The sequence below is a fragment of the Sphaerisporangium rhizosphaerae genome, from assembly GCF_042665155.1.
Classification (GTDB): Bacteria; Actinomycetota; Actinomycetes; order Streptosporangiales; family Streptosporangiaceae; genus Sphaerisporangium; species Sphaerisporangium rhizosphaerae.
Genome location: NZ_JBHTCG010000033.1, coordinates 1 through 57,162, shown reverse-complemented (window position 1 = coordinate 57,162; position 57,162 = coordinate 1). Strand labels below are relative to the sequence as shown.

General features: G+C 72.1%; 45 protein-coding genes, 1 tRNA gene and 1 riboswitch (1 of these 47 only partly in view). Of the genes, 25 read left to right on the top strand and 21 right to left on the bottom strand.

The annotated features are described in order from the left end of the window. Together ACFQSB_RS32880 and ACFQSB_RS32875 are read left to right on the top strand one after the other, a co-directional pair. On the top strand, positions 1-148 hold the 3' portion of the coding sequence (locus tag ACFQSB_RS32880; RefSeq protein ID WP_354851990.1) for a WXG100 family type VII secretion target. Its footprint begins 146 nt before the window's first position; 148 of the gene's 294 nt are visible here — the last part of the coding sequence; the start codon falls outside the window, past its left edge; its stop codon occupies positions 146-148. Between the two features lie 97 nt (positions 149-245). Further along, positions 246-4,631 carry an FtsK/SpoIIIE domain-containing protein gene (locus tag ACFQSB_RS32875; RefSeq protein WP_380830722.1) on the top strand — a complete coding sequence of 1,462 codons (4,386 nt, stop codon included), beginning with the start codon at positions 246-248 and terminating at the stop codon, positions 4,629-4,631. Between the two features lie 111 nt (positions 4,632-4,742). On the opposite strand, the gene ACFQSB_RS32870 is transcribed toward ACFQSB_RS32875, so the two are convergent. Next, complete coding sequence (locus ACFQSB_RS32870) at positions 4,743-5,456, bottom strand: hypothetical protein (RefSeq protein ID WP_380830721.1); 714 nt, start codon at positions 5,454-5,456, stop codon at positions 4,743-4,745. A 134-nt stretch (positions 5,457-5,590) separates the two neighbouring features. On the opposite strand from ACFQSB_RS32870, the gene ACFQSB_RS32865 reads away from it, so the two are divergent. From ACFQSB_RS32865 to ACFQSB_RS32835, 7 genes are all read left to right on the top strand, one after another. Then, positions 5,591-5,869: a hypothetical protein gene (locus tag ACFQSB_RS32865; protein ID WP_354851985.1), complete on the top strand. Its 279-nt coding sequence runs from the start codon at positions 5,591-5,593 to the stop codon at positions 5,867-5,869. Continuing rightward, positions 5,866-6,480: a hypothetical protein gene (locus ACFQSB_RS32860; RefSeq protein WP_380830720.1), complete on the top strand. Its 615-nt coding sequence runs from the start codon at positions 5,866-5,868 to the stop codon at positions 6,478-6,480. The genes ACFQSB_RS32865 and ACFQSB_RS32860 overlap by 4 nt, the downstream gene beginning before the upstream one ends. A gap of 150 nt (positions 6,481-6,630) precedes the next feature. Then, positions 6,631-9,720: an AfsR/SARP family transcriptional regulator gene (locus ACFQSB_RS32855; RefSeq protein ID WP_380830719.1), complete on the top strand. Its 3,090-nt coding sequence runs from the start codon at positions 6,631-6,633 to the stop codon at positions 9,718-9,720. Positions 9,721-9,967: 247 nt separating this feature from the next. Then, on the top strand, positions 9,968-11,104 hold the full coding sequence (locus ACFQSB_RS32850; RefSeq protein WP_380830718.1) for an ROK family protein: 1,137 nt from the start codon (positions 9,968-9,970) through the stop codon (positions 11,102-11,104). A gap of 114 nt (positions 11,105-11,218) precedes the next feature. Beyond that, the gene (locus ACFQSB_RS32845) at positions 11,219-13,384 is read left to right on the top strand and encodes a discoidin domain-containing protein (protein ID WP_380830717.1); all 2,166 of its coding nucleotides are present in this window, start codon (positions 11,219-11,221) and stop codon (positions 13,382-13,384) included. A 183-nt stretch (positions 13,385-13,567) separates the two neighbouring features. Continuing rightward, entirely contained in the window at positions 13,568-14,923 is a 1,356-nt protein-coding gene (locus ACFQSB_RS32840; protein ID WP_380830716.1) for a beta-1,3-glucanase family protein, read from the top strand. Between the two features lie 24 nt (positions 14,924-14,947). Beyond that, on the top strand, positions 14,948-18,022 hold the full coding sequence (locus ACFQSB_RS32835; RefSeq protein ID WP_380830715.1) for a discoidin domain-containing protein: 3,075 nt from the start codon (positions 14,948-14,950) through the stop codon (positions 18,020-18,022). Here ACFQSB_RS32835 and ACFQSB_RS32830 read toward each other — a convergent pair. The 8 genes from ACFQSB_RS32830 to ACFQSB_RS32795 form a co-directional block, all read right to left on the bottom strand. Beyond that, positions 17,992-20,025 (bottom strand): dipeptide ABC transporter ATP-binding protein, encoded by a 2,034-nt coding sequence (locus tag ACFQSB_RS32830; protein WP_380830714.1) that lies wholly within the window; start codon positions 20,023-20,025, stop codon positions 17,992-17,994. The two genes, ACFQSB_RS32835 and ACFQSB_RS32830, sit on opposite strands and share 31 nt — an antisense overlap. Then, positions 20,022-20,870 (bottom strand): ABC transporter permease, encoded by an 849-nt coding sequence (locus tag ACFQSB_RS32825; protein WP_380830713.1) that lies wholly within the window; start codon positions 20,868-20,870, stop codon positions 20,022-20,024. The genes ACFQSB_RS32830 and ACFQSB_RS32825 overlap by 4 nt, the downstream gene beginning before the upstream one ends. Next, a complete protein-coding gene (locus ACFQSB_RS32820) occupies positions 20,867-21,820 on the bottom strand; it encodes an ABC transporter permease (protein ID WP_380830712.1) in 954 nt (317 codons plus the stop codon). The genes ACFQSB_RS32825 and ACFQSB_RS32820 overlap by 4 nt, the downstream gene beginning before the upstream one ends. A gap of 11 nt (positions 21,821-21,831) precedes the next feature. Beyond that, entirely contained in the window at positions 21,832-23,430 is a 1,599-nt protein-coding gene (locus ACFQSB_RS32815) for an ABC transporter substrate-binding protein (protein ID WP_380830711.1), read from the bottom strand. Positions 23,431-23,587: 157 nt separating this feature from the next. Beyond that, positions 23,588-23,664 (bottom strand) — tRNA-Lys (locus ACFQSB_RS32810). A gap of 140 nt (positions 23,665-23,804) precedes the next feature. Continuing rightward, positions 23,805-24,380, bottom strand: a complete 576-nt coding sequence (locus ACFQSB_RS32805; RefSeq protein WP_380830710.1) for a hypothetical protein — start codon at positions 24,378-24,380, stop codon at positions 23,805-23,807. A 337-nt stretch (positions 24,381-24,717) separates the two neighbouring features. Further along, positions 24,718-24,857: riboswitch (cyclic di-AMP (ydaO/yuaA leader) on the bottom strand. Between the two features lie 825 nt (positions 24,858-25,682). Then, a complete protein-coding gene (locus ACFQSB_RS32800; RefSeq protein ID WP_354851961.1) occupies positions 25,683-26,081 on the bottom strand; it encodes an OsmC family protein in 399 nt (132 codons plus the stop codon). A gap of 30 nt (positions 26,082-26,111) precedes the next feature. After that, a complete protein-coding gene (locus ACFQSB_RS32795) occupies positions 26,112-26,387 on the bottom strand; it encodes a hypothetical protein (protein ID WP_354851960.1) in 276 nt (91 codons plus the stop codon). A 189-nt stretch (positions 26,388-26,576) separates the two neighbouring features. Here ACFQSB_RS32795 and ACFQSB_RS32790 point away from each other — a divergent pair, with 189 nt between their 5' ends. Then, positions 26,577-26,954 carry a phage holin family protein gene (locus tag ACFQSB_RS32790; RefSeq protein WP_354851958.1) on the top strand — a complete coding sequence of 126 codons (378 nt, stop codon included), beginning with the start codon at positions 26,577-26,579 and terminating at the stop codon, positions 26,952-26,954. A gap of 8 nt (positions 26,955-26,962) precedes the next feature. Here the strand turns inward: ACFQSB_RS32790 and ACFQSB_RS32785 are convergent, their stop codons facing one another. After that, complete coding sequence (locus ACFQSB_RS32785; RefSeq protein WP_354851956.1) at positions 26,963-27,979, bottom strand: LacI family DNA-binding transcriptional regulator; 1,017 nt, start codon at positions 27,977-27,979, stop codon at positions 26,963-26,965. Positions 27,980-28,181: 202 nt separating this feature from the next. Here ACFQSB_RS32785 and ACFQSB_RS32780 point away from each other — a divergent pair, with 202 nt between their 5' ends. Both ACFQSB_RS32780 and ACFQSB_RS32775 read left to right on the top strand, forming a co-directional pair. Continuing rightward, entirely contained in the window at positions 28,182-29,081 is a 900-nt protein-coding gene (locus tag ACFQSB_RS32780; protein ID WP_380830709.1) for an amidohydrolase family protein, read from the top strand. After that, positions 29,078-29,587 carry a cysteine dioxygenase gene (locus ACFQSB_RS32775; RefSeq protein ID WP_354851953.1) on the top strand — a complete coding sequence of 170 codons (510 nt, stop codon included), beginning with the start codon at positions 29,078-29,080 and terminating at the stop codon, positions 29,585-29,587. Before ACFQSB_RS32780 ends, ACFQSB_RS32775 begins: the two co-directional genes overlap by 4 nt. Here ACFQSB_RS32775 and ACFQSB_RS32770 read toward each other — a convergent pair. After that, complete coding sequence (locus tag ACFQSB_RS32770) at positions 29,520-30,962, bottom strand: glycerophosphodiester phosphodiesterase (protein WP_380830708.1); 1,443 nt, start codon at positions 30,960-30,962, stop codon at positions 29,520-29,522. The two genes, ACFQSB_RS32775 and ACFQSB_RS32770, sit on opposite strands and share 68 nt — an antisense overlap. A 219-nt stretch (positions 30,963-31,181) precedes the next feature. Here ACFQSB_RS32770 and ACFQSB_RS32765 point away from each other — a divergent pair, with 219 nt between their 5' ends. Beyond that, positions 31,182-32,477: an ABC transporter substrate-binding protein gene (locus tag ACFQSB_RS32765; RefSeq protein WP_380830707.1), complete on the top strand. Its 1,296-nt coding sequence runs from the start codon at positions 31,182-31,184 to the stop codon at positions 32,475-32,477. On the opposite strand, the gene ACFQSB_RS32760 is transcribed toward ACFQSB_RS32765, so the two are convergent. Continuing rightward, the gene (locus ACFQSB_RS32760) at positions 32,428-33,810 is read right to left on the bottom strand and encodes a CynX/NimT family MFS transporter (RefSeq protein WP_380830705.1); all 1,383 of its coding nucleotides are present in this window, start codon (positions 33,808-33,810) and stop codon (positions 32,428-32,430) included. The genes ACFQSB_RS32765 and ACFQSB_RS32760 overlap by 50 nt on opposite strands. 25 nt (positions 33,811-33,835) lie before the next feature. Further along, a complete protein-coding gene (locus ACFQSB_RS32755) occupies positions 33,836-35,299 on the bottom strand; it encodes a benzaldehyde dehydrogenase (RefSeq protein WP_380830704.1) in 1,464 nt (487 codons plus the stop codon). Between the two features lie 266 nt (positions 35,300-35,565). Here ACFQSB_RS32755 and ACFQSB_RS32750 point away from each other — a divergent pair, with 266 nt between their 5' ends. The 4 genes from ACFQSB_RS32750 to ACFQSB_RS32735 all read left to right on the top strand — a co-directional run bounded on the left by ACFQSB_RS32750 (position 35,566) and on the right by ACFQSB_RS32735 (position 38,889). Next, positions 35,566-36,348: an IclR family transcriptional regulator gene (locus ACFQSB_RS32750; RefSeq protein ID WP_380830703.1), complete on the top strand. Its 783-nt coding sequence runs from the start codon at positions 35,566-35,568 to the stop codon at positions 36,346-36,348. A 149-nt stretch (positions 36,349-36,497) separates the two neighbouring features. Continuing rightward, entirely contained in the window at positions 36,498-37,535 is a 1,038-nt protein-coding gene (locus tag ACFQSB_RS32745; RefSeq protein WP_380830702.1) for a LacI family DNA-binding transcriptional regulator, read from the top strand. A 44-nt stretch (positions 37,536-37,579) separates the two neighbouring features. Continuing rightward, on the top strand, positions 37,580-37,999 hold the full coding sequence (locus ACFQSB_RS32740; protein WP_380830769.1) for a hypothetical protein: 420 nt from the start codon (positions 37,580-37,582) through the stop codon (positions 37,997-37,999). Further along, positions 37,888-38,889, top strand: a complete 1,002-nt coding sequence (locus tag ACFQSB_RS32735; protein ID WP_380830701.1) for a DUF3037 domain-containing protein — start codon at positions 37,888-37,890, stop codon at positions 38,887-38,889. The genes ACFQSB_RS32740 and ACFQSB_RS32735 overlap by 112 nt, the downstream gene beginning before the upstream one ends. A 259-nt stretch (positions 38,890-39,148) precedes the next feature. On the opposite strand, the gene ACFQSB_RS32730 is transcribed toward ACFQSB_RS32735, so the two are convergent. Next, positions 39,149-39,640 carry a MarR family winged helix-turn-helix transcriptional regulator gene (locus tag ACFQSB_RS32730; RefSeq protein WP_354851926.1) on the bottom strand — a complete coding sequence of 164 codons (492 nt, stop codon included), beginning with the start codon at positions 39,638-39,640 and terminating at the stop codon, positions 39,149-39,151. Positions 39,641-39,710: 70 nt separating this feature from the next. On the opposite strand from ACFQSB_RS32730, the gene ACFQSB_RS32725 reads away from it, so the two are divergent. The 3 genes from ACFQSB_RS32725 to ACFQSB_RS32715 all read left to right on the top strand — a co-directional run bounded on the left by ACFQSB_RS32725 (position 39,711) and on the right by ACFQSB_RS32715 (position 42,520). Continuing rightward, positions 39,711-40,916, top strand: coding sequence for an MFS transporter (locus ACFQSB_RS32725; RefSeq protein WP_354851925.1), 1,206 nt, complete (start codon positions 39,711-39,713; stop codon positions 40,914-40,916). A gap of 57 nt (positions 40,917-40,973) precedes the next feature. Further along, complete coding sequence (locus ACFQSB_RS32720; protein ID WP_380830700.1) at positions 40,974-41,942, top strand: zinc-binding dehydrogenase; 969 nt, start codon at positions 40,974-40,976, stop codon at positions 41,940-41,942. Positions 41,943-42,085: 143 nt separating this feature from the next. Then, a complete protein-coding gene (locus ACFQSB_RS32715) occupies positions 42,086-42,520 on the top strand; it encodes an ester cyclase (RefSeq protein WP_380830699.1) in 435 nt (144 codons plus the stop codon). On the opposite strand, the gene ACFQSB_RS32710 is transcribed toward ACFQSB_RS32715, so the two are convergent. Beyond that, entirely contained in the window at positions 42,498-44,126 is a 1,629-nt protein-coding gene (locus ACFQSB_RS32710; RefSeq protein ID WP_380830698.1) for an MFS transporter, read from the bottom strand. The genes ACFQSB_RS32715 and ACFQSB_RS32710 overlap by 23 nt on opposite strands. Before the next feature lie 266 nt (positions 44,127-44,392). On the opposite strand from ACFQSB_RS32710, the gene ACFQSB_RS32705 reads away from it, so the two are divergent. Then, the gene (locus ACFQSB_RS32705; RefSeq protein WP_380830697.1) at positions 44,393-45,382 is read left to right on the top strand and encodes an ArsR/SmtB family transcription factor; all 990 of its coding nucleotides are present in this window, start codon (positions 44,393-44,395) and stop codon (positions 45,380-45,382) included. Between the two features lie 65 nt (positions 45,383-45,447). On the opposite strand, the gene ACFQSB_RS32700 is transcribed toward ACFQSB_RS32705, so the two are convergent. From ACFQSB_RS32700 to ACFQSB_RS32685, 4 genes are all read right to left on the bottom strand, one after another. Then, entirely contained in the window at positions 45,448-46,773 is a 1,326-nt protein-coding gene (locus ACFQSB_RS32700; protein WP_380830696.1) for an MATE family efflux transporter, read from the bottom strand. A 94-nt stretch (positions 46,774-46,867) separates the two neighbouring features. Next, a complete protein-coding gene (locus ACFQSB_RS32695; protein ID WP_380830695.1) occupies positions 46,868-47,743 on the bottom strand; it encodes a carbohydrate ABC transporter permease in 876 nt (291 codons plus the stop codon). Continuing rightward, a complete protein-coding gene (locus tag ACFQSB_RS32690) occupies positions 47,740-48,627 on the bottom strand; it encodes a carbohydrate ABC transporter permease (RefSeq protein ID WP_380830694.1) in 888 nt (295 codons plus the stop codon). Before ACFQSB_RS32690 ends, ACFQSB_RS32695 begins: the two co-directional genes overlap by 4 nt. A 72-nt stretch (positions 48,628-48,699) precedes the next feature. Next, positions 48,700-49,992 carry an ABC transporter substrate-binding protein gene (locus ACFQSB_RS32685; RefSeq protein ID WP_354851911.1) on the bottom strand — a complete coding sequence of 431 codons (1,293 nt, stop codon included), beginning with the start codon at positions 49,990-49,992 and terminating at the stop codon, positions 48,700-48,702. Between the two features lie 186 nt (positions 49,993-50,178). Here ACFQSB_RS32685 and ACFQSB_RS32680 point away from each other — a divergent pair, with 186 nt between their 5' ends. From ACFQSB_RS32680 to ACFQSB_RS32670, 3 genes are all read left to right on the top strand, one after another. Then, entirely contained in the window at positions 50,179-50,802 is a 624-nt protein-coding gene (locus ACFQSB_RS32680; RefSeq protein WP_380830693.1) for a pentapeptide repeat-containing protein, read from the top strand. 804 nt (positions 50,803-51,606) lie between these two features. Next, a complete protein-coding gene (locus ACFQSB_RS32675; RefSeq protein ID WP_354851907.1) occupies positions 51,607-51,786 on the top strand; it encodes a hypothetical protein in 180 nt (59 codons plus the stop codon). A 92-nt stretch (positions 51,787-51,878) separates the two neighbouring features. Then, positions 51,879-54,026 carry an ABC transporter ATP-binding protein gene (locus ACFQSB_RS32670; RefSeq protein ID WP_380830692.1) on the top strand — a complete coding sequence of 716 codons (2,148 nt, stop codon included), beginning with the start codon at positions 51,879-51,881 and terminating at the stop codon, positions 54,024-54,026. Between the two features lie 85 nt (positions 54,027-54,111). On the opposite strand, the gene ACFQSB_RS32665 is transcribed toward ACFQSB_RS32670, so the two are convergent. After that, complete coding sequence (locus ACFQSB_RS32665) at positions 54,112-54,528, bottom strand: MerR family transcriptional regulator (RefSeq protein ID WP_380830691.1); 417 nt, start codon at positions 54,526-54,528, stop codon at positions 54,112-54,114. Between the two features lie 91 nt (positions 54,529-54,619). Then, the gene (locus tag ACFQSB_RS32660) at positions 54,620-55,276 is read right to left on the bottom strand and encodes a TetR/AcrR family transcriptional regulator (protein WP_354851902.1); all 657 of its coding nucleotides are present in this window, start codon (positions 55,274-55,276) and stop codon (positions 54,620-54,622) included. A gap of 70 nt (positions 55,277-55,346) precedes the next feature. On the opposite strand from ACFQSB_RS32660, the gene ACFQSB_RS32655 reads away from it, so the two are divergent. After that, a complete protein-coding gene (locus ACFQSB_RS32655; protein ID WP_380830690.1) occupies positions 55,347-56,684 on the top strand; it encodes a GH1 family beta-glucosidase in 1,338 nt (445 codons plus the stop codon). Positions 56,685-57,162 lie beyond the last annotated feature (478 nt).

Sequence of the window (57,162 nt, the reverse complement as noted above, 5' to 3'; positions counted from 1 at the left end):
GCAGCAGAAGTTCCAGCCCTTCTTCGACGAGTTCGCCAAGGGCTTCGACTCGGTGAACCAGTCGCTCCAGGGCATCGGCCAGTACGTGAAGGCCGTCGGCGAGGCGTTCTCGCAGACCGACGACCAGCTCGGCTCGAACCTGTCCTGACGGCCGGCCGCCACGGCGCCATGCCGCGGCGGCCCCGTCCCCGGGCCGGCCACCGCCGGCCCTCACCCGTCCGCTTCGCACAAGGGACTCGATCACCGTGCGTCTGAACGTAAGCGTCCGGACCCCACTGGACATGGAGGTCTCCACGGCCGTCACCGTGGACACCGACCCTTCCGCGCCGGTGGGGCGACTGGCCGCGGAACTGGCGAGCGCCGTCGACCTCGGCGGCCACGCCAGGACGGCGGGCCCGGTGCTCTACATCGGCGCCGAGCCGGTCGATCCGGCGGCCACCCTGTACGCGGCCGGTGTCCGTGACGGCATGGACCTCGGGCTCGACGTCCCCGTTCCCGGGGAGCGGGAGCCTGAGGGCCTGGCCGAGTTGCGCGTGGTCAGCGGGCCGGCGGCCGGGACGTCCTTCCGGCTGCCGCCCGGCGACTACGAGATCAGCGGCGGGGCCGCCTGCCGCGTCCGGCTGTCGGCCGGGGCGCCGCCGATCGCGGCCCGGGCGCGGGTGCGGGTGGACGGCACCGTGGAGGTGACGGCGCACGGCCAGGCGTCGCTAGACGGCAAGGAGCTGTCGGGGACGGCGACCTGGCCGGAGGGCAGTCAGCTCACCGCGGGCGACAGCCTGCTGGAGCTCGCCGTCCCGGTGAGCAGGCGAGTGCCGCTGACCCCGGCGGCGGACGGCCTGGGCCTTGAGTTCAACCGGCCGCCGCGGTTCCGGCCGTCCGGAGGCGGCGGCCGGTTCCGGCTGCCCACCGCGCCGACCAAGCTGGAGAAGCGGCCGATCCCGCTGCTGCCGATCCTGCTGGTGCCGGTGGGCGGCGCGCTGGTCGCCATCCTGACCACCGGCCGCTGGTCGTTCGTGTTCCTCGCCCTGCTGTCGCCGCTCGGCGCGCTGCTGACCCAGTTCGGCGGGCGCAAGCAGACGCAGGCGAGCTATCAGGAGAAGCTGCGCGAGCACGAGGCGTCCATGGCGCGCGTGCGCGCCGCCGTGGATGACGCGGTGCTGCGCGAGCAGAACGCGCTGCGCCTGTCGCTGCCCGACCCGGCGTCGCTGCTGCAGACGGCCTCGTCGCCGTCCGAGCGGCTGTGGGAGCGCAGGTGGCGCGACCCCGACTTCCTAGACGTGCGGGTGGGCACCGCCGATCTGCCGTCCTCGCTGAGCGTCGAGGACCCGACCCTGGAGGAGTACCGCCGCACCACGACGCCCTGGCTGACCCAGGTGCCCGTGGCGATCCCGTTGCGCGGCTCCGGGGTGACGGGCGTCGCCGGCCAGGACGCGGCGAACCTCGCGGGCTGGATGACCGCGCAGGCCGCGGCGCTGCACAGCCCGTCCGACCTGCGCATCGTCGTGCTGGCCGGACCGGACGGCGAGGACGCCTGGTCGTGGGTGCGCTGGCTGCCGCACTGCCAGCCGCAGGGCGAGGACGCCTACGCGCTGGTGGGCAGCACCAGCGATTCGATGGCCCGCCGCATCGGCGAGCTCGGGCAGCTCGTGGCGTCGCGCGCGGCGGCCGGGGCGGACGCGCAGCGCGGCGGGGCGGCGGGTTCGCCCGACATCCTCGTCGTCCTCAACCAGGCCCGCCGGGCGCGTTCGCTTCCCGGAGTGGTCGGCCTGCTGCGCGACGGCCCCGCCGTCGGCGTCTACACGATCTGCGTGGACCGCGAGGAGCGGTCGCTGCCGGAGGAGTGCGCGGCGGTGGTCGCCGTCGAGGAGGACGGCGTCCAGGTGCGGACCGCGCAGGGCGCGGCGCCGGAGAACGTGCGCGTGGACTTTCCCGAGCGTGGCTGGTACGAGCGGCTCGCCCGCGCGCTCGCGCCGTTGCGGGGCGTCGGCGACACCGACGAGAGCGCCCTTCCCGGCTCGGTGCGGCTGCTGGACCTGCTGGGCATCGAGCCGCCCACGTCCGAGGCGATCTCGGCCGGGTGGGCGCTGGCGGGGCGGAGCACGCGGGCCGTCCTGGGCGCCGGCTACGACGGGGACTTCTCGGTGGACCTGGTGCGGGACGGCCCGCACGCGCTGATAGCCGGGACGACCGGCGCCGGCAAGTCCGAGCTGCTGCAGACCCTGGTGGCCACCCTCGCCGTCGTCAACCGCCCTGACGAGATGACGTTCGTGCTGGTCGACTACAAGGGCGGCAGCGCCTTCGCCGAGTGCGCCGACCTGCCGCACACCGTCGGTCTGGTCACCGACCTGGACACCCACCTGGTGGAACGCGCTCTGGTCTCCCTGGGCGCGGAGCTGCGTCGCCGGGAGCATCTGCTGGCCGAGGCGGGCGCGAAGGACATCGAGGATTATCTGGACAAGCGGACGCGTGGCGGCGATGTCCTGGCCGCGCTGCCCCGCCTGCTCCTGGTGATCGACGAGTTCGCCTCTATGGCCAGGGAACTGCCGGACTTCGTCTCCGGCCTGGTCAACATCGCCCAGCGCGGACGGTCGCTCGGCATCCACCTGGTGCTCGCCACCCAGCGGCCGAGCGGGGCGGTGACGGCCGACATCCGCGCCAACACCAACCTGCGGATCGCGCTGCGCACGACCGACGGCACCGAGAGCCGCGACATCATCGACGCGCCCGACTCCGGCGCCATCTCCCCCGGCACGCCCGGCCGCGCGTTCGCGCGGCTCGGGCCTTCGGCGCTGCTGCCGTTCCAGGCGGGACGGGTGGGCGGGCGCCGGCCGGCCGGCTCAGTGGTGGCCTCCACCGAGGTGAGGGTGCGCGCGCGGGGCGTCGGCTGGCCGGAGCTCGGCGGCCCGCTGCCGCCGGCCGTCCGCGCCAAGAACGCGGCGGACGCGCAGGAGGCCATCACCGACCTCGCCGTGCTGGTGGGGACCATCGCGGACGCCGCGCGGGCGACGGGTGTGCCCGCCCAGCCCAGCCCGTGGCTGCCGCCGCTGCCCGAGGTGCTGGAGTGGGCGCCGCCCGCCGGGCCCAAGCCGCGCGACGACCGGGACGCGGTGCTGCCGCCGGTCAACTACGGCCTGATCGACCTGCCCGCCGACCAGGCGCGGCGCCCGCTGGTGCTGGACCTCGACCGTTCCGGGCACCTGCACGTCATCGGCTCCCCGCGCAGCGGGCGCTCCCAGACTCTGCGCACGCTGGCCGCCGGGCTGGCCTCCGCCCACGGGGCCGACGACGTGCACATGTACGGCATCGACTGCGGCAACGGCGCCCTGAACGCGCTCACCGCGCTGCCGCACTGCGGAGCGGTCGTGGACCGCAACCAGATCGAGCGTCTGGGGCGCCTGCTGGACCGGCTCACCGCGGAGCTGACCGCCCGCCAGTCGCTGCTCGGCGCCCGCGGCACGGCCGACCTGGCGGAGTACCGGCGGATGGCGCCCCCCGGCGAACGGCCGCCGCACATCGTGCTCATGGTGGACCGGTTCGAGGTGTTCGAGCGGGAGTTCAGCAGCTACGACAACGGCAGCTACCTGGAGCGCATGCTGCGTCTGCTGCGCGACGGCGCCGGGGTGGGGCTGCACGTCGTGCTGGCCGGCGACCGTATCCTCGGCTCGGGCCGGTACGCGGGCACCACCGAGGACAAGATCGTCCTGCGGCTGAACGACCGCGCCGACTACTCCTCGGTCGGCCTCAGCTCCCGGTCGGCGCCCTCCGACCCGCCTCCGGGCCGCGGCATCCGGGTGCAGGACACCAGCGAGGTGCAGATCGCCGTCCTCGGGCCCGACCTGTCGGGAACCGCCCAGGCGTCCATCCTCACGGCCCTCGGCGGGGAGCTGACCGCCCGCGAGGCCGACGTCCCGCGGTCGCGGCGGCCGATCCGGCTGGACCTGCTGCCCGACCGGATCACCTACGAGAGCGCCTCGGCGCTGCGCGCCGCCCACGGGCCGATGCGCCCGCTCGTCGCCATCGGCGGGGACACGCTGACCGCCCTCGGCCCCGACCTGGCCGACGTCCCGACGTTCGTCATCGCCGGGCCGCCCCGGACCGGCCGCAGCACCGCGCTGGTCACCGTGGCGCGCTCGCTGCTGGAACAGGGGACGGGCGTGATCATCCTCGCGCCGCGCCGTTCGCCGCTGCGCGACCTCGCGGGGACGCCGGGCGTGCGGGCCGTCTTCACCGACGCGGAGGTCACGGTCGCGGACTTCCGCGCGGCGCTCGGCGACGTCCCGGAGGACAACGCGGTGATCATCGTGGACGACGCGGAGCTGTTCATGCAGTCGGAGATCGACGCCGACCTGTCGCTGCTCGCCCGCGGCGGCGCGGGGAACGGCTGGGGTCTGGTGCTGGCGGGCAACGCCGAGGCGCTGTCACTCGGGCTCGCCGGATGGGTGGGGCAGGTCAAGCGGAACCGGTCCGGGATGCTGCTGTCCCCGCAGGGCCTCAGCGACGGCGAGGTGATCGGGGTGCGGCTCACCCGCGGCCTGGTCGGCCGCGCGCCGCAGCCGGGGCGCGGCCTGCTCCACCTCGGAGACGGCACATTGACCACCGTGCAGGCGCCGTATACGGCGCCCGCCGGCTGACGGCGGCGCGAACCGCCCGTCGAACGCGGTGGGGCGGGTCCGGGACGATCTCCCTGACCCGCCCCACCGCCATGTCGCGGCCGGCCCGTTCTCGCGGCACCGGCCGGGGGCTCACTTGACGGGGTTCGCCTTGGAGCCGTCGAGGGCGACGGCGAACCAGGTGCCGCCGACCCCCTGGCCCTTCTCGTCGCCGGGGCGCTGGTCCTTGGCGAAGCGGTAGACCGGCCAGCCGCCGATGGTGATCTGGATACGGCCGTCGCCGCGCCGGATCGCCCCGACGTCCGCGGGCCGCACGCCTCGGACGTACACCTTGCCGCCCAGCTTGATCGTGACGGGCGGCCAGGTGACGGCGCAGTCGCCTTCGCAGGTGGAGCGGGACGGGTCCGCCGAATCCTTGTCGAACCGGTAGAGGGTCGACTGGTTGACGTCCACGACGTGGGCGTCCAGTGTGCGGGAGCGGACGCCGGTGAGCTGGACCCAGACCGGGGGCTGCTCCTGGACCGCGTCCCCGGTCACCGTCCCGCCGTTACCGCTCGCGCCGTTGTCCGCGGCCGATCCGTTGACGAGTTGCAGCGGGCCGCCGGGGCCGAACTCCTGGCCGCCTGCGCCGTCCGTGCCCGCGGGAGCGGACGGGGCCGGGTCCGAGGCGGGCGGCGCCGAGGAGGCCGGCGGGGCGGGGGCCGGGGCGGAGGAGGCGGGGGCGTCGCCGATGCTGATGACCTTGCCACAGCCGGCCGCGCCGGTAAGGCCGCACAGGGCGACGGCCACGGCCAGCGCGCGGACGCCCGCCCGGCCGGCCGGGCGGGGGTTGCTTTGGAATCTCACTCGCGGAACACGAGGCGAACGGTCCGAAGGGTTCAAAACGGTGCCCGAGTGTGAACCTTCCGGGTGCCTGGCTACGTGTGCAGGGAGCAGACGGTACGCGGTACCGAGGAGAAGAGATCCGCCCGGGGGGCACGATGGCCAAAATCGATATTCCGGATGACGAGCTGGAGCAGGTGTCGCGGGCGCTGGGCTCGGTACTGGACCACATCGACACCGACAAGTCGGGCATCGACCTGGATCGCGCCCTGGGCTCCCCGCTGATCGACCAGGGCGAGCACTTCGAGAAGCGCTGGAAGGACGGGCGCATCCAGCTCCACCACCAGTGCGAGACGATCAAGAAGGCCGTCGACCAGATCGTGCAGCAGATGAACGAGACCGACCAGAAGGCCGTGGCCCACCTGGACGCCAAATGATCGCCCCCGTCGACCGTTTCGTCCTCGACGTGCCCGACTCCTGGGCGGATCTCGACGTCTCGGGCGACGCGCTCGCCGAGACCCGCGCCGCCGCCCTCGCCATGACCAACGGCGTGCGGGAGAAGGCGGCGATCAACGACCTGTTCCGCCAGGCCCGCGAGGTCGCCAGGGCAGCGCGCCGCCGCGGCGCGCTGTTCGCCGCCGGCACGGCGACGATGTTCGACGACGGGCTCTTCATGGGGTACACCATGGTGTTCGCCGTCACCGTGCCGCCGGGCCGCGAGCTGACGCTGCCGGTGCTGACCGCCCAGTTGGCGCCCGCCGCGTCCGGGCCGGGCGCCGACAGGACGCCCGCCGACCGGAAGGTGTCCACCGTCACCCTGCCCGACATCGGGCAGGTGGCCAGGATCACCGGCACCGAGGACGCCTCCTTCACCACCGAACTTTCCGTGCGGATGCTCACCATGCACACCGTGGTGCCGCTTCCGGGCGCCGAGCGCGACTATCTGATCATCACCTGCGCCAGCCCCAACCTCCCGCTGGAGGCGGAGGTCTACGCGTTGTTCGACGCGATCAGCGGGACGTTCCGGTTCCTGCCCGCCGGGGGATAGAGCCGGGCCGTTCTTACCGAACCAGAATCTATTTCTGCACGGCCATACTCCTCCATCTCCCATACTTGACGAAAGTGACGCGCATGGCCGCGTCCATGATGATCGTCAAGAACGTGGCAGGTCAGGGGTACTGTGCCATTGGAATCGGAGATGACGCCCAGCGGTCGGGTGCGGTTCGCGGTCCTCGGGCCCGTACTCGCCTGGCGGGGTGACGAAGAGATGGCGCTCGGGCCGCCGAAGCAGCGCGAGGTGCTTTCGGTCCTGCTCGCCCGGGCGGGCCGTCCCACCGGGCTGGCCGAGATCGTCGACATCCTCTGGAGACACGACCCGCCCGAGAGCGCGGTCAACGTCGTCCAGCGGCACATCGGGGCGCTGCGGCGCCTGCTGGAGCCCGGCCTGCCGCGGCGCGCGGTCGGACGCTGGCTGGTGCGCAGCGGCGGCGGCTACCGGCTCGATCTGGACGAGCGCTCGCTGGACCTGCTCCGTTTCCGCGCCCTGAGCGGCCGGGCGCGCGCCGCCTCCGACGACGAGACCGCGGCGAGCCTGCTGACCGAGGCGCTCGACCTGTGGCGGGGGCCGGCCGCCGACGGCGTCTCCGAAGAGGTACGGGTCCACCCGCTGTTCTCGGCCCTGGACCAGGAGTACCTGGAGGTGCTCAAGGAGGCGGCCGACACCGCGCTGCGGGCGGGCTCGGTGGCACGGCTCGTCCCGCGGCTCCAGCAGGCGGCCGAGGCCAACCCGCTCGACGAGCCCCTGCACACGCGGCTGCTGCTCGTGCTGGCGGCCACCGGCCACCGCGCGGGAGCGCTGGAGGTGTACCGAGCGATGTACACCCGGCTGGACGAGGCTCTCGGCATCAGCCCGGGGCCCGACCTGCGCGCGGCCCACGAGCGGGTGCTCCAGGAGACACGGGCCCCCTCGCCCGGCGCCTCGGCGCGCTCTCTCCTGTCGTCCGGGCCTGCCCCGCCGGCCGGGTCCGCCGCTCCGGGCGGGTCCGCCGCTCCGGGCGCCGCCGGGCCCGCGTCCGCGGCCGGGCCGGGCGCGAGCGCGTCCGCCGGTGACCAGGGGCCCGCGTCCTCCACGGGCGGCGGGTCCGTGGCCGGCCGGGACGCCGGGCACCCCGGGGACGGCGGGGACGCCGGGGACGCCGGACACCTCGAGCAGGCCGGGCGTGCAGGGCCCACCGGGCAACCAGGGCAGGCCGGGGAGATGGTGCGGCCGGCGCAGTTGCCGGCGGACCTGCCGTCGTTCGCCGGGCGGCGCGCCGAACTGGCCGGCGTGCACGACCTGCTCCCGTGCGGGGACGGCCCCCCGGCGACCGCGGTGATCAGCACCATCGGCGGCATGGCCGGCATCGGCAAGACCACGCTGGCCGTGCACTGGGCCCACCGCGTCGCGCACCGGTTCCCCGACGGCCAGCTCTACGTCAACCTGCGCGGCTTCAGCCCCGGCGGTCCACAGGACCCCTCCGAGGTGCTTCGCCACTTCCTCGGGGCGCTCGGCGTCTCGGCGCGCGACATGCCCAGCGGCCTGGACGTCCTCGCGGCACGGTACCGGAGCCTGCTGGCCGAGCGGCGGGTGCTCGTGCTGCTGGACAACGCCCGCGACTCAGAGCAGGTCCGGCCGCTGCTTCCCGGCACGCCCGGCTGCCTGGCCATCGTCACCAGCCGCCACCGGCTCTCGGGGCTGGTGGCCGGGGAGGGCGCCCGCTCGCTGACGCTGGAGGCGCTGTCGGACGCCGAGGCCCGCGAGTTCCTGGCGCTGCGGCTCAGCCCGGGCCGGGTGAGCGCGGAGCCGGCGGCGGTGCGGGAGATCACCGCGCTGTGCGCCCGCCTGCCGATCGCGCTGGCCATCGCGGCGGCGCGGGCGGCGACCAACCCGGCATTCCCGCTCGCCGCCATCGCGGCCGAGCTGCGCGCGGCCCATGGCAGCCTGGACGCCTTCACCGGCGCGGACGGCGCGGACGTCGGCGCGGTGTTCTCCTGGTCCTACCAGGCGCTCACCCCGCCCGCGGCGAGGCTGTTCCGCCTGCTGGCCCTGCATCCGGGCCCGGACGTCAGCGTCTCGGCCGCCGCCGCGCTCGCGGGGGTCCCCGTCCGCCGGGCCCGTGCGCCGCTGGCGGAGCTGACCCGCGCGCACCTGCTCACCGAGCACGTCCCGGGCCGTTACACCGGCCACGACCTGCTGCGCGCGTACGCCGCCGAGCGGGGTGAGGCCGAGGACACCGAGGCCGACCGGCGGGCGGCGGTCCGGCGGATGGTGGACCACTACCTGCACTCGGCGCACCGGGCGGCCCGGCTGTTCACCTCGCACCGCGACGCGATCCCGTTGCCGCCGCCCGCGCCCGGGGTGCACCCCGACGAGCCGGCCGATCTGGAGGAGGCGTCCGACTGGCTGACCATCGAGCACATCGGGCTGCTCGCCGTCGTGGCGACGGCCGCGGACGCCGGTCTGGACGACTCGGCCTGGCGGCTGGCCTGGGCGTTGGCCCACTTCCTCGGCCGGCGCGGGCACTGGCATGATCTCGCCGCCTCGCATCGCATCGCCCTCAATGCCGCGCAGCGCCTCGGCGACCGCACGGGCATGGCCTACGCCCACCGCGGCCTGTCCCGCGCGGCGGCCCACCTCGGCCGCCACGACGAGGCGATGCTCCACCTGGACCGCGCGCTGGAGCTGTTCGCCGACACCGGGGACGTCGTCGCGCAGGCGCACACCCACCGCATCCTCAGCTGGGTGCTCGAACTGCGCGGCAGGTACGAGAGCGCGTTGATCCACGCCCAGCGGGCCCACCAGTTGTTCCTGGTCGCGGGCCACCGTCCGGGCCAGGCCGCCTCGCTCAACGCGGTGGGGTGGTACCACGCCCTGCTGGGCCGCCACGAGCATGCGCTGATCCACTGCCGGCGCGCCCTGGCCCTGCTGGAGGGTCTCGGCGACCACTACGCCCAGGCCGACACGCTGGACAGCATCGGCTACGCCCTGCACCACCTGGGCCGCTACGAGGAGGCGACCGCGAGCTACGAGCGGGCCCTGGAGCTGTACCGGCGGTTCGGCATCCGGTACGCCGAGTCCGACACGCTGACCCGCCTGAGCGAGACCCACCTGGCGGCCGGCCGCCGGGAGAAGGCGCGCGGCGCCCTGCGGCGGGCGCTGGCCGGTCTGGACGAGCTGGGCCATGGGGGCGCCGACGACGTCCGGGCCAGGCTCCACGCTCTGGAGACCACCTCCGCCGCCCTGTCGTAGCCTCCCGGACACCGGTTCGGCCATGGCCGGTCTCCTCTCCTCGCCCGGAGGGATTTCCCGGAGCATAATCTAAGCCTTGAACAAAGTCGTCGCACCGAAGGACACGCTTCGGTAACGCGACCGGCGCGGCGCTCGCACGCAGGGGTTTCGGGCCTTGAATTAACATGACCGGGAATCAAGGGAGGCGGGGCCAATGGGCAGGCCGGAGCGCAGAACCGTGCGAGACGTGCGGCGGGGGAACCGGGCCATGCTCCTGCGTGCCCTGTATTTCGGCGGGGCCGCGAGCCGCAACGACCTGTGCGACGCGACCGGTCTGAGCGGCGCCACGGTCAGCACGATGACCGGCGACCTGCTCGGCGACAACGTCCTGGTCGAGGCCGGGCTGGTCGACTCCGACGGCGGCCGGCCCCGCGTGCTGCTGCGCGTCAACCCCGAGTTCGGCTTCGTGGTCGGCGTGGACGTGGGCGAGACGCAGGTCAGGGTCGAGCTGTTCGACCTGGACATGAACGAGCGGGCCCGCGCCCTGTACGCGGTCCACTCGGCGCGGCACGATCCCGAGCTGGTCGCGCGGCACATCCTGGTCGGCATCGACTCGGTGATCAGCGAGGGCGGGGTGTCCCCCGGCCAGGTGCTCGGCGTCGGCGTCGGCGTGCCCGGCATCGTCGAGCCGGGTCCGGACGCGCTCGTCCAGGGCGAGACCTTCGGCTGGCAGGCGGTCCCGCTCGGGGCGATGCTGCGGGCGGGCACGTCGCTGCCGCTGCTGGTGGACAACGGCGCCAAGACGATGGGCCAGGCCGAGCTGTGGTTCGGCACGGGGCGCGGCACGTCGGACACGGTGGTCATGCTGATCGGCTCGCGGGTCGGCGGCACGATCGTCACCGACGGCGGCATCTACCGCGGGGCGGGGCACGCCGCGGGCGAGATCGGTCACCTGAAGATCGTCGCGGGCGGGCGCCTGTGCAAGTGCGGCGGGCGCGGCTGCCTGGAGGCCTACGTCGGCGCCGAGGCCATCTTGGACCGTGCCGGAGTGGTGGCCGACTCGGCCGAGGAGGAGACCGCACTGGCCCGGCTGCTCGAATCGCGCTCCCCGGTGCTCGACGAGACCGTCGAACTGCTCGGCGTCGGGCTGTCCAACCTCATCCACCTGTTCAACCCCGAGCGCATCGTGATCGGCGGCTGGGCCGGCCTGATGCTCGGGGAGAGCCTGCTGGTGGACATCCGCGCCGCGACGGCGGCCAACACCCTGCTCCAGCCCTACAAGACCACCTCGATCGTGCTGGGACGCCTCGGCCCGGAGGCCGTCGCCATGGGCGCGGCGACCCTGGTCATCGAGCAGTTCCTCCAGGACGCGCGGTTTCCCGCTCCTGTCGGCACTATGTCATAGAAGTTAAATTAAGCATTGACACTACGGCCCGCACATGTGCACGCTCTTGCGAGAGAGCGCTCTCCGCACCCCCGCCACTTCGGTGGCGCACCCCCCATGTCGTGAGGAGAAGCAGTGCACCTGTCCCGGCGCTCCGGCAGGCATGTCCTGTCGGGGACGTTTCTCGCCCTCGTCGCCTTCGTGGCGTCGTTCATGGTCACCGGGCCGGCCGCCGCGGCCGACACCCTGTTGTCGCAAGGCAGGCCGGTCACCGCCTCGTCCGCCGAGAACGCCGGCACGCCCGCCACCGCGGCGGTCGACGGCGACACCGGGACGCGCTGGTCGAGCGCGTTCAGCGACCCCCAGTGGATCCAGGTCGACCTCGGCGCGACCGCCACCATCAGCCAGGTCGTGCTCCGGTGGGAGGCGGCGTACGGCAAGGCCTTCAAGATCCAGGTCTCCGGCGACGCGTCGTCCTGGACCGACGTCTACTCCACCACCACCGGCACCGGCGGCACCCAGACGCTGGCCGTCTCCGGCAGCGGGCGCTACGTCCGCATGTACGGCACCGCCCGGGCCACCGGCTACGGCTACTCACTGTGGGAGTTCCAGGTGTACGGCAGCACCGGCGGTGGCGGCCCGAACCTGCCCGGCGGCGGCGACCTCGGCTCCAACGTGATCGTCTTCGACCCGTCCATGGCGAGCTCCACCATCCAGAGCAGGCTGAACTCCGTCTTCAGCACCCAGGAGTCCAACCAGTTCGGCACCCAGCGCTACGCGCTGCTGTTCAAGCCGGGCAGCTACAACGTCAACGCCAACATCGGCTTCTACACCTCCATCGCCGGCCTCGGCCGCAACCCCGACGACGTCACGATCAACGGCGGCGTCACCGTCGACGCCGGCTGGTTCGGCGGCAACGCCACCCAGAACTTCTGGCGGTCGGCGGAGAACCTGTCGATCACCCCGACCGGCGGCGAGAACCGCTGGGCGGTGTCGCAGGCGGCGCCGTTCCGGCGCATCCACGTGCGGGGCAACCTCAACCTCGCGCCCTCCGGCTACGGCTGGGCCAGCGGCGGCTACATCTCCGACAGCAAGATCGACGGCACCGTGGGCCCGTACTCCCAGCAGCAGTGGCTCACCCGTGACAGCCAGATCGGCGGCTGGACCAACGGCGTGTGGAACATGGTGTTCTCCGGCGTGGTCGGCGCTCCCGCGCAGAGCTTCCCGAACCCGCCGTACACCACCATCGGCCAGAGCCCGGTGACCAGGGAGAAGCCCTACCTGTACGTGGACTCCGCGGGCAACTACAACGTGTTCGTCCCCTCGCTGCGCCAGAACACCAGCGGCGCCTCGTGGTCGGGCGGGTCCACCCCCGGCTCGTCGCTCCCGCTCAGCGCCTTCTACGTCGCCAAGCCGTCCGACAGCGCCGCCACCCTCAACCAGGCGCTGACCCAGGGCCTGAACCTGCTGTTCACCCCGGGCGTGTACCACCTCAACCAGACGCTCAACGTGACCAGGGCCAACACCGTCGTCCTCGGCATCGGCTACCCCACGCTGATCCCCGACAACGGCGTGACCGCGATGTCGACCGCCGACGTCGACGGCGTCAAGATCGCCGGGCTGCTGTTCGACGCCGGAACGGTCAACTCGCCGGTGCTGCTGCAGGTCGGCCCGAACGGCTCCTCGGCCGCCGGCCACGCGTCCAACCCGGCCTCCGTCCAGGACGTCTTCTTCCGCATCGGCGGCGCCGGCGCCGGGCGCGCGACCACCAGCCTGGTGGTGAACACCAGCAACACGATCATCGACCACATCTGGGCCTGGCGTGCCGACCACGGCGCCGGCGTCGGCTGGACCACCAACCCCGCCGACACCGGTTTGATCGTCAACGGCAACAACGTCACGGCCTACGGCCTGTTCGTCGAGCACTACCAGAAGTACGAGGTCATCTGGAACGGCCAGGGCGGTCGCACGATCTTCTTCCAGAACGAGATGCCCTACGACCCGCCGAACCAGGCGGCGTTCATGAACGGCGGCACGCGCGGCTACGCCGCCTACAAGGTGGCCGACTCGGTGACCAGCCACGAGGGCTGGGGCCTGGGCAGCTACTGCTACTTCAACGTCGACCCCTCGATCGTGGCCGACCGCGCCTTCGAAGCGCCCACCACGTCGGGCGTGCGGTTCCATGACCTGCTGACCGTCTCCCTCGGCGGCAACGGGACCATCGCCCACGTGATCAACAACACCGGCGGCCCCGCCCAGGGCACCGCCACCGTCCCGAGCAACCTGGTCAGCTACCCCTGATCCCCGGCACCGCGGACGGCGCCGCGCCGCGGGCACACCATGCCCCGGCGCGCCGCCGGCGGGGGCCGCGGGCCGGACCCGCGGAGGGGCGGCGCCGACCGCCCCTCCCAGCAAGCACAAGCTCGCCGCGACGAGCGCGTTGTGCGCGAGGTTCGCGCAAGGCCCCTCTTCCAGGAGCGCCCCATGAGACTTCGTCCATCCACCCATCTGACGCCGCTGCTCGCCGCGATGACGCTGTGCGCGGCCTTCCTCGTCGGCCTGACCTCCTCCCCGGGCTCGGCCGCCGCCTGCGGCACCGCCGACGCCGCGCAGGGCAGGACCGCGACGGCCTCCTCGGTCGAGAACGCCGGGACCCCCGCCTCGGCCGCCGTGGACGGCAACGCGGGGACGCGCTGGTCCAGCGCGTTCAGCGACCCGCAGTGGCTCCAGGTGGACCTCGGCTCGGTCCAGTCGGTCTGCCAGGTCGTGCTGACCTGGGAGGCGGCCTACGCCCGCGCCTTCCGCGTCGAGGTCTCCACCAGCGGGACGAGCTGGACGCCGGTGTACTCGACGACCACCGGCACCGGCGGCACGCAGACCCTCGACGTCGCCGGCTCCGGCCGCTACATCCGCGTGTACGGCACCACGCGCGCGACGATCTACGGCTACTCGCTGTGGAGCTTCGCCGTCCGCGTCGCCGGCGGAACGACACCGACGCCGACGCCGACTCCGACGGCGCCGGACGCGTTCTGGGGCGACACCTCCACCATCCCCGCCCCGCGCAACGTCGTGATGGTCAAGATCCTCAACCGGACCAACGGCCAGTACCCCGACTCCCAGGTCTACTGGAGCTACAACGGCCAGGCGCACTCGATCGCCGAGCAGCCCTACTTCGACATGCCGGCCAACACCGCGGGCCGGATGTACTTCTACCTCGGCTCGCCCAACAGCCAGTACTACGACTTCATCGAGTTCACCGTCGGACCGTCGGTGTTCAACGGCAACACCACCCGGGTGGACGCGTTCGGCCTGAAGCTCGCCATGCGCCTGCACGCCCGCGACGGCTACGACGTGGCCGTGGGTGAGGACTACGCGACCTTCCAGGAGTCCCGTTCGGCGACGTTCCAGCGGTTCACCAACGAGGTGCCGGCCGAGTTCAGGCCGCTGGCGCAGGTGCAGGCCCCCTACCGGATCCCGGCGCCGGGCAGCGCGGCGGTCTTCCAGCCCGGCGGGCAGTACGCGAACTACTTCACCGGCTACGCCTCGCAGAACGGCGTCAACGCCACCACCTCGCAGGTCACCGGCTGCGCCGGCCCGCTGTCGGAGAATCCCAAGCTGTGCGCGGCGCTGAACCGGCACGTCGCCGGGCTGTCCGACGCCCAGCAGTCCGACTCGAGCCAGTACTACAAGACGGCCCCGGCGAACTACTACTCCAAGTTCTGGCACGACCACGCGATCGGCAAGCGCGCCTACGGCTTCCCCTACGACGACTACGCCGACCAGTCGTCGTTCATCTCGCACGGCAACCCCCAGTACCTGCTCGTCGCCGTCGGCTGGTAGCCGCCCGTCCGCACAGGAGAGCCCATGAACCCCTCCCTTCCGCGACGGCGCCTGCCCCTCACCGTCCTGACGGTGATGCTGGCGGTGATCGCGAGCTTCCTGACGGTGCCGCCCAGGGCGGCGTACGCCGCGCCCGTCCTGCTCTCGCAGGGCAGGCCCGCGACGGCCTCCTCCGCCGAGAACGCCGGGACCCCGGCCTCGGCGGCGGTGGACGGCAACGCCGGGACGCGCTGGTCCAGCGCGTTCGGCGACCCGCAGTGGCTCCAGGTCGACCTCGGCGCCACCTCGACGATCAGCCAGGTCACCCTCAACTGGGAGGCCGCCTACGGCACCGCCTTCAAGATCCAGGTGTCGGCCGACGGCGCCGCCTGGTCCGACCTCTACTCCACGACCACCGGGGCCGGCGGCGTCCAGAACCTGGCCGTCAGCGGGTCCGGGCGGTACGTGCGGCTGTACGGAACGGCCCGCGCCACCGGCTACGGCTACTCCCTGTGGGAGTTCCAGGTCTACGGCACCACCTCCACCGACCCGCCTCCCTCCGGCGGGACGCCGATCTCGGCCTACAAGCAGGTGACGGCCTCCTCCTTCGAGGGCGGCAACGCTCCGGCGGCGGCCCTCGACGGGCGGACGAACACCCGCTGGTCCAGCCAGTTCTCCGACGCCCAGTGGCTGCGGGTGGACCTCGGCGGCGCCGGGCACATCACCGGGATCACCCTCAACTGGGAGTCGGCCTACGCCACCGCCTACCGGATCGAGGTGTCGGCCGACGGCACGTCCTGGACCTCTCTGTACGCGACGACCACCGGCAGGGGCGGCGTCGAGAACCTGACCCTCACGGGCGACGGCCGCTACGTGCGCTTCACCGGGACCGCCCGGGCGACCGGCTACGGCTACTCGCTGTGGGAGTTCCAGGTGTTCGGCACCGTCGACACCGGAGCCACGACCGCTCCCCTGCTGTCCGCGCCGACCAGGGCACCGGCGACCACCGGCCAGTTCGCGCTGTCCGCGCCCGCCGACAAGGCCATGGTCACCGACACCCGCCGGCCCGCGTTCTCCTGGGCGGCCGTCTCCGGCGCGGCGCGCTACGAGGTCTGGCTGAACGTCAGCCGCACCGACTACGACTTCACCGCGGCGGGCAGGCTCATCGACCTCTACACCAAGGTCGCCGAGCCGACCGGCACCTCCTACACGCCGTCCTGGGACATCCCCGACCGGTGGACCTACAAGTGGTACGTCGTCGCGGTGAGCGGCTCGGGCACGCGGACGACCTCCGCCATCCGGACCTTCAGCCTGTACCTGCCCGACATCGAGCAGGTCGCCGACGGCGTCAACGTCGTCAACGGCGCCCGCGACCTGAACAAGAACGGGACGATCGAGCCGTACGAGAACTGGCGGCTGCCGATCGAGACCCGGGTCGGCGACCTTCTCGGCAGGATGACCCCTGAAGAGAAGGCGTACCAGATGTTCTACAACGCCCAGGTCTATCCGCTCTCGGGCTGGCACTTCGGCCCGGCGCAGCCGAACGACCTGCAGCAGGTGCTGCTGAGCGCGTCCGGCACCCGGCTCGGCATCCCGCCGGTCTCGGCGGGCGACACCATCTCCGGGTACCAGACCACCTACCCGCTGCAGAGCACGCTGGCCGCCGGCAAGGACTACGCGCTGGACTACAAGCTCGGCGACATGCAGCGCCGCGAGGAGCTGGAGGTCGGGGCGCGCGGCGTCCTCGGCCCGCTCGCCGAGGTCGGCACCAAGGTGCTGTACCCGCGCATCCAGGAGGGCAACGGCGAGAACGCCGACGTCGCCGCCGCGCAGGTCCGCGCGCTGGTGGCCGGGCTGCAGGGCGGGCCGGAGCTCAACCCCGGATCGGTGCTGGCGACCGTCAAGCACTGGCCGGGCGAGGGCGCGGGCGGCGAGGCCGGGATCACCTACGACGCGGTGACGATCAAGTACCACATGATCCCGTTCCGGGCCGCGATGGAGGCCGGCGCGGTGAACATCATGCCGGGCTACGCCGGGAGCTCCTATCTCGACCCGGGCGGCTCCGGCGCGGGCGACAGCGCCCCGATCCTCGCCTACCTGCGCAACAACCTGGGCTACACCGGGCTCATCACCACCGACTGGCTGCCGTCCGGCGTCTGGGTCAAGGCCGCGAACGCCGGCTCCGACGTGATGGGCGGCGCCGACCCCGGCGCGGCCGGGTTCACCATGGCGGGCTTCCTCGCGGGCGTCCCGATCGCGCGGATCAACGACGCGGTGACCCGCGTCCTGCGCCTGAAGTTCACCCTCGGCGTGTTCGACCACCCCTACGGCGACCCGGTGAACGGTCCCTACCGCTTCCACCAGCCGTCCTACGTCGCGCTGGCCAACCAGGCGGCCCGCAAGTCGATCACGCTGCTGAAGAACAACGGCGTCCTGCCGGTCAGGCTCAAGGCGGGCGACAACATCGTCGTCGCCGGGCCGCGCGCCACCGACGCCACGTCCTGCTGCATCTGGACGAGCTACTTCCACCAGGAGTACGGCTCGCTGACCACGCTGGAGGCGATCAAGGCACGGGCGGCGACCGCCGGCGTCAACGTCTACCCCGACACCGGTCCCGCGCCCAAGCTCGCCGTCGTGGCCGTCGGCGAGCCGACCTACACGCACGCGACCGCCTGGGTGAAGGAGCGGCCCCAACTGCCCGCCGACCAGCTCGCGATCATCCAGAGCTTCAAGAACCAGGGCATCCCGGTCGTCGTGCTGCTGACCCTGCCCCGCCCCACGGTGATCAGCGAGTGGAACGGCCTGGCCGACGCCATCGTGGTCACCTACCGCGGCGGCGAAGAGGTCGGCCCGGCCACGGCGTCCCTGCTGTTCGGCGACTACACCCCGAGCGGCCGGCTGCCCTGGCAGTTGCCGCGAAGCCTCGACCAGATCCTCGTGCCGGGCGGCGCCGACGTCGTCGCCGACGCGGCCGAGGACTGGAACCTCCCCTACGACCTGGGCGCCACCGCAGCCCAGCGCTCCGAGATCAGGTCCCGCATCGACGCGGGACAGACCGTCCCCACCACCTACGGCAACCCCCTCTACCCCTACGGCGCCGGCCTGCAAGGCTGGTCGTAGGCCACCCTCTCCGGCGCGACGGCCCGCGGAAGCTCTGCCACATCGAGGTGGCAGAGCACCGCGTGGCCGCCGCCGAGGGCGAGCACGGGCGGTTCCTCCTTCTCGCAGAGGCCGTCGACGCGGAGCGGGCACCGGTGCGCGAACCGGCAACCGGCCGGCCCCGGCGCGGCCTGGTCGCCGGCGGCGGCCGTGCCGGACGCGCCGAGCGACGCCTGCGACGCCGTCACCAGCGAGGCGGTGTAGGGGTGGTGCGGGCCCGCGAGGACGTCCGCGGCCGGTCCCTGTTCGAGGATCCGCCCGCGGTACATGACCGCGATCCGGTCGGCCAGGTAGCCCACCACCGCGAGGTCGTGCGAGATGAACAGGTACGACGTCCCGGTGCGGCGCCGCTGGTCGGCGAGCAGCCGCAGCACCTCCGCCTGCACGCTCACGTCGAGGGCCGAGACCGGCTCGTCGCAGACCACCAGATCAGGCTCGCCCGCGAAGGCGCGGGCGATCGCGACACGCTGCTTCTGACCGCCCGACAGCCGATCGGTGCGGGAGTCCAGCAGATGCTCCCCGAGTCCGGCGCGGACGGCCAGCCGCTCGGGGGTGAGGCCGCCGCGAAGGCTGCGCAGCGCTCTGGCGAGCACGGTCCGCACCGTGTGGCTCGGGTTCAGCGACGCGTCGGGGTTCTGGAACACCATCTGGATCCGCCGCAGCGCCCCCGCGTCACGCCGCGCCACGGCGGCCGGCAGCTCCCGCCCGTCGAGCCGGATGGTCCCGCTCCCCTCCGGACCGAGGCCGACGACGGCTCGCGCCAGCGTCGTCTTGCCGCTCCCCGACTCCCCGACCAGGCCGAGTACCTCGCCGTGCCCGATGGTGAGGTCGACGTCGCGCAGCACCGGGATCCCGGCATGGCGGCGGGTCAGCGCCCGGATCTCCAGCAACGGCCCGGCCACGCCGGGCCGCGCGGGTGCTCGGAGGTCGCCGGCCGGGTCCTGGCCCTCCTCGGCCGGGTCCAGCCGGCCGATCAGCTCGGCGGCGTGGTGACAGCGGACGGAGCGCCCTGTGTGCGCGTCGTGGACGCCGGCGGCCTCCAGCGCCGGACGACGTGCCCCGCATGTCTCGTCGGCGTGCGGGCAGCGGGGGGCGAAGGCGCACCCGGCACAGGCCTCTCCTGGTGCGGGGGGACGGCCCGGAATGGCGGCGAGCGGGCGATCACGCCACGTCCGGCCGAATCGGGGGACCGCGGCGATCAGGGCGGCGGTATAGGGGTGCCGAGGCGTGGCCAGGACCTCCGCCGCGGGGCCCTGCTCGATCAGGCGGCCCGCGTAGAGCACGCCGACGCGGTCGCACAGCCGCCCGACCATGGCCAGGTCGTGGCTGATGAGGACGATGGCGGCGGCGAGGTCGGCCCGTAGCGCCCCGATCAGGCCGAGGATCTCCTGCCGCACCGTCGCGTCCAGACCCGTGGTGGGCTCGTCGAGGATCAGCAGGCGGGGCCGGGCCGCCAGGGCGGCCGCGATGACCACGCGCTGCTGCTGCCCGCCCGAAAGCTGGTGCGGGTAGCGCCGGGCGATGGCCGCGGGGTCGGGCAGCATGACCCGCTCGAGCAGCCGCGTCGCCTCCCGCCTCGCCTCTGCGCGGGTGCGCCCCTGCAACCTGAGCGCCTCGGCGAGCTGCGCGCCGATCCGCATCGTCGGGTCCAGCGCACTCCCGGCCTCCTGGTGGACGACCGCCAGCGAACTCCCCCGCCAGCGGCGCAGGCCGCCGGCGGTCAGGCCGAGCACGTCGGTCCCGTCCACCTCCACCCGGCCGCCGGTGATCGAGCCGCCGCGGGGCAGGTAGCGGCCGAGGGCGCGGCCCAGCGTGGTCTTGCCGCAGCCCGACTCGCCCACCAGTCCGTAGGTCTCGCCCGCCGCGACCTCGAAGGACACCCCGGAGACCGCCTCGACCCGGTCGCGCGCGGTCTCGTAGGCCACGCTCAGCCCTTCGACCCGCAGGCCGCTCTGTGGTCTCACCGAGCCTCCCGGCGGTGGCGAAGGGCGTCGGCGACCAGCGCCGTCGCCACCACGAGCGAGGCGATGGCCAGCGCGGGGGCGAGCACGGTCCAGGGGGCCGGTTGCAGCCAGGTCCGGTTGTCCGACACCGACGCCCCCCACTCCGGCGAGCCCGGTGGCTGGCCGAGCCCCAGGAAGGACAGCGTCGCCGCCGCGAAGATCGCGTCGCCGAACCGGGAGGTCGCCTCCACCAGCACCGTCGGGGCGAGGTTGGGGAGGATCTCGCGGAGCATCAGCGACCGGCGGCGCTCGCCCCGCAGCCGGGCCGCCTCGACGTAGGCCTTCTCCCGCTCGACCAGCGTCGCGGCCCGCACGCTGCGGGCCACGATCGTGGTGAACGACGCGGCGATGACCAGCACCACCACCGTCGTCGACCGGCCCGCCAGCGCCACGAACAGCACGACCGCGATGATCGTCGGGAACACCACGACCGCGTCGAGCGCCCGCATGGTGATCTCGTCCGCCAGCCCGCCCATGGTGCCCGCGACCAGCCCGATCACCGTTCCGGCCAGGGTGCCGAGGCCGGTCGCGAGCGGCGCCACGGAAAGCACCGGACGCGCCCCGGCGAGCATCCGCGAGAAGGTGTCGCGGCCGAACTGGTCGGTGCCCAGCCAGTGCCCGGCCTGCGGCGGCGTGAAGCGCCGCAGCGGGTCCTGCAGGTCGGGGTCGTAGGGGACCAGGTGCGGCCAGAGCAGCGCGACCGCCACCCAGGCGAGGATGATCGACCCGCCGATGGCCAGCGCCACCCGGGACCGCCCCGCGATGCGGGCGCGGCGCGCGGCGCCCGTCAGTGCCAGGCCGGTCATGAGGCGGACCCCAGCCGGACGCGCGGGTCGAGCAGGCGGTAGACCAGGTCGGCCCCGAGGAAGATGAGCATGTAGAGGCAACCGAGCACCATCGCGGTGGTCTGCAGGGTCGGCAGGTCCTTGTCGACGGCCGACCGGAGCAGCAGCGCCCCTATCCCGGGATAGTTGAACAGCAGCTCGACCGTGACCAGGCTGCCCAGCAGGAACTGCAGCTGCACGCCGAGGGCGCTGGTCGCCGGAATCGTGGCGTTGCGCAGCACGTGCCGGCGCACCACCTGCACGCGCGTGAGGCCGCGCAACTCCGCCGCGCGGGCGTACGGGCTCTCCACGGCGGTCACGGTGCTCGCGCGGACGTGGCGGGCGACGTACCCGGTGCACAGCAGGACGAGCGAGAGCGCCGGCATGAGCAGGTGAGCGAGGGCCTGCACCAGGGTTGCTCCGGGCGGTATCTGGGCGGACGCGGGGAACCAGCGCAGTCTCACCGCGAACACCACCAGCAGGACCACCCCGGTGACGAACTCCGGCGTCGCGCCGAACGCCAGGCCCGCGACGCTGATCACCCGGTCCGCCGGGCGGTCGTGGTGAACCCCCGCGACCAGGCCGAGCGTCACCGCCACCGGCACCAGCAGCGCGAAGGCCAGCAGCGCCAGCAGCAGCGAGGCGCCGAGCCGGCCGAGGACCAGGTCGCGCACGGGGACGCGGAGGGTGGAGGAGTCGCCCCACTGCCCGGTGAGGAAGCCGTGCAGCCAGTCGGCGTACCGGACCGCGAGCGGCCGGTCGAGCCCGAGCTGGGCGCGCAGGTCGCGCACCGCGGCCTCGCTCGCCTCACGACCCAGGATGGTGCGGGCCACGTCTCCGGGGATCAGCTCGGTGGCCGTGAAGACGAGCACGGACACCACCAGCAGCGTGAGCGGGATCGCCGCGAGCCGCCGCAGCAGGAATCGCCTCATCGCGGGCCGCCCTAGATCCGGGACACCGACGTGAAGTCGACGTAGCTGGAGGGATGCGCCTGGATCCCGGCGAATCCGCCGTTGAAGGCCCGGACGCTGCCGCCCCAGACGCTGATGATCACAGGGACGTCCTCGTACAGCGTCCTGGCGATGATCTCGGCCTGGGCCTTGCGCGCGGTGTCGGTGGTCGCCCCGTCGTAGGCGGTGGCGGCGGCGTCCAGCACCGGGTTGGCGTACTTGGACCCGTTCCACACCCCGCCGCTCTTCACCATCGGGATGATGAACTGGCTCGGCACCGCCCGCCCGGCCCAGCGCACCAGGGTGGCCGGGCTGAACAGCCAGGGCGTGTCCTTCTCCTGGTCGCCGCCGTAGAAGTCGGCGGAGGTGCGCTGGTCCAGCGTGACCTCGATGCCCACCTGCTTGAGCTGGTTCTGGATGATCAGGGCGTAGTCCTTGCCCGGCGGGTCGAAGGTCAGCGGGAAGGACAGCTTGGCCACTCCGGCGGCGGCGAGCAGCGACGCGACCTTGGCGGGGTCCTTGGCCCGCTGCGGGATGTCGGCCGGCGCCGCCGGAAACAGCGCGGCGAACAGGTGGTCGTTGGCGAGCGCTCCGACGCCGTCGTAGGTGGTGGCGTTCACGCCCGGCCGGTCCAGGGCGTACGCGACGGCCTGGCGGACCTCCTTCCTGTCGAACGGCGCCTGGTCCACGCGCAGCGTCAGGGCGGTGAACCCGGTGCCCTCCACCCGGTCGACGGTGATGTCCCCGACGCCCTTCAGCGGGTTCACCAGGGCGGGAATGCTGAGGAGCTGGGCGTCGACGTCGCCGCCCTGCAGCGCGAGCAGATCCGCCTGGTCATCGGCGTAGAACTTGACCTCCACGCCGTCCAGGTACGGCTTGCCCCGATCCCAGTACCTCGGATTGCGGGTGAAGGTGGCGCCCTTGGCCGGGTCGTAGGAGGCGAGCACGAACGGGCCGGTGCCGATGGGCTTGGCGGTGAAGTCGCCCGCGTAGTCCTTCTTGAGGATCAGGGCGTTGTAGTTTCCGGCCGACACCAGATAGGGGAAGTCGGAGAACGGCCGCTCCAGCGTGAACACGACCGTCCGGGGGTCCTTGACGCGCACGCCGCCCTGCGCGAGGACGGTGTCGAAGGCCGAGAGCGCGGCAGACTTGCTCTTCGGGTCGAGCAACCGGTCGAAGGACGCCTTGACGACCTCGGCGTCCAGCGGGGTGCCGTCGGAGAAGACCACGCCTTCGCGCAGGGTGAAGGACCAGATCTTGCCGCCGTCCTTGGCGGACCACGCCTCCGCCAGACGCGGGACCAGCTTGTAGTCCCTGTCCAGCCAGATCAGGTAGTCGGCGACGAGCTGGGCGATCGCGATCGCCGTTCCGTCGTACATGGTGACGGGGTCCACGGCCGTGGGCGGCGGGGACGACCCCGCGCGGAGCACTCCGCCGCGCTTGGGCGTGCTCGGGAGGGAGCCGGACGGCCCGGCGTTCACGCCGGTGCTCGTGCCCGCGCCGCCCGAGCAGGCGGCGACCAGGGCGAGCAGCCCGGCGGCTCCTGACCCGGCCAGAAAGCGGCGCCGGTCGAACGGGTTGTCGTTGACCATGCGGACCACTATCCGAAGGACGAATCATGATCGTCAAATGGCCGTTCAACTGGCTACCTCGAACCGACCGCAGCTCGCGCCGAGGTGACACAGGTCGGAAAACGACTGTGGGCACCCTCCCCATCGGGGAAGATGCCCAGGTCATCGGCGTTAACCGTGGTGCGCCGCCAGGGACTCGAACCCCGGACCCGCTGATTAAGAGTCAGCTGCTCTAACCAACTGAGCTAGCGGCGCGTTGACTACGGTGACTTTAGCAGTCCCGGCGAAGCTACGCACATCGGCGCCGGGGCGGCGTGCCGGTGCCAGGGGGAAGCACCGGCACGCCCATTTCCCGGGGGAAGCTCGTGGATAACCCGCAGGTGCGTGCGCGCGGGTCAGGGCGCGGAGGTGAGCGCCAGGGTCGGCTCGGCCGGGTCCTTGTCGTAGACGCCCCAGGCGCCGGCGGAGAACGGGACGGGCTCGTTCTTCTTGCCCGGGCCGCCGCCCCACTTGGTGATGACGTAGTCGACCTTGATGTGGCCGGCGCCGAAGCCGGTCACCATCAGGCTGGAGTCGCTGAAGTCGCCGCCGGTCAGCTCGGCGAAGGTCTTGCCGTCGATGTCGAGCATGACGCCGCTCTCGGAGGGGATGCCCGGGCCGCGGTCGCCGATGAAGAACGGCGCCTTCTTGCCGTTGTACATCACGTAACCCTCGGTGCCGAGCGGCCAGCACGGGCTGGCGAACAGGCCCTTCTGCATCGGCTTGCCGATGGCCGGCAGGCCCGTGTCACCGGCGCGGCCGGAGGAGTCGTCCCAGAAGTAGGAGGCGGTGGTGGAGCCCTTCAACATGACTCGCTGGGTGGTCGCCGCCGCGACGCCGTCCTTGCGCTCGGGCGAGTTGGCGTGGGCCGCGGTGGCCGTGCCGACCGTCGCCGTGCACATCATCGCGGCACCGATGATGCTCGAAACCACACGACTTTTGGGGGTGTTCGTGAAAAAAGACATGGGAGGTCAGGATCTTTCATCAGAAGACAAGGGACCCGGGCTCCGAATTCGGTCAAGAGGGTTCGGCGCCGGGAGAGGAAAGCGTTCTCTGAGGCACAAGCGGGTGGACAAGGGCATGGTCCATCGCTTGCGCGAGCGCTTTTCTTACGTGGGTCGTTCGGGCGGTGGCGCTGAACGGCCACCATGTCGCAAGGCTGCGAATCGCCCGGCCGGCTTCTACAAGCCGACTGCTGTGCCGCTTCTGACGGCGAGATCCGGGCCTAGGGTCGCCCGGAGGACGGAGTGGGGCGGTGTGTCCACTCGAGTCTCCTCTCCAACGACGTCTACCGGGTTAGCTGACGGGTTCGGGCGTGGAGTTCGCCCTACCGCTGACGCGGATTCACCCCGAAGAACGTGGGTCCCCGGCTCCCGCGGGCCAGGTTCAGGCCCTCGGGACTCGACGTTCGGGCGGCGGCCTTCCGGCTGAAGACCAGGTCACCGTCCGATCTGGTACAAGACGTTACCGGTCAAGTCAGGACAAAGCAAACGATGTTTGTACAAAGCATCAGAAGATCTACCTATCGTGCGGTAAGCCCCATATATCGGGCATTTTATGCGCCAGAGAAGGCCGACGAGGCTGACAGGCGATACCCGTGTTACTGCTGTGACCTGTGAGGGGCGCCACCGCCTGGGCAAAACCTTTCTTCCCCCAAGCTCCACCCCTCCCGGCAAAGCCGCCACAGGTAAACAACCCCTCATGGCCGACGGCCAAGGGGCGCCCGGGGAAGCAGCCCGAGGCGGGGCGAGAGCGTGGCCGCCCCGGCCCTAGGGTGCGGCAGAGGCGAGGAACGGCCCGAGGCTACGAAAGGGAGGAGCGGCCCGAGACGAGGCGGCCCCAGACGAGGCGGCCCCAGACGAGGCGGCCCCAGAGGGAGCGAGCTGAGGCGGGGCTGGGAGCGGGAAGCGGGGCGGGGGTGTAGGGAGGGCCGCGAAGTGGGGGTGGACATGAGTCGGGGCCGGACAGTCCCCCGCCTGTCCGGCCCCGACCACTTCACGGTCCAGCGCCGATGCCTTCCCCCAAACGCATCGGGCGGTCCCGCTGTTCGGACACGGTCCCCCACCGCGTCCTTATGGTGAAAGCTTCGCTGCGCCCGTCGGGCGCTGGTCGCATCCCCCTTGACCTGCCTTAACACTACATACCGGGGCCTGAGCTGCTCGTCATCGCACGGTATAGATTCGGTCTAAGTCACGGGCATGACCGGGTACGGGATGACCCGGCGGGGCGAGCGGCTATTCGGGGAGTTCGACGACGACCTCGGTGCCCTTCTGCAGCGACCGGCTGACGGTGCAGTGGCGCTCGTGCACCCGGTGGGCGACGGCGCGGAAGACCTCGTCCGCCTCGGGGTCGCCCTCGGGGAGCTCGACGTCGTAGGTGATCGTGACCGGGCCGAGCAGCGTGGGCTCGACCTTCTCGGCCTGGACCGTCATCGCCAGCCGTACGAGGCGGTGGCCGCGCTTGGCGGTGAGCGGCTCGACGGTCACGATGTTGCAGCCGCCCACCGCGGCGAGCAGCAGCTCGACCGGGGTGAAGACGCCTTCGTCGTCGCCACTGCCCATGACGATCTCCGCTCCGCGCCCGTTGCGGGCCACGAAGCCGTTCTCAGTACGCTCAACATTCACCGATGCCATGCCTGGAGCCTAGGAGCAGTCGGGGCGTCTTCAGGCGTCGGGGTGCTTGGACAGGTAGGAGAGGTAGACCGGCCGCAGCGCTTCGCCGAGCTCTCCCTCGCCGGAGGCCATGGCGTCGCTGAGAAGCGCCGAGACCCTGCTGAGGTCGTTGGCCGTCTCCTCGGAGTGGCCGCTCGCCGCCTCGGCCGCCGGGATCACCTTGAGCAGGTCCCACAGGAAGCCGAAGTCGCCGTGCGTGACCGCATAGTGCACCGCCCTGTCGTGCAGTTCCCTGGGCGACAGCGACTGCAGCTCGTCCCGGTCCATACGGGCTCACCCCCTTTTAGCCACTTTCCCCCCGATCACAGGGATATGCACGTTCGAACGCCTGGGAGATCGTTCGTGCGAACGGCCGTCACGGACGTCCAGGGCTACCGGTCCCGCGAGCCGGAAAAGCGCGTGCCCCAGGTCCTCAGCCTCTACCGCCCGCCCGTGACTGGTGCGACCATCGAAAGCGTGAAGATCATCATCAAGATCCTTATCGTCGCGGGCGCACTGTGGGCGGCGACACAACTGATCCCGGGCATCACCGTCTCCGGGGCGACCTCCACGCGCACCGCCGGCACGCTCGTGGCCGTCGCCCTGATTTTCGGCATCGTCAACGCGGTGCTCAAACCGATCATCAAGACCTTCGGCTGCGCCTTCTACGTGCTCACGCTCGGACTGTTCGCCCTGGTGGTGAACGCCCTGCTCCTGCTGCTGACCAGCTGGATCGCCGAGCAGCTCGACCTGCCCTTCCACGTGGACGGCTTCTGGGCCGCCTTCCTCGGCGCCATCCTCGTCGGCGTGATCACCTGGATCCTGGACATGGTGCTGGGCCTGAACGAAGACTGAGCCCGGCGTCAGCCGAGGCCGAGGTCGGCGACCGAGCCGCGTTCGCGTAGTTCGGGCTCCTGGATGATCCTGCGCCTGCGGTTGCGGCCGTCCGCCGCCGCGACGACCAGGCGGACGGCCGCGCGGACGATGCCGCCGATGTCCCAGTTGACCGTGGTGAGGCCGGGAGTGAGCAGCCCCGACATCGGGTGGTCGTCGTAGCCCATGACCGAGATGTCCTCGGGGATGGACAGCCCCAGCTCGGCCGCCGCCGCGTACACGCCGTAGGCGATGGAGTCGGAGAAGCAGAAGGCCGCGCTCGGCCGCGCGTCGTCCGCCAGGAGCTCACGGGCGGCCGCGGTCGTGGCGGCCAGCCCGTGCGGCGCGGTCGTCACCTCGATGTCGAGCTTCAGGCGTTCGGCCTCGGCGGTCACGTGGACGTCGGCCGGCCGGTCGGGGGTGCTCGGCCGCGTGGGGGTCAGGACGGCGATGCGGCCGTGGCCTTTGTTGCGGAGGTACTCAAGGGCCAGCGTGACCCCGTTGCGGTTGTCGAAGACGACCTCGCCCGCCGTGCGCGCGTCGAGCAGCGCGTCGCCGATGGCGACCACCGGGAGGCCGTCGGCGAGCTGCGCCCAGAACGGCGCCGCCGGGTCGACCGGCTGCACGATCAGCCCGTCCACGCGCTGGTCGCGGAGCTGGAGCGCCAGCGCGCGCTCACGGGCCGGGTCGCCGGCGGCGTCGAGGATCAGCGCGTAGCGGTCCTTGTCGCGCAGGGCCCGCCCGAGCCCGACGGCGAGCGACTGCTGCCACAGGTCCTCCAGCGAGCCGCACAGCACGCCGATCATCCCGGTGCGGCCGCTGGCCAGGGCCCGCGCGATCGGGTCGGCCTCGTATCCGAGCTCGGCGGCCGCCTGGCGCACCCGCTCGATGGTCTCCTCGGAGACCTGCATACCTCGCAGCGCGTAGGAGACGGCCGCCGGCGACAGTCCGGTCGCCTGCGCGACCTCGCGGATCGTCGCCCGCTTGCGCGGCTGGGAACGCGGCATCTCGCCAGCTTATGCCGAACCCGCGCGACGGGTGGGGTCCGGAACGCTCCCCCTCGTCTCGCAGCATGGACCCGCTGTTGACGGAGGCCGAGGTGAAGCGTTTCACTGAAACGTATCAGTGAATCGATTCAGCGCAATCCCCGAGAAGAAGCCTATAAAGCGAGTAGGTAATATAGGGTGAGCTGGTCGGCAAGGAGGTGACATGGGGATCGACGTGCACCAGCACATCTGGACGCCCGGGTTCGTGGAGGCGCTGCGCCGGCGGGCCACGCCGCCGTTCCTGTCGGGCTGGACGCTGCACCTCGACGGCGAGGCGCCGTACGAGGTGAACCCCCGTGACCACGACCTCCGCCACCGGCTCGGCTTCAACCGCGACCACGGCATCGACCTGGCGCTGGTGTCGCTGTCCAGCCCGCTCGGCGTCGAGCACCTGCCGCCCGGCGACGCCTGGCCGCTGCTCGACGCCTACCACGAGGGGGCGCTGAGCCTGCCGCCGTCATTCCGGGCCTGGGCCTCCGCCTGCGTCAGCGCGGTCGACCCCGCGCGCACCGCCGAGGCGCTGGACCGCGGCTTCGCCGGGCTCCAGCTCCCCGCGACCGCCCTGCTGGACGCCGAGGGCCTCGCCCGCGTCGCGCCGCTGCTCGACCTGCTCCACGACCGCGACCTGCCGCTGTTCGTCCATCCGGGCCCGGCGGGCGCCGCCGAGGGGCCCGCGTGGTGGCCGGCGCTGGTGCCCTACGTCCAGCAGATGCACGCCGCCTGGTACGCCTTCCGCGCGTTCGGCCGGCCGCGGCACCCGCGCCTGCGGGTCTGCTTCGCGCTGCTCGCCGGCCTGGCCCCGCTGCACGTGGAGCGCCTCATCGCCCGGGGCGGCTCGGCGCGCGGCTCGGTCGACCCCGACGCCTACCTCGAGACCTCCTCCTACGGCCACCAGGCCATCGACGCGATCACCCGGGTGGTCGGCGTCGAGGTCGTGGTGCTCGGCTCGGACGCCCCCTACGCCGAGCCCGCCCGCACGCTGCTCGGCGAGGCCATCGAGCAGCAGATATCCCTCACCAACCCCACGCGCCTGCTCTCTCTGGAAGGAGCCGTGCACCGATGACCTGGGAGTCATTGCCCGACCGATACCTGGACAAGCGCGAACTGCGCGATCTCGTCGAAGACCTCGCGGCGCGTCCCGAGGTGTGGGCGCCGCACGTCGCCTTCGGGGACAGCGGAGAGGCGCGCCACTACGCCTCCCTCCACCGCGACTCCTTCGTGGACGTCTGGGTCATCTGCTGGCGGCCCGAGGACGACACGGGCTGGCACGACCACGACGTCTCCTCCGGCGCCGTCCGAGTGGTCGCGGGCACGCTGAAGGAGTCCAACCCGCGCATCGGGGGCGAGCCGCTGGAGACGCTCGTCTCCGAGGGCGAGGCGCTGTCGTTCGGGCCCGAGCACATCCACCGGATCAACGGCCACGCGCCGGCCACCGTGTCGATCCACGCCTACTCTCCCCCGCTGTGGCGCCTCGGTCAGTACTCCATCAGCGACGACGGCGTCATGCGCCGCGCCTCGGTGAGCTACGCGGACGAGCTGCGCCCGGCGGACGCGGAGGCGCTGGTCTGACCGGCGCCGCCTGCCGGCGGCGCCCGGCCACGGGCCCCCCTTCACCGGAGGCCTGAGCGGAGGGCCCGCCTTCACCGGCCGCCCGGGCGTAGAAGGCTCCCCCGCCGGACGCTTGCGCATTGGCCCCTTCTTCTTCGTCGGGCGTCTCAGCGGGGGAGCCGTCTGTGCCGCTCGCCCCGTGCACGAGGCCGGCTCCGCGGACGACCTCGTCGCGGACCTGCCGGGCGACGCCCGGGTCGTCGCTGAACACCCCGTCGACGCCGAGCCCGTACAGCGTCCGGAGCCAGCCGGCCACGTCGCCGTGCGCGCTCGCGTACCCGGGGGCCGCCGGGTCGCCCAGCCGGAACGGGGCGGGAAGGTAGGCGTTCTCCGGCCGGACCGTCCAGACGTGGATGTCCAGATCCTGCCGGTGGGCGTCGGCGACCAGCGGGGTGGGGGCGCCCAGCCGGCCGTGGCGGTCGACCGGCCGCACCAGATCGGTGGGGACGCCGACGGCATCGGCGTAGGTGGCGATCTCGGCCAGCCCTCCGGGGGTGGCCAGGTCGCGGTAGGTGCGCCGGTCGCCCTTGGTCACCAGGTCGCGGGGCGCGCCGGCCGCCTCCAGGAGCTGGACCAGCCGCAGCCGCGTCCGGTGGCGCAGCGCCCGCAGGTTCGCGGTCTCGAACGACTCGATCCACACCGGGTCGGCCCGCTCGCGCCAGCCGTAGCGGCCGAGCGTCGCGAGCAGCGGCCCTTCCAGGGGCAGCCCGATGGAGGCGAAGTAGCCGGGGTGCTTGGTCTCGGCGTAGACGCCGACGCCCGACCGCTTGGCGAGCGCCACGATCTCCTTGAAGGTGGCGACGGACGCGAGGCCGTCGAAGGCGGCGCTGCCCGGCCGCAGGGCCGGCAGCCGTTCGACGGCGCGCAGAGTGCGCAGCTCGGCGAGGGTGAAGTCCTCGGTGAACCAGCCGGTGAGCGTGCGTCCGTCGATCACCTTGGTCGTCCTGCGCGCGGCGAACTCGGGGTGGCGGGCGACGTCGGTGGTCTGGGAGATCTCGTTCTCGTGCCGGGCGACCAGCACATGGTCCTTGGTGGACACCAGGTCGGGCTCCAGGAGGTCCGCGCCCATGGCGATGGCCATCCGGTAGGACGGCAGGGTGTGCTCGGGCCGGTACGCGCAGGCGCCCCGGTGCGCGATGACGACCGGGTACGACCGCGACCCCCCGCGCGACGCCGGCCGTGGGGCGGCCACGGCGACGGAGGCGAGGGAGGACATGTCGGACGAGGCGCCGGCGGAGGCGGTGGAGGCGGTGCCGCCCGACAGCAGGGCCAGCAGAGACAGCAGGGCCGGCAGGCCCGCCGGCGCGCCGGCCGCAGGCCATCGAACGCAGGTCACGCTCGATGTTATGCCTGGTCAGAGGATTTCCCTCGCGCATGACACGCGCACCGCGGTGGGCGGAGGACGACGACTATGGAGGATCACCAGCGACCGTGCTCCGTTATCGGTAATCATCTGCACAGAACAGCGATCATCCCGACATTTCAGAAAGACCGGTGCCGTCCCGCGCCGGGTCCGGCGACGGACGGGCGGGCCGCGCCGATATCGGAGGCATGTATGCACGGATCGTCCCTCCCCCGCCGCGCCTTACTCAAGGGCGTGGGCCTTGGCGCCCTCGCCGCGGCCGGCGCCGCCTGCGGCGCGCCCGGCGAGGAGATCCGGACCGACAGCGGAAAGATCGTGATCGGCTTCGTCAGCCCCCGATCGGGGGCGCTCGCCGGCTTCGCCTCCGGAGACGACTTCGTCGTGGACCGCGTCCGCCAGACCCCGCCCTACGCCAACGGGTTCACCGTCGGCGGCCGCAGGTACGACGTGGAGATCGTGGTGAAGGACAGCGTGTCCGACCCCCGGCTGGCCGCGCGGGCGGCCGGTGAGCTCATCGCGCACCACCGGGCCGACATGGTCCTCACCAGCTCCGCCCCCGAGACGACCAACCCGGTGGCGTCGGTGTGCGAGGCCCAGGGCATCCCCTGCGTCGCGACCGTCGTCCCCTGGGAGGCCTGGTACTTCTCCCGCCAGGCCGACGCCGCCCATCCCCGCCCCTTCACGTACACGACGATGTTCTTCCTCGGCGTCGACCAGTTCGGCGGGTGCTTCGTCCCGATGTGGAACCGGGTCCCCACCAACAAGGTGGTGGCCGGCATGTTCCCCGACGACGCCGACGGCAACGCCTTCCGGCGCGCCTGGCCGGCGATCATCGAGAAGGCGGGATACACCTGGGTGGACGGCGGCGCCTACAACGACGGCCGCGACTTCGCCCGGATGATCGCCAAGTTCCGGCGCGAGCGGTGCGAGATCTTCATCAACGCCCCGCTGACCCCCGACTTCAACCGCATGTGGCGGCAGGCGGCGAGCGAGGGGTTCCGTCCCCGGCTGGCCACGGTGGCCAAGGTCCTGCTGTTCCCCTCCGACACGCTGCCCCTGGGCGGCCTGGTGGACAACATCGCCACCGACTCCTGGTGGGGCCCCTACATGCCGAACACCTCCTCGCTGGACGGCGAGAGCGCCAAGAACCTCGCCGAGGCCTACCAGTCGGCCAGCGGCCGGCAGTGGCTGCAGACCCTCGGCTCGGTCTACTCGCTGTTCGAGATCGCCCACCAGGCGTTCACGAAGGTCGACTCGCCGCGGGACCGCCAGGCCGTCGCCGCGCGGCTCAGGACGCTGAACTACTCCGGCATGTCCGGCGTGCTGGACTTCTCCCGCGGGCCGGTGCCGGGCGTCGCCGTCCAGCAGCCCGTGGGGGTGCAGTGGAAGAGGGGCGTCGGACGGTTCCCCTACGAGATGATGGTCGTGGACAACAGCCTCAACCCGGCCGTCCCCCTCGGCGCCGACCTGGCCCCGACGAATCCGTGAGCGGCGCCGGCGGGCGCCCCGCCAGCACGCCCGAGACCAGTTGCAGCCCACACGCCGCCAGCCCCACGGCCAGCGGCACCGTCCAGCCGCCCGAGAGCTGGTGCAGCAGCCCGATCAGGAAGGGACCGAGCGCGGCGAGCAGGTAGCCCGACGACTGCGCCACGGCCGACAGCGCGGTCACCGAGGCCGGGTCGGGCGCCCGCAGCGCGATGATCAGCAGCGCGAGCGCGATCGACGCCCCCTGCCCCACCCCGAGAATGATCATCCACAGCCACGGCACCGTGGCCGGCCAGAACAGCACGCCCACGTACCCGGCGGCCGTCAGCAGCGCGGCGGCCACGATGTGCGGCGCCTGCGACCGGGCCCGGCCGGCGTGCGAGGGCACCGTCAGGGTGGCGGCGAGCTGTGCGAGGTTGGTCAGGGCGAGCAGGTAGCCGGCCTGGTCCGCCGGCAGCCCGGAGTCGCGGAAGATCGTCGGCAGCCAGGCCAGCAGGATGTAGAAGGTCAGCGACTGCACGCCCATGAAGGTCATGACGTACCAGGTCACGCGGCTGCGCAGCAGCGCGGCGTACGGCCGGTGCCCGGCGCCGGCGCGCCCGCCGCGCGCGAGCCGGCCGAACGCCTGCGGCGCCCACAGCAGTGCCGCCGCCAGCGCCAGGACGGCCACCGAGCAGGCCGCCACGCGCCAGCCGTACCGCTGCTCGATCGGCACCATCAGCGCCGAGGCCGACGCGGCGCCGGTCACCAGGCCCGAGACGTAGACGCCGGTGAACAGGCCGACGCGGTCGGGGAAGTGCTGTTTGACCACCCCGGGCATCACCACGTTCATGATCGCGATGGCGGTGCCGGCGATGGCGGACCCGGCGTAGAGGGTCACGACGCCGCCGAGTCCGCGCACGAGGGTGCCCGCGGCCAGGATGAGCAGCCCGATGAGCAGCGTGCGGTCGAGCCCGGCCCTGGCCGCCAGGGCGGGGGCGACCGGGGCCAGCAGGCCGAGGCAGACCACCATGACCGTGGTGATCCCCCCGCCGGCGGCCGGGGTCAGGCCGAGGTCGGCCATGATCTCGCTCAGCAGCGGCGAGACGCCGGCGAGCGCGGGCCGCAGGTTCAGCGCGGCGAGCACGAAACCCGCCACCAGCAGCACACCCGCCGCAGCCGGACGCCCGCCACCCGCAGACGGGGCGGGCGTCCGCTCGCGTTCTTGGCCGGAACCGGGGGGCGAGGCGGACTCGGGCGTCCCCTCGCCTTCTTGTCCGGCGTCGGGGCCGACCGGGGTGGGGTCCGGCGTCCGCTCGCGTTCTGGTCCGGGATCGGGGGCGGCCGGGGGCTTCATAGACCCCGGAGCCTATCGGTGGCCATCAGAACGGATAGCGCGCGATGTCGCCCTGCATGGTCACCCACTGGGTGTCGGTGAACGCCTCGATGTTCGCCCGGGTGCCACCGAACCGCGACCCGGTCCCGGAGGATCCGACGCCGCCGAACGGCGCCACCGCCTCGTCGTCCACGGTCTGGTCGTTGATGTGGACGATGCCCGTGGGGATGAGGTCGGCGAGCGCCAGACCCTTCATCGCGTCGCGGGTAAGGATGCCGAGCGACAGCCCGTACTCGCTGTCGCCGGCCAGCGACGCCGCCTCCTCCAGGGAGGAGAACGGCATCACCGGAGCGACCGGGCCGAAGACCTCCTCGGCGTACGCGGGCGCGGAGGTCGTCAGGTCGGTCAGCACGGTCGGGCGGTAGAACAGCTCCTCGTAGGTGCCACCGGCCGCGAGGCGGGCCCCGCTGTCGAGGCTGCCGGTGACCAGCGCGTGGACCTTGTCCCGCTGCCGCCGGTCGATGAGCGGGCCCAGGGCGACCTGCTGGGTGGCCGGGTCGCCGACCGGCATCTGGTCGGCCTTGGCGGCGAGCCGCTCGACGTACTCGTCCTTGACCGAGGCGTGGACCAGGTGCCGTCCCGCGGTCATGCAGATCTGCCCCTGGTGGAAGAACGAGCCCCACGCGCCCGCCGAGACGGCGAGGTCCACGTCGGCGTCGTCCAGGACGATGAGCGCGGAGTTGCCGCCGAGCTCCAGGTGGACGCGCTTGAGGTGCCGCGCGGCCAGCTCGCCGACCTTGCGTCCGGCCGCCGTCGAGCCGGTGAACGACACGACGCGGACGCGCGGGTCGGTGACCAGCGCCTCGCCGGCGTCCACGCCGCCGGGCAGCATGTGCAGCAGGCCCGCCGGCAGTCCGGCCTCCTCGAAGACGCGGGCGATGGCGACGCCGCCGCAGACGGCGGTGCGCGGGTCGGGTTTGAACACCACGGCGTTGCCGAGCGCGAGCGCCGGGGCGACCGACCGGATGCCGAGGATCAGCGGCGCGTTGAACGGCGCGATCACCCCCACCACGCCCACCGGCACGCGCCGGGCCAGGCTGAGGCGCTGCTTCGCGGTCGGCAGGATCTCGCCGGGCGGCTGGGAGGCCAGCGCGGCGGCCTCGTAGCACTCCTGCGCGGCGACGTGGGTCTCGAAGGCGGCCTTGCCGGGGATGGAGCCGGACTCGCGGACGAGCCAGTGCTGGATGTCGGCGGCGTGGTCCTCGAACAGCCGGCCGGCCCTGCGCAGGACGGCCGCGCGCTCCTCGAAGGAGGCGGCGGCCCACGCGCGCTGGGCCCGCGCGGCCTGCCCTGCCGCCGTCGCGATGTCGGCGGGACCGGCGATCCCGGCGCGGCCGATCTCCTTGCCGGTGGCGGGCTCGATCACCGCCGCGTCGCCGGCCTGGGACCCCGTCCAGCCGCTGCCGCCGTAGACCGATCCGGACCAGATCTTCGGGTCGAGGAATTCCATGGTCAACGCCTTTCCGTGGTGCTCTGTCGCTGAGCCGGCACCGCCGCCCGCCGCAGGCGCTCCAAGGGGCCGTCAACGCTCGTTCGCCTTGCGAACACGAACTCCGCAGAACGAACGTGTCAGTGCAAGCTATCCCTGCGACCAAACCGCGTCAATGTCCGAAAACACCCGTCCCCACCGCACTTTCGGCCGCCCCACATCCGCTGGTATGAGCGGCCGCGCGTACGCCTGCTGGTATAACGGTCACCGCGAGAGGGGACCTGACCATGGCGGAGGAGTACGTCCAGTCGCTGGCCCGCGGGCTCGCGGTCATCCGGGCCTTCGACGCCGCGCATCCGGAGCTCACGCTGAGCGAAGTGGCCCGTTCCACCGGCCTCACCCGCGCGGCGGCGCGCCGGTTCCTGCTCACGCTGGTCGAGCTCGGGTACGTCCGCACCGACGGCCGGCTGTTCGCGCTGTCCCCCCGGGTGCTGGAGCTCGGGTACGCCTACCTGTCCGGCCTGTCGCTGCCCGAGGTCGCCCTCCCCCACCTGGAACGGCTGGTCGCCGAGGTCCACGAGTCCGCCTCGGTCTCGGTGCTCGACGACGGCGACATCGTGTACGTGGCCCGGGTCCCGACCACGCGCATCATGCGGGTGACCATCAGCATCGGCACGCGCTTCCCCGCCCACTGCACCTCGATGGGACGGGTTCTGCTCGCCTGGCTGCCGCCCGCCGACCTCGACGCCTACTTCGCCTCCGCCGACCTCGAACGGCGCACCTCCCGCACGATCACCTCCCGCGACGCGCTGGCCGCCGAACTCGAACGAGTGCGGGCCCAGGGGTGGGCCATGGTGGACCAGGAGCTGGAGGAGGGCCTGCGCTCGATCGCCGCGCCCATCCGCGACCGAGCGGGCCAGGTCGTCGCGGCCGTGAACCTCTCCTCGCACGCCAGCCGCACCACCGTGGATTCCGCCCGCCGCGACCTGCTTCCCCCGTTGCTCGCCACCGCCGCCCGCGTCGAGGCCGACCTCCACACCACCACCGGCCCCCACCCCTCGGCCCTTTGAACCTCCCACATCCCGGCACCATCGGCCCCCGGCAGCGACGTCACTTCGGGGTCTGACGCCCCGGTCAGAGCTCGTGACAACGTTGTCACATCGCGCTCCGATACGGAATGATGCGGAGCGTGGCAGAGACCAGGCGCGGGCGGCCTACGATGAACGACGTCGCGGCCACGGCAGGCGTCGCGCTCAAGACGGTGTCCCGCGTGGTCAACGACGAGCCGGGTGTCAACGCGGCGACCGCCGAACGGGTGCGCCAGGCCATCGAGCTGCTCGGTTACCGCCGCAACGACGGCGCCCGGGTGCTCCGGCGAGGGCGCACGGCCAGCATCGGTCTCATCATCGAGGACGTCGCCGACCCGTTCTACTCCGGCCTGAGCCGCGCCGTGGAGGATGTCGCGCTGCGCAACGGCTCCCTGGTCTTCACCGGCTCCTCAGGCGAGGACCCGCAGCGCGAGCGCGCGCTGGTGCTGGCCTTCTGCGCCCGGCGCGTCGACGGGCTGGTCATCGTGCCGGCGGGGTACGACCACGGCTACCTCGCCCCCGAGCTGGCCGCGGGCACCCGCGCCGTCTTCGCCGACCGTCCCCCCGGCCCCGCCGTCGAGGTGGACACCGTGCTGTGCGACAACGACGGAGGCGCGAGGACGGGCGTAGCCCATCTCATCGCGCACGGCCACCGCCGCATCGCCTTCCTCGGCGACCAGGCCGCCATCTTCACCGCCCAGGAACGGCTGCGCGGCTACCGTCAGGCGCTGGAGGCCGCCGGCCTCCCGTACGACCCGGCGCTGGTCTCCATGGGCGTCCCCGAGCAGAGCCGGGTGACCGCGGCCGTGGCCGGCGCGCTGGCGCTCGACCACCCGCCGACCGCCCTGTTCACCGGGAACGGCCAGCTAACCATGGCCGCCCTGCGCGCCCTGGAGACCCTGTCCACCGGCCCGGCCGTCCTCCCCTGCCGCGTCACCCCCGGCGCGGAGGCGTCACGGCCGGCCATCGTCGGTTTCGACGACTTCGCGCTCGCCGACCTGCTGAACCCGGCGATCACCGTGGTAGCCCAGGACCCGACCCGCCTCGGCCGCACCGCCGCCGAACTGCTCTTCCGCCGCCTGACCGGCGAGACCGGCCCGGTCGAACGCATCCGCCTCCCCACCCACCTCATCCCCCGAGGCTCCGGCGAACTCCCCCCACCCGCCTGACCCGTCTCACCCGGCTTTTACGGAGAGATAGGGCCGCCACTTCCATGCGCCTGCAACGACAAAAGGGGCAGATGTGCATATCACCAGTCGGTGTATATGCCCTCTACGACTGGTGTTGGGGCAGTGATTCCCAGTGGCTCCACGACCTCGACGACGACCAATCGATCTACTCGCATGACCACGGCCTGTATCTACCACCCAACGATGGACACATCGAGAGCAAGTTCCTCCACCTGTCCGCTGACGAGCCCAACGAGCTGCCTGACAGCCCGGCCGGCCTGGATAAGGGGGCCGTCGAGACCGTTGCCGAAGCTCTTGAGAAAATTGATCGCGACGCTCTCGTCAACATCCTGTGTGCCGTGCCAGCATCGTGGCCAGTGGCCGACGAAGCCTTGGCCACGCTCGGTTGGTTCCTCGAGCACAGAGCACCCGCGGTAGCCAACCGACTCCGAGCGCTGATCTGAAGGGAGTACATCCATTGGGCAGATACATCTACTCAATCGTTCGCTGCCTTCCTGATCCGCGTACCGGGGAGTTCGTGAACGTCGGCGCCGTGGCTGGAGATGCCGCAACAGGAGATTGGGCTGTGCGGCGCTTGAGCAACACGGACCGGATCAAGAAGTTCGCACCGGCATCGGCCATCGATGTAACAGACCGATTCCTCGCTCGCATGAGTAGCGAGATCGGCGAAGCGCGCGAAGCCTTGGAAACCGGGGCAGGTCACACACTTAGTGCGGACTGGCTAGCCGAGCTACATCATGATCACCGGAACGTCGTGCAACTCAGCCCTCCTGCGCCGATCGTTGCCACCCACGCTGAAGCAGCCTTGGACATCATCTTCGACCACATGATCATCGATCCGGCATCACAACGTCGGCAGGTCGCCATCGGCAAAGATCGAGTGGTTCAAGATCTACGCAAGGCTTATGTGCGGGCCGAGATACCGGCACATCTACTACGACCTAAATCGGATGTATTCATCGGTGACAGGTTGCATTCTACGGTAGATATTGCCATCGCCAATGGCAGAGTAGTACAACTAGCCCAAGGATGGTCTTTCCGCGTCACCGGCTCAGAAAGACTACTCACCCAGGTCAAGGCCTGGGGCTTTGCGTTGGAGCGCCTACGCCGCGGCGACGAAGCCCGAGTGGTCGACGCGCGGGGCCGAGTGAGTGAAGTCGCGCCGGATGTAGACCTGCAAGTAGTCATTGCGACGCCAGAGACGCCTCAACAGGACACAGCCTACGAAGAGGCGGAACAGGTCTTCCGCGCACTCGGCGCCGACGTTCATGCCGTGGAAGACGTCGGCGCGGTAAGTGCCCGCGCAGCCAGCCTCATTCGAGCATTGCTCTGACTTGTTCGATCTGCCGAAGGTCCCGTTCGAGTAGTGGCCGGCTCTGGTGGGCTGAGTGCTGTTTCGTGGATCACGTTGGGACCCAGATGATCAGGACGGCCAGGGTGACGGCGCGGAGGACATCTAGGCGCGTTTGTCGCAGCGCGCGGCCAGGCCGTGGCGGAACCACGGAGGAGCGGCGTCCTTCCACCTGTCGGCCACGAGCCACGCGTCTTCGCTGAGCGCGCCGAGATTCAGGTTCGCATCGAAGGGCTATGGCTCAGCGGGTGGACTCGGCTTGGATGAGCATGCGTTTGAGGAGGGCGATCAGGGTGTCCTGCTCGGCCTGGGTCAGGGGGTGGACCATGCCGTCCTCGGCGGTGCCGCGCAGTTCCATGGCGGCGTACCACCGGGCGTGCCCCTGCTCGGTGAGCTCGACGTCGACGCGCCTGCGGTCCTCGACGCCGCGCAGCCTGCGGACCAGGCCGGCGTTCTCGAGGGTCGCGAGGCGCCCGGTCATGCCGGCCGGCGAGACCATCAGCTCGGTGGCCAGCTCGGACGGCGTCGCCCGCCAGGGCTCGCCCCGGGCCACGAGGCGGTGCAGGGTCTCGAACTCGAACCCCTGAAGGCCGACCTCGGCCAGCGCGCGGTCCTTGGCGTGCGCGACGTGGCGTCCCAGGAGCTGGATGCGCGTGATGATCGCCTCGACCCGTTCGTCGAACGGCGCCTTGTCGCGCCACCGCGCCAGATGCCGATCGACGGAGTCCTCCATCCCGTAAGTATGCTACGCCGACAAGTATTTCGTTGACAAAAGATTAGCTAGCGAAATATGTTCTCGGCCCATGAGCTCACCTGTGCGCCGCCTGCTCGTCGGGCGGACGATCGCGGCCCTGGCGACCGCGCTGATCCCGACGACGCTGACCCTCGCGGTCGTCCGCGCCACCGGCTCCGCCGGCGACCTCGGGCTCGTCCTCGCCTGCGAGATGATCCCGATGCTGCTCATGCTCCCGGTCGCCGGGGTGGTCGCCGACCGCTTCCCTCCGCAGCGGGTCGTCCTCGCGGCCGACCTGGTGCGCGGCGCGGCACAGCTCGGCGTCGCGGCGGAACTGCTCGCGGGCGTGGTCCGCATCCCCGACATCGCGGTGCTGTCGGCGATCACCGGCGCGGGCCTGGCCCTCGGGACGCCCGCGGTGCGGACGCTGGTGGCGGCCGTGGTGGCCGATCAGGAGCGGCTGCGCGTGAACGCGCGCATCGGCGTGGCCCAGGGGCTCGCCCAGGTGGTGGCTCCCGCCACGGCCGGCGCGCTCGTCCTCGCTCTCGGCCCGGGCTGGTCCTCGCTGCTCACCGGCGGACTGTTCGCCGTCTCCGCGCTGACGCTCGGCGGGCTGCGACCCGCCCGCGCCGTCCGGCGGGGCCCGCGCGGGTCGTTCCTCGCCGACCTGCGCGAAGGATGGGTGGAGACCCGCCGGCACCCGTGGTTCCTGGCCAGCGTGCTCGGCCACGGAGTGTGGCACCTGGCCGCCGGTTTCCTGCTGACGCTCGGCCCGCTGATCGCCGTGCGCGATCTCGGCGGTGAGGCCTCGTGGGTGCTGATCACCCAGCTCGGCACCGTCGGCCTGCTGGTGGGCGTCTACGCCGCGCCCCGGCTGCCGGTCCGCCGCCCGCTCGCGGCCGTCGCGGTCGGCGCCGCCGCCTACGCGCTCCCCCTGGCGGCCTTCGGCCCGCCGATGCCGCTGGCGGTGGTCGCCGGAGCCTACTGCGTCGCCATGTTCGGCCTCGGCGTGCTGACCCCTCTCTGGGAGACGTCGTTGCAGCAGCGCATCCCGGAGGAGGCCCTGGGCCGCGTGGGAGCGTTCGACGGGCTCATCTCCTTCGCCGCCCGGCCACTAGGCCTGGCCGTCGCCGCGCCGGTCGCGGCCGTGACCGGCACGGCGGCGCCGCTGGTCGCCGGGGCGGTCCTGGTCGCCGCCGCCAATCTGGCCGTGCTTGCACTGCCGGACGTGCGCCGAGCGCCCGCCGAGGCGACGGCGGAGTTGACTTCACCTTGAGTTGAAGTTCAAGACTGCCCCTCGGACGACGGTCGTCCCATGAGAGGGAGTGGCGGCATGCGCGCTGTACGAGTGGAGCGGTTCGGCGGCCCCGAGGTGCTGGTGGCGGCGGAGGTGCCCGATCCGGTGGCGGAGCCGGGACAGGTCGTGATCGACGTCGCGGCGGCCGACACCCTGTTCGTCGAGACGCAGATCCGCTCCGGGACGGCCCGGCAGTGGTTCGCGGTCGAGCCGCCGTACGTGCCGGGCGGGGCGGTGGCCGGGCGGGTGAGCGCCACGGGCCAGGGCGTGGACGCCGCCTGGGCCGGCCTGACGGTCGCGGCCTGCACCCCGGACTCCCAGGGCGGGTACGCCGAGCGGGTGGCCGTCCCGGCGGAGGCGCTGCTCGCCGTCCCGGACGGCCTGGACCCCACGTGGGCGGCGGCCCTCATGCACGACGGCGTGACGGGGCTCGCGGTCCTCGACGCGGCCGAGGTCAAGCCGGGTGACCGGGTGCTGGTCACGGCGGCGGCCGGCGGCATGGGCATCCTGCTCGTCCAGCTCGCGCGGGCGGCCGGGGCGCGGGTGACCGCGGCGGCGCGCGGGGAGCGCAAACTGGACCTCGCCCAGCGGATGGGCGCCGACGTCGTCGTCGACTACACCGAGCCCGGCTGGGCGGAGCACGTCCGGGAGGTGACCGGCGGCCCCGACGTGGTGTTCGACGGCGCGGGCGGCCGGATCGGGCAGGCGGCGTTCGCGATCGCCGCCCCGGGCGCCCGCTTCTCGGCGCACGGCGCGGCCGGCGGCGGCTTCAGCGCGATCGATCCGGCGGAGGCGGGCCGGCGCCAGATCACCGTTCGCGGCATCCAGGACGTGCAGCTCGGTCTTGCCGAGCGGAACCGGCTGGCCGAGCGGGCCATGGCCGAGGCGGCGGCGGGCCGGCTGGAGCCGGTCATCGGCCGCACCTTCCCCCTCGTCCGGGCCGCCGAGGCGCACGCGGCGATCGAGGCGCGCGAGGTCCCCGGCAAGGCTTTGCTGCTGCCCTGAGGTTCACGAGGGCGGCTTTTCCCACCGGTGGCCTGAGGTTCACGATGAGGTTGCCCAAGGAGGCTGTGGCGGGTCTTCCCGTCGGGCGGCGCCGGGGCGGGCGGAGTACCGTGACAGGTGACGCGAGGAAAAGGGGGCTCGCGATGTCCGACTTCGAGGAAGTCACCAGCCGGATGGTCAACGCGATCAACAAGCACGATCTCGGCGCGCTGACCCGCTGCTACACCGAGGACGCGTTCTACATGTCGCCCAGCGGCAAGGGCGAGGGCCGCGACGAGATCGGGTCCTTCTGGGCCCTTTTCCTGGACGCCTTCCCCGATCTCCAGCTGACCCCGTGGAACAAGATGCTCTCCGGGGACTGCGTGATCATGGAATGGATCCTCACCGGGACTCACAACGGGCCGTTCCTCATGCCCGACGGCGAGGTGATCGAAGCCACCGGGCGGGGAGTGACCATCCGCGGGTGCAGTACGCGGGCCTTTCGAAACGGCCTGATCACCATGCACTGCATCTACTACGACCAGCTGGAACTTCTCACCTGTCTCGGCGCCCGGCTCAGCCTCTCCCAACCTCGATGACCGCGGCCCCACCCTCACCGGCCTGGACGGGCGGGGCGGCGTCCGCGGGTTGATCGGACCGTGCGGGCCGCGAGGACCCCGCGGTCCGTCCGGGTCCTGAAGGCTCCACGGGTCGTCCGGGTTCCGCGGGCTCTGCCGGCTCTGCGCGCTCGGGGCGGAGGTGGCGAGCGAGGGCGAGTGCCGCGAGGACGGCGGCGCCGCCGATGACCGCGATGGCGAGGTGCGCGGGGAGCAGCGAGGCGATCGCGCCCGCCAGCGCGGCGCCGAGGCCCTGCGTGGTCATCTGGCCGGAGGTGAACAGGCCGAACGCCTGGCCGAGGGCGTCCGGCGGCGCGGCGTCCACGAACCGGCGCTGGAGCCCCAGGTTGTAGGCCAGGCACGCCCCGGTCAGCACGCCGAGCGCCAGGCACCACGGAAGCGAGGGCCGCACGGCGAAGGCGGCCAGCGGCACCCCCGAGGCCACGGCGAGCGGGAAGGAGAGCCGTTCGCGCATGGCCGGAGCGGCGAACCTGCCGACGACGAGGTCCCCGAGCGCCATCCCGACCGCGAACGCCGCGAGCACGAACCCTGCCTGGGACGGGGCGCCTCGCTCGTTGAGATAGGGGACCACGAGGGCTTCGGCGCCGGCCACGAACATCACCGGGATCCAGTTGCACAGCATCAGCGCGCGGACACGCCGGTCGGCCAGCAGCCGGCGGTTGACCCGCAGCGACGCCCGCACCGCGTTCCCCTCGGCCGCCCCCAGGTCAAGCCTTGCGTGCCCTGCCCCGTGCCGTCCGCGACCGGCCTCCGCCCGTGCGTGCCCTGCCCCGTGCCGTCCGCGACCGGTCTCCGCCCCGCCGCCACCGACCCCCGCCCCGCCGCCACTGATCTCCGTGCTCTCCGCCGACGGCCGATCCAGCACGCTTCCCGTGCCGCTCGCCGCGGTCTCGGCCCTGCCCGGCGACGAGGGGACGGCGGTGGGGACGGCCGCGCGGGGCGGGTGGTCGGGCAGGCCCAGCCGCAGCAGGACGGCGCCCGCCGCGGACAGCGCGGCGGTGATCAGCAGGGCTCCCCCGGGGCCGGCCAGGGACAGGACGGCGCCCCCGGCGGCCAGGCCGCCGATCTGCGCACCGGCGGAGGTGATCGTGAGCACCGAGCGGCCGAGGACGTAGGAGTCCCCGGGGAGCAACTCCGGGAGCGTGGCGGTGCGCGCGGCGCCGAACACCGGGTTGAGCGTCCCGGTGACCACGACCAGCAGCAGCATCGCCCACACGGGCATACCGCCGGAGGCCAGCGCCAGGCAGACCGCGACACGGACCAGTTCGCCCGCGATCATGAGCCGCCGGGGCCGCATCCGGTCGGCCAGCGAAAGCAGGAACGTCCCGCCGAGCACGTACGGCAGGAACCCGCTCATGTAGGCGAGCGCCGACAGACCGGCCGAACCGGTCCGTCCGTACACCAGCGCGGCGAACGCCAGCATCTTGACCGTGTCGCCCGCCACCAGCAGCGCGAAGCTCCCGAAGAGCACGCGGAACTCGGGCACGGCGAACACCTGGCCGAACGTCGCCCGTCGCGTGTGGTCTGTCCTGGTCACCGCCACCTCCCGCCACGATGCTGCGGCCATCGGCCCACCATGGCTAAAGTTTCGGAAATAACCGAAAGGTCAGCGACGAAGACGATGAAACGCCCGGCACAAGCCGCTCGGGCCGAGTCACCCGCCGTACGAGGGGCGCCGGAACCACCGTCCCCCACCCCACCGTCACGGCGCCCTTCTCCCCCATGCCCAAGGCACAGGGGCGGACCGCAGGCGGGCAGGCCCCGGGAGAGTCCCTGCGCGAAGACGCCCAGGACCAGGGCGAACGGCGCGAACGACGTGGAGGGGAGGGTGACGTGGGGAGGGTGATCCGGGTCGAGGTCAGTCCGCAGGATGTGATGACCAGCCGGTTCGCGGTCTCGCGGCTGATCGAGACCATGCACGCCCTGTGGCTGCTGTCCGGCCGGTACGAGGCGGGGGTGCACCGGCCGTGGGTGGAGCGGCACCGGCCCGCCTACGAGCGGCTGCTGGCGCGACTGCCCGCGCTCGGAGCGCTGGTCTCGCTGTTCCGGCGGGGCGAGTACAACGCCGACTTCATCGCCCCGCCCCCGGCCGGGGTGAACGTCGCCTTCGACGACGAGCTGGCGGTGATGCGGGCCACGCCCCTCGCCCAGGCGCGCGAGGAGATCGCGAGGAACCTGCGCGGCGGCCCTCCGCCCTCCCCCGAGGCGCTGGCCGTCCTCGACCGGCCCGACATCGTCCAGTTGCTGGCCGACGTGCTGCGGGCCACCTGGGAGGAGATCCTCGCGCCCGGCTGGCCGCGCTTCCAGGCGATCCTCGAACGCGACGTCGCCTACCGCGCGGGGCGCCTGGCCGCCTATGGGTGGGCGGCGGCGCTCGACGACCTCGACCCGCGGGTGCGCTGGTGCGCCGTCGACGGCCCGGGCCACATCGCGGTGCGGATGGAGGCCGCGGGGAAGGACGAGCGGCACCGGCTCGGCGGCCGGGGGCTGCTGCTGGTCCCTACCGTCTTCGGGCCGGGGGTGGGTGCGTACCTGGAGGACGCCTGGCCGTACGCTCTGGTCTATCAGGCCCGGGGCATCGCGGCGGAGCACGCTCCGCCGCGGGGGCTCACCCGGCTCATCGGCGCCACCCGGACGGCGATCCTGCTGCGGTTGCCGGCGACCACGACGCAGCTCGCCGCCCTGCTCGACATGAGCGTCGGCGGGACCGGCGACCATGTGGCGGCGCTCCGCGAGGCCGGTCTGATCACCGGCACGCGGGTGGGCCGCTCGGTGCTGTACCACCGCACCCCGCTGGGCGACGCGCTGTCCGAAGGCGCCTGACCGGCCCCCGTCCCGCGGCCCCGTCCCCCGGCGTCCGTCCCCCGCCGTCCGCCGTCCACTACGGGTCAGCGGATCGCGCCGAGTACGGCCCAGCGGCCGGATCGGAGCCGGGCGAGCTGGGTGGTCATCCGGATCAGCAGGAAGAGCGACAACCCCGACCAGATCCCGACCAGCCCCCAGCCGAGGCTCAGCGACGCCCACACCACCGGCAGGAACCCCAGCGCCGCCGCGCACAGCGTCGCGGTGCGCATGTACGCCGCGTCGCCGGCGCCCAGCAGCACGCCGTCCAGTGCGAACACGACGCCGCCGACCGGTTGCAGCGCGACGAAGAACCACCACGCGCGCGGCATCTCCGCCAGCACGGCCGCGTCGGCGGTGAACACGTGGGGCAGGGTGCCTGCCAGCGCGGCGAACACGACGCCGAGCACCGTCCCGAAGAGGAGCCCGCAGCCGGCCACCTGCCAGGCCAGCCGGCGCGCCCGCTCTCCGTCCCGCGCGCCGAGCGCGGCCCCGACCAGCGCCTGCGCGGCGATGGCCAGCGCGTCGAGCACGAAGGCCAGGAACATCCACAGCTGGAACACCACCTGGTGGGCGCCGACCGCCGCCGTGGAGATGTGCGCGGCCACCGCGGTGGCGGACACCCAGCACGCCTGGAAGGCCAGCCCGAGCAGCACCAGGTCGCGGGCCATGCCGAGCTGGGCGCGCATCGCGGCGGGCACCGGCGTGAGCGGCACGCCCTCGCTCACCAGCGCCCGCACGAACAGGCTCGCGGAGATGAGCTGCGCGACCACGTTGGCGACGGCCGAGCCGTCGAGCCCCCAGCCCAGCCCGTGCACCAGCACCGGGCACAGCACCGCGGAGATCGCGTTGCCCGTCAGGACGTAGCGCAGCGGGCGCCGCATGTCCTGCACGCCGCGCATCCAGCCGTTTCCGGCCATGGTGATCAGGATCATCGGGGCGCCGAACAGGGCGATGCGCAGCCAGCCCACCGCGGCCTCGGCCACCTGGTCGTCGCCGGCGAGCAGACGGGCGATCGGCCCGGCGAGCAGTTGCCCGGCCACGACCAGCGCCAGCCCGGTGATCGCGCCGAGCCACGTCGCCTGCACGCCCATGGCCACGGCGTCGGCCCGGCGGCCCGCGCCGTGCAGCCGGGCCGCGCGCGCGGTCGTGCCGAAGGACAGGAACGTCATCTGGGTGGCGATCTGCGCCAGAACGATCGCGCCGACCGAGAGTCCCGCGAGCGGCACCGCGCCGAGATGGCCGACCACGGCCGTGTCGACGAGCAGATAGAGCGGCTCCGCGGCCAGGACGCCCAGGGCGGGCACGGCCAGCGTGATCAACTGCCGCAGCGTGGACCCGGCCCGGTCGGCATGCGGAGCGTGCGGAGTCATGCACCCCTCCGGTAAGGATCGGAATGGGCTTTCGGCACTTACATGCCGACCCTACCGGTAAGGACCTCCAAGCGGCAACGCCACTTACACCACCTCAGCCCTTCAGGGCGCCGGCCATGAGGCCGCGCATGAAGAAGCGGCCGAGCAGCACGTAGACGACCATCGTCGGGATCGAGGCGAGGATGGCGGCGGCCATCTGCTGGCTGTAGGGGACGGTCTGCGCGCCGGCGATGTTGTTCAGCATCACGGTCGTCGGCCAGGACGTCGGCCCGGTGAGGAACACCGCGAACAGGAAGTCGTTCCACATCGAGGTGAACTGCCAGATGATCACCACGGCGACCGCCGGCCCGGAGACCGGGATCACGATCGACCAGAAGGTGCGCAGCATCCCCGCGCCGTCGACCCTGGCCGCCTCCATGAGCTCGTCCGGGATCGTCACGTAGTAGTTGCGGAAGATCAGCGTGCAGATCGGGATGCCGTAGACGACGTGGGCCAGCACGAGCCCGGGGATGCCCCCGTACACCCCCAGATCCACCATGAGCTGGACCAGCGGGATCATCACCCCCTGGTACGGGATGAACATGCCGAACAGGAACAGCGTGAACACCACGTCGGCGCCCGGGAAGCGCCACTTGGACAGGACGAACCCGTTCATCGCCCCGAGCGCGGCCGAGATGAGCGACCCGGGGATCGCCAGCAGGAAGCTGTTGGCGATGCCCGGCTTGAGCTTCTCCCAGGCCACCTGCCACGCCTCGGTCGTCCAGACCTTCGGCAGGCTCCACGCCTGGCTCGGATCGGCCTCGGTCAGCGGCTTGAAGCTGGTGACCAGCAGGACGTAGATCGGGATCAGGAAGACCAGGACGAAGATGAGCAGCAGCGCGAACCGCAGGTACAGCGGCCAGCGGGCCCGGCGGGCCGCCGGCGGCGCCTGGTGCCGGGTCTTGGACGGGGCCGCGACGGCCGTGCTCATGAGCGCTTCTCCCTGCGGGCGTTCCAGATGAGGTAGGGCACGACGAAGACCGCGACGGTCAGGACGATGTAGGCGGCGATCGTGGCGCCCTTGGCCGGGTCGTGGGCGTCGAAGACGGCGACCCACATGAAGACGGCGGGCACGTCGGTGATGATCTGCTTGCCGGACACCGACACGATCAGGTCGAAGACCTTGAGCGAGATGTGCCCGAGGATGATCAGGGCGGACAGGGTGACCGGCCGCAGGAACGGGAAGACGATGTAGCGGTAGACCTGCCACTCCTTGCAGCCGTCCACCCGAGCGGCCTCGCGCAGGTCGTCCGGCACACCGCGGAACCCGGCCAAGAACAATGCCATAACATATCCGGACATCTGCCAGACGGCGGGGATGGCCATCGCCGCCATCCCCCAGTCCTGGCCCCGGAACCACTCGTTCTGCAGGAACCCCAGCCCGACGGCGTCGAACAGCCGGTTCAGCCCCACCGCCTGCGCGTCCTGGCCGCTGTTCATCAGCCAGCGCCACACCACGCCCGTGGCGACGAACGAGATGGCCATCGGGAACAGGTAGATGGCGCGGAAGCCGCCCTCACCCCTGATCCCCTTCTCCATCAGGAACGCCAGGAGCCAGCCGAGCGCCAGGGCGCCGCCCACGAACACGACGGTGAACACGATGGCGTGCCTGACCGAGATGCCCCAGCGCTCCTGGTCCCACAGCGAGACGAAGTTCGTCAGGCCCACGAACTTCCCGGCGGAGATCTCGTCGTGCCGGTCGGTCATGGCCAGCTTGAAGTTCCAGCCGAGCATTCCGTACACGAAGACCGCTATCGCGATGATCGACGGCGTGACCAGGAGCAGACCCGGCAGCCATCTGCGGACGCGCGACACACTTACCCCCAGCGAAGGCCCGCGCCCGCCGCGCCTGAAGAGCGACGCGGGCGCGAGCCGTAAGAGATCAACTCACTGATTGTTGGTCTTGGCGGCCTCGACCAGGGCCTGCTGCAGCTTGGCCGGGTCCTTGCTCTGCAGGAACAGGCCGACCGCCTCGGTGATGGCCGTCTTCCAGGCGTCGTTGGCGACCACGCCGTGCTGGATGGAGCCCGCCAGCTTGTCGTTCGCCCACTGGCCGAGGTCCCACTCCAGGTAGTCCTGGTAGAGGCTCTTGTCGGCGTCCTTGCGGGCCGGGATGGAGCCCTTCTTGGGGTTGAAGGCGTCCTGGCCCTCCTTGCTCGCCGCGACCTTGAGCCAGGCGAGGGCGCCGTCCTTGTTCGGCGCGCCCTTCGGCAGGGTGAAGCTGTCCGACAGCCACATGAACGTGCCGTCCGTGCCCGGCGAGGCCGCCCAGTCGAAGTCCTCCTTGGACTTCTTGCCCAGGCCCCCGTCCGGCGCGTTGTGGAAGTAGCCGTAGGCCCAGTCGCCCATGATGTTGAACGCGGCGGCGCCGTCGGCGACCTGCTTGGCGGCGGGCTGCCAGTCGTCCTGCGGCGGACCGGCGTAGGACAGGATCGTCTTGAAGTCGGTGAGCGCCTTGGTGACGTTCGGGCCCGACCAGTCGGCGCCCTTGGCCCACAGCCCGTTGTAGCCGTCGGTGCCCAGCGAGCCGAGCAGCACGCTCTCCATCAGGTGGACGACGGTCCACTCCGAGCCGATGGACAGCGGGATCTTGCCGGTCTTCTTGACGGCCTCGAGGTCGGCGATGAACTCCTCGATGGTCTTGGGCGCGGCCGAGATGCCCGCGTCCTTCAGCACCTTGGGGTTGGACCACAGAACGTTCGAGCGGTGGATGTTGACCGGGACCGAGTAGACGTTGCCCTCGTAGGTGATCTGGTCCACGAGCTGCTGCGGGAAGACGTCCTTGAGCTTGAGCTCGTCGTAGAGGGAGTTCAGCGGCTCCAGCTTGCCGGCCTTGATGTAGCCCTGCAGCTCGGCGCCCGCGTGTCCCTGGAAGGTGTCCGGCGGCTGGTTGGCCTGCAGCTTGCTGGACAGCAGCGCCCGGGCCTTGTCGCCTGAGCCGCCGGCCACGGCGGCGTCGAAGAACGACAGGTTCGGGTTCTGCCTCTGGAAGATCTCGCGCATGGCCTTCAGGCCGTCGGCCTCACCGGGGCCCGTCCACCAGGAGAAGACCTCAACCTGCTTGTTCGCGGTCTTCCCATCGGCGCCGGTGCCCTTCTCGTCACCACCGCCGCCACAGGCGGCGAGGGACAGGAGGCCTGCCACGGTCACCGCGACGGCCGACATCCAGCGTCGTCGCATTGCTCTGGTCCCTTCACGGTTCGAGGAGCTGTCGCACGTAAGCCCGCCCCCGTGTACCAGGCCCAAGGTGACAACGTTGTCAGTACGCAATCAACCCATCTCACAACCCGCACCGTCAAGGGTGTGCGAATAACGTCTCCATATAGCGGCCCCGCCACCGCGCGAACCACACGGAAAGGCACTGCCATGAGCTCCCGTACCACCGGCGACCGTCCCGCGCCCGAGATCCTCAGCTCCATCGAGTCCGACGACTGGGACGGGCGGGACGTGACGGGCGAGCGGCACGACCAGGTGGCCTTCGTCGACGTGGACATGACCGAGATGATCGACCAGGGCGCCGTCTTCTCCGGCTGCGCCTTCCGGCGCGTGCGGTTCAACGCCTCACGGCACACCGACGCGGCCTTCCTCAACTGCACCTTCACCCGGTGCAACTTCTTCGACGCCGCCTTCACCGGGTGCAAGATGGTCGGCAGCGAGTTCGACGGCTGCTCCTTCGACCTGCTGAAGGTCGACGGCGGCGACTGGTCGTTCGCCCGCCTGTCCGGCGCCGAGCTGCGGGGCGTCTCCTTCACGGACGTGCGCATGCGCGAGGCCGACCTCACCGGCGCCCGGCTGGAGGGCGCCACGCTCCAGCGGGCCGACCTGTCGGGCGCCTCGCTGCGGCTCGCCGACCTGTCCCGATGCGACCTTCGCGGCAGCGACCTGTCCTCGCTCGACCCGCTGAGCGTCAACCTGCGCGGAGCCGTGGTCGACCTCGCGCAGGCGGTGCTGATCGCCACCGCCCTCGGGCTGGACGTGCGCTCCGGCTGACCCGTCGTCCACGGCGGGGGCGAGCCCGGGTCGTCGGCACCATGGGCGCCGGGACCCGAGCTCGCGGGCCGCGTGTCCCCGGGTCCGGTCTCCACCCCTCCGAGGTGACCTCGCCCATCACGCGGGACACGGGCCGTCGTGGCGGCCGGCCTTCGATGAGGCCCCGCCGGGGACGTTGCGCACGCCCGGCGGTCACCCGCCGGCGGCTCTCGCCTCCCCGGCGAGGGGGCTCGGCCGACACGCAAGTGTTCCACCAAGCACCGCGTCCCGCTCATTTCCCGTCACGATTCGCATGTATGAAGGCTGTCGAACGCCGCGCTTCGGGACAACAGGCTTTCGGGGGAAGAATCGTGATTTCCTGGCAGTGGGCCGATGCAGGCATGTCAAGGCCACCGTGCACCCTGGCACCCGTCGCCGAATAGGTAGATTTTCACGAAATACCACCTTCCGTAATTGTGACCGTATTGGTTACCCTGCTCTGATCACGTACAGGGAAGACGCCGGGCCAGGATGCGGGCCACCTCCGCTTGGCACGTTCCCGGGACGAGAGACGATCAGCCGGGCAGTGGCCGACGACCGGACGGCAGGAGATCGATGGCGGAGCGACGACGGGGTCAGGCGCTTCCGCCGGCGCCCTCGGCAACCTGCCTGCTCAAACGCCGATTTCGGTTCGCCCGTTACCTACAAAGAGTGATCTACCCTGGCCACGACTGCGATCTGCCATCACGGAAGGTAAGATTCCCCGAGCGCCGACCTCGCGGACGACCTCCGGGCCGGCAAGGCACCTCACGTCGGGAGACGCAGATGGAAACCGTCGACCTCGAAGACCTGAGCCTCGAACTCCTCCTCATAGCCGCGCTGCACCACGAGGCCGAGCGCCTCGCCGCCGACCTTCCGGGGCCCGCGGCGGGTCCGGCCGGCCGGCGCGAGCCGCGTCCCGGCGGGCCGCCGCGCTCGCCGCGCGGCCGCTCGGCCCGGACATAAGTCGCCTACTGCAATAATTGCGCTTTCAACTTAAAAGTGATGCTTTACCACCGCCGCTTTAATTTGTCGGTGGCGGCGGTCACACTGCGAGCATGGCCGACCTTCCTCAGGAACCATCCGCTCCGGACGGCTCCACGCCGAAGAGCGCCCCCCCCCCGCCCGCCCACGACACCCCCGCCCCTGTCACCGCTCCCCCCGACGCCTCGCCGTCCGCGAGCGCCCCGTCCCCGTCCGCGAGCGCCCCGCACGAGGCCGACGTCCCGGCTCCCAACGACGCACCGCGCCGGGCCGATCGCCCGGCTTTCGACGACGCACCGCACCAGGCCGATGCCCTCGCTCCCGGCGACGCGTCGATCGAGCTCGGCGAGGTCACCCTCGGCGACTGGTACGCCCACGCCGACAAGATGACAGGCGTCGGGTTCCTCACCGTGGCCCGACGGCTGCCCGCCCTCATCCGCCACGCCGTCCGCCTGGCCTGGCAGGCCAGCCGCCGCGACACGGCGGCCACCATCGCGCTGAGCGTGCTGGGCGGGGTGTTCACCGCCTTCGGCCTGCTCGCCACCACCGGCGTGCTCCAGGCACTGTTCACCGCGGGGCCGACGCCCGAGCGGGTCAGGGCCGCGGTGCCGAGCCTGCTGCTGGTCGGGGCCGCCGCGACGCTGCGCACCGCCCTGCAGGCCGGCGCCGGCTGGGCGCAGGCCCGGCTCGAACCACAGGTCGAGCGCATCGCCGAGCGGCAGCTCTACGAGCTGACCAGCCGCGTCGACCTCATCCGCTACGACGACCCCGACTTCCACGACGCCCTCGAACGCGCCCGCCAGCGCGGCGTGTCCATGGTGGACAGCGTGGTGAACTCCGCCATCGACCTGCTCACCGGCGTCATCGGCATCGCCGCCGCCGCCGGCGTGCTCGGCATCCTCCACCCGGTGCTGCTGCCCCTGCTCCTGCTGGCCGTCCTGCCCGACGCCTGGGCGGCCGTCCGCGCGGCCCGCATGCGCTACACGACGATGTACACCCTGATCCCGGTCCGACGCCGCAAATGGATCCTCAGCGACCTCATGGCGGCCCGGCCGACGGCGGCCGAGGTCCGCTCGTTCACCATGCGGCGGTTCCTCACCCGCCTGTACGACGCGGTCGCCGGCGCCGAGCAGGACGCCATCCTGCGCATGGCCCGGCGCCAGGCGGTGGCGCGCGTCATCGGCGAGGCCCTGGGCGGCGCCGGCACCGCCCTGGTCTACGTGGCGCTGGGCGTTCTGCTCGCCGTCGGCGCCGTGCCGCTGGCCGTGGCCGGCACGGCCGTGCTCGCCATCCGCTCCGGCCAGAGCTCGCTCTCCAACCTCATGTACGCCACCAACCGGCTGTACGAGGAGGGCCTGTACTTCACCGACTTCCTCGACTTCTGCGAGCAGGCCGGCCGGCGCACGGAGCCGCCGCGCGAGCGCCACGCGCCAGGTTCGTTCGACCGCATCGCCGTGGACGACGTCACCTTCAACTATCCGGGCAAGGAGGAGCCCGCGCTCGACCACGTCTCGGTGCACATCGACCGGGGCGAGGTGGTCGCGCTCGTGGGCGAGAACGGCTCGGGCAAGACCACGCTGGCCAAGATCATCGCGGGTCTGTACGACCCCGCCGAGGGGCGGGTCCTGTGGGACGACGTGGACATCGCCCAGGTCGATCCGGACGAGCTCCGGCGCAACATCGCGGTGATCGCCCAGGACCACACCCGCTGGCCGCTCACGGCGCGGGACAACATCGGCATGGGCCTTGAGAGGGGCGAGCCGGCCCTGCGCGCCTCCGCCGAGGTCGCGGGCGCCGACCAGGTGATCGCCGAGCTGCCGCACGGCTACCGCACGCTGCTCGACCGGCGCTTCAAGGACGGGCACGAGCCGTCCGGCGGCCAGTGGCAGCGCATCGCGGTGGCGCGCGGCTTCCACCGCGACGCCCCGCTGCTGATCTGCGACGAGCCGACGGCCGCCCTGGACGCCCGCGCCGAGCACGCGCTGTTCGAGCGCATGCGCGGGCACGCCGACGGCCGCACCGTCCTGCTGATCACCCACCGCCTGGCGAGCGTGCGGTACGCCGACCGCATCTACGTGCTCGACCACGGCAAGGTCGCCGAACAGGGCACCCACGAAGACCTGATGGCCCTCGACGGCATCTACGCCGACCTCTACACCCTGCAGGCCAGCGCCTACGGCCGCGCCCACGACGACCGCCAAGCCCCCACCAACGCCGTCTGACCGCGCACGACGCGACGGATGACGCCACGACGGGACCCGGCGGCCGCGGCCGCCTGCCGAGGTGACCGGGAGCGGGTGTGCCCGGTCAGTTGGAGGCGGCGTGGTCGCCGGGGGCGGCGCAGGGGGCCGGGTCGGCCTGCTCGGTGAGGAGGTCGCGGTAGTGGTGGATCTTGCGCTGGATGGCGGCCTGCCGCTCCCTGAGCCGGGAGATCTGCTCCTCCACCTCCCGGTCGTGGGCCTCGAGCAGGGTGATGCGCTCGCCGATGGTCTGCCGCCCGCCGCGCACGAGGGCGGTGAAGCGCAGCATCTCGGCGATGGGCATCCCGGTGTCGCGCAGGCACCGCACCATGCCGAGCCAGCCGACGTCCTCCTCGCTGAACCGCCTCTGCCCGGCGGAGTTGCGCTCGATCGGCTCGAGCAGGCCGATGCGCTCGTAGTAGCGGAGGGTGTCGAGGCTGAAGCCGGTCTCCTCCGCGACCTGTCCCGGTGTGTAGATGCTCACCCGCCGAGAATGCCACCTGGAGTGGGCTCCAGGTCAAGCCTCCGGCGGCGCCGCCCTCTCCCGTACGGCGGCCCCGCCCGGCCGGGCGGCCTCAGCGTTCGGGCAGGTGGTCGGCCAGGTAGCGGCGGACGAGGTTCTTGCACTCGGCGATCAGGTCGGGGTCGCCGTCGGGGTGCAGGCGGAAGGCGAGCTTGAGCACGGCGTCGGCCGCCTCGACGGCCACCACGAGGGCGCGGTCGAGACCCGGCCCGCGGGGCGCGCCGAGCAGGTCGATGGTGAGCGCCCTTAGCCGGTCGGCCACGATGACGTTGTTCTCCAGCGCCGCGTCCAGCAGGCGGTTGGTGCCCTTGAGCGCCGGCCCGCCCGGGGAGAACAGGATCTCGCCGAAGTCGACGATGGCGAACCCGGGGGTGGTGCGCTTCATCGCGACGAACTCGTCCACGGCCAGGTGGACGGCGTCGGTCCAGTCGGTGATCTCGGCGGAGCCGAGCCGGATGGTCAGCCGGTCGAGGAAGCCGTCGAGGTTGCGCAGCGCCAGCGCCCGCACGAGCCCTTGCTTGTCGGGGAAGAACTGGTAGAAGGTGCCGATGGGCACTCCCGCTCTGCGGGCGACCTCCTTGGTGGTCAGCCCGTCGTAGCCCACCTCGTCCAGCAGTCGCGCGCACTCGTCCAGCATCCGCTCGACCCGCTCGAGGCTGCGGCGCTGGGCGGGACGGCGGCGAAGCGTCCCTGCGGAGACGTTCATCATCTCCCCATCATCCTCCCGAAACCGGTTGCTGCGCTTAACATGAGAATCACTCATATTGCTGGAGGTCACCATGTTCCTTTGGGGTACCGCGACCGCCTCCTACCAGATCGAGGGCGCCGCCGCGGAGGACGGCCGGGGAACGTCCATCTGGGACACCTTCGCCCATGAATCCGGCAACGTGCGCGATGGCCACACCGGAGACGTCGCCTGCGATCATTACCACCGCTGGTCAGAGGATGTCACGCTCATGGCGGATCTGGGGGTGAACTCCTACCGCTTCTCCATATCGTGGCCGAGAATCCACCCGCGCGGTGACCGGGAGGTCAACCAGGCCGGCCTCGACTTCTACGACCGCCTCGTCGACGGGCTCTGCGCCCAGGGCATCACCCCGGCGGCCACGCTTTTCCACTGGGACCTGCCGCAGGCCCTGGAGGACCGGGGCGGCTGGCTGAACCGCGACACCGCCCACCGCCTGGCCGACTACGCCCACACCGTCTCCGCCCGCCTCGCCGACCGGGTGCCCATCTGGATCACCCTCAACGAGCCGTTCATCCACATGGTCTTCGGCTACGCCCTGGGCACACACGCGCCAGGCCGGGCGCTGTTCCTGGACGCGCTGCCCGCCGCCCACCACCAGCTCCTCGGGCACGGCCTGGCCACCCGGGCGCTGCGCGCGAACGGCGCCGGACGGGTGCTGGTCACCAACAACTGCACGCCGGTCTGGGCCGCCTCGGACGCGGAGCGGGACGCGCGCGCCGCCGACGCCTACGACACCCTGCACAACAGGCTGTTCAACGACCCGGTGCTCCTCGGCTCCTACCCGGACCTGTCGGCCTTCGGCGTGCCCGCGCTCGACGCCGTCCGCGACGGCGACCTCGAGGTCATCGCCCAGCCGCTGGACGGCCTCGGGGTCAACTACTACAACCCGACCCGCGTGGCCGCCCCCGCCCCCGGGGCGGACACCGGTGGGCTGCCGTTCGTGGACGCGGGCGTCACCGGCCACCCGACGACCGCCTTCGGCTGGCCGGTCGTCCCGGACGGTCTGCGCGAGCTGCTCACGGGCCTGCGAGCCCGCTACGGCGACGCGCTGCCGCCGGTGTACGTGACCGAGAACGGGTGCTCGCAGGCCGACGAGCCCGGCCCGGACGGCGTGGTGGACGACCAGGGGCGCATCGCCTACCTGGACGGCCACATCGCGGCGCTGCGCGCGGCCATGGCCGAGGGGGTGGACGTGCGGGGGTACTACGTCTGGTCGCTGCTGGACAACTTCGAGTGGGCCGAGGGGTACAACCAGAGGTTCGGCCTGGTCCACGTCGACTTCGCCACCCAGAAGCGCACGCCGAAGGCGTCCTACCACTGGCTCAAGAACCGCCTCGCCGCCGAACACCACCACGGGACGCCGGCCTAGAGCTCTCCACCGGACGCCGCGACAGGACACCTCCGTCTGGAGAACACCGGCGCACGCGAGACGCCCGGAGCGGGGTACGGCAGGCGAGCCGTCCGGGTCTAGTTGTACTGCCCATGGACGTTGGTGACGGCGACATGGTGAATGATCTTGATATGAGCGAGGGCCTCGTGGCGTGGTGTGAGTCGACCAAGATTCACATTCGCCGTGCGGTGACCACCTACGTTCACCGGGCGCGGCTCTCCGCCCCCGGCCGCGTGCTGGAGGTGATCGGCGCCGGGTCGGCGGGTCGTGGTACGGCGGTGCCGGCGCCTGCTACGGCGCCCGAGCCGGTGGACGTTCGTGGACAGCGCCTAGTGGCGGAGAGTCTTATTCGGAACGTGGGAATTCTAGGCGGAGCCCTGGGTGATCTGGCCTGTTAGCCCCGTTCGTCGAGGTGGTGCGTGGCCCTGACCCAGAGGGCTTCGAACTCCTGGTGGGT

What these genes read in the sequence shown, in the direction of transcription:
- ACFQSB_RS32765 (WP_380830707.1), top strand. Translation starts at nt 31,182, where the DNA reads ATGCACGGATCGTCCCTCCCCCGCCGCGCCTTACTCAAGGGCGTGGGC.
- ACFQSB_RS32745 (WP_380830702.1), top strand. Translation starts at nt 36,498, where the DNA reads ATGAACGACGTCGCGGCCACGGCAGGCGTCGCGCTCAAGACGGTGTCC.
- ACFQSB_RS32700 (WP_380830696.1), bottom strand. Translation starts at nt 46,773, where the DNA reads ATGACTCCGCACGCTCCGCATGCCGACCGGGCCGGGTCCACGCTGCGG.
- ACFQSB_RS32655 (WP_380830690.1), top strand. Translation starts at nt 55,347, where the DNA reads ATGTTCCTTTGGGGTACCGCGACCGCCTCCTACCAGATCGAGGGCGCC.
- ACFQSB_RS32780 (WP_380830709.1), top strand. Translation starts at nt 28,182, where the DNA reads ATGGGGATCGACGTGCACCAGCACATCTGGACGCCCGGGTTCGTGGAG.
- ACFQSB_RS32815 (WP_380830711.1), bottom strand. Translation starts at nt 23,430, where the DNA reads ATGGTCAACGACAACCCGTTCGACCGGCGCCGCTTTCTGGCCGGGTCA.
- ACFQSB_RS32750 (WP_380830703.1), top strand. Translation starts at nt 35,566, where the DNA reads ATGGCGGAGGAGTACGTCCAGTCGCTGGCCCGCGGGCTCGCGGTCATC.
- ACFQSB_RS32760 (WP_380830705.1), bottom strand. Translation starts at nt 33,810, where the DNA reads ATGAAGCCCCCGGCCGCCCCCGATCCCGGACCAGAACGCGAGCGGACG.
- ACFQSB_RS32675 (WP_354851907.1), top strand. Translation starts at nt 51,607, where the DNA reads ATGGAAACCGTCGACCTCGAAGACCTGAGCCTCGAACTCCTCCTCATA.
- ACFQSB_RS32820 (WP_380830712.1), bottom strand. Translation starts at nt 21,820, where the DNA reads ATGAGGCGATTCCTGCTGCGGCGGCTCGCGGCGATCCCGCTCACGCTG.
- ACFQSB_RS32720 (WP_380830700.1), top strand. Translation starts at nt 40,974, where the DNA reads ATGCGCGCTGTACGAGTGGAGCGGTTCGGCGGCCCCGAGGTGCTGGTG.
- ACFQSB_RS32730 (WP_354851926.1), bottom strand. Translation starts at nt 39,640, where the DNA reads ATGGAGGACTCCGTCGATCGGCATCTGGCGCGGTGGCGCGACAAGGCG.
- ACFQSB_RS32695 (WP_380830695.1), bottom strand. Translation starts at nt 47,743, where the DNA reads ATGAGCACGGCCGTCGCGGCCCCGTCCAAGACCCGGCACCAGGCGCCG.
- ACFQSB_RS32740 (WP_380830769.1), top strand. Translation starts at nt 37,580, where the DNA reads ATGCGCCTGCAACGACAAAAGGGGCAGATGTGCATATCACCAGTCGGT.
- ACFQSB_RS32715 (WP_380830699.1), top strand. Translation starts at nt 42,086, where the DNA reads ATGTCCGACTTCGAGGAAGTCACCAGCCGGATGGTCAACGCGATCAAC.
- ACFQSB_RS32725 (WP_354851925.1), top strand. Translation starts at nt 39,711, where the DNA reads ATGAGCTCACCTGTGCGCCGCCTGCTCGTCGGGCGGACGATCGCGGCC.
- ACFQSB_RS32795 (WP_354851960.1), bottom strand. Translation starts at nt 26,387, where the DNA reads ATGGACCGGGACGAGCTGCAGTCGCTGTCGCCCAGGGAACTGCACGAC.
- ACFQSB_RS32825 (WP_380830713.1), bottom strand. Translation starts at nt 20,870, where the DNA reads ATGACCGGCCTGGCACTGACGGGCGCCGCGCGCCGCGCCCGCATCGCG.
- ACFQSB_RS32855 (WP_380830719.1), top strand. Translation starts at nt 6,631, where the DNA reads ATGACGCCCAGCGGTCGGGTGCGGTTCGCGGTCCTCGGGCCCGTACTC.
- ACFQSB_RS32660 (WP_354851902.1), bottom strand. Translation starts at nt 55,276, where the DNA reads ATGATGAACGTCTCCGCAGGGACGCTTCGCCGCCGTCCCGCCCAGCGC.
- ACFQSB_RS32865 (WP_354851985.1), top strand. Translation starts at nt 5,591, where the DNA reads ATGGCCAAAATCGATATTCCGGATGACGAGCTGGAGCAGGTGTCGCGG.
- ACFQSB_RS32670 (WP_380830692.1), top strand. Translation starts at nt 51,879, where the DNA reads ATGGCCGACCTTCCTCAGGAACCATCCGCTCCGGACGGCTCCACGCCG.
- ACFQSB_RS32850 (WP_380830718.1), top strand. Translation starts at nt 9,968, where the DNA reads ATGCTCCTGCGTGCCCTGTATTTCGGCGGGGCCGCGAGCCGCAACGAC.
- ACFQSB_RS32775 (WP_354851953.1), top strand. Translation starts at nt 29,078, where the DNA reads ATGACCTGGGAGTCATTGCCCGACCGATACCTGGACAAGCGCGAACTG.
- ACFQSB_RS32835 (WP_380830715.1), top strand. Translation starts at nt 14,948, where the DNA reads ATGAACCCCTCCCTTCCGCGACGGCGCCTGCCCCTCACCGTCCTGACG.
- ACFQSB_RS32840 (WP_380830716.1), top strand. Translation starts at nt 13,568, where the DNA reads ATGAGACTTCGTCCATCCACCCATCTGACGCCGCTGCTCGCCGCGATG.
- ACFQSB_RS32755 (WP_380830704.1), bottom strand. Translation starts at nt 35,299, where the DNA reads ATGGAATTCCTCGACCCGAAGATCTGGTCCGGATCGGTCTACGGCGGC.
- ACFQSB_RS32800 (WP_354851961.1), bottom strand. Translation starts at nt 26,081, where the DNA reads ATGGCATCGGTGAATGTTGAGCGTACTGAGAACGGCTTCGTGGCCCGC.
- ACFQSB_RS32685 (WP_354851911.1), bottom strand. Translation starts at nt 49,992, where the DNA reads ATGCGACGACGCTGGATGTCGGCCGTCGCGGTGACCGTGGCAGGCCTC.
- ACFQSB_RS32860 (WP_380830720.1), top strand. Translation starts at nt 5,866, where the DNA reads ATGATCGCCCCCGTCGACCGTTTCGTCCTCGACGTGCCCGACTCCTGG.
- ACFQSB_RS32710 (WP_380830698.1), bottom strand. Translation starts at nt 44,126, where the DNA reads ATGGCCGCAGCATCGTGGCGGGAGGTGGCGGTGACCAGGACAGACCAC.
- ACFQSB_RS32785 (WP_354851956.1), bottom strand. Translation starts at nt 27,979, where the DNA reads ATGCCGCGTTCCCAGCCGCGCAAGCGGGCGACGATCCGCGAGGTCGCG.
- ACFQSB_RS32680 (WP_380830693.1), top strand. Translation starts at nt 50,179, where the DNA reads ATGAGCTCCCGTACCACCGGCGACCGTCCCGCGCCCGAGATCCTCAGC.